Raw genomic sequence first — 55,441 nt, 5'->3', positions numbered from 1 at the left:
GGTTGCGCAGCATCTGTCGCCACACGCCTATGCGCCCGTGACGACAGGCCAGAGCTACGGCCCCGACGGCAGCGTCACGCGCGTCAGCCACGCCTGCGGCGTTTGCCGCGACGCGCAAGACAGCGTGATCGCCCATGACGCCTACAAGAACGTCGACCTCAACGTGATGAACTTCGAGCGCATCAAATGGGGCGGCGTGCGCCACGGCATGCTGGAATACACGTGGTTCGACCTGCGCGAATTGGCCGCCAATCCGGTTCCGGAGCCCACCGCGCAGGACATCACGCTGTTGCGCGGCATTCTTGCCACGGCCGCCAACTGCGAACCCAAGGACGGGCCGGGCGCGCTGGAACAGAAGCTCAAACCAGTGATCGCCTCGTCAAAGGCAGAACGACAGATGCTGATCGACATACTGGCCTGCGCCGGCGTGCTGCGCCCGCTATCCCAGGATCGCTCGGTGAACGGGCGCAGCGATTGGCGCTATGTCGGGGCCTGGCGTGGCGAGGACGGGTATTCGCAAGACGCCGTGCAGCGTTGGTTCGGCGACTATCTATAAAGCTGCGCTGCGCGGCAACACACGCAGCGCCCGTGGCCGGCGAAAAGTTCAGGCACCGCCGGCCGCATCCTTGTCCAGGCGTTTGATGAACACCTGCAATTCCTTGACGACCTGCTGGTCGCCTCGGTCGTGGGCCGCCTGCAGGCCGGACTCCCATGCCGCGCGTGCGCCCGGCTTGTCGCCCTGCCCCAGGCAGGCCTTGCCCAGCCATTTCCAGGCCACCGAATAGCCAGGGTCGAACGCCAGCGCCGCGCGCAGATGCGCTTCGGCCTCTTGAAAGCTGTCCTGTTCGACATAGGCCTTGCCCAGCGAAAAACGCAACAGCAGGTTGTCCGTGCCTTTGGCCAGCATCGCCTCCAGGCGCTCGATCATTCCTTCCATCTTCTGGCTCCTTTCGTGTCTGGCGCATCCGGCAATAACGCATGATAGGTCCGGCCTGCCGCGAATGGCCGCAAAGCCCCCGCAGGCACTGGGGCCGCGTCTCGCCCACCAACGTCCGGCTGCAAGGCGGCACCCTCCCCGCGGCCGCCTGCCGGCGCTACACTCGCAGGTCCATCCCGCCGCCGACGCCTTGCGTCCGGAAGCTCGATTCCAGGAGCCCGCATGAGCACCATCCATGATTTTTCCGCCCGCGCCATCGACGGCACGGAACAGTCCCTCGGCACTTATCGCGGCCGCGTGCTGCTGGTGGTGAACGTCGCGTCCAAATGCGGTTTCACGCCGCAGTATTCGGGCCTGGAAGAACTCTACCGAACGCTCAAGGACGACGGCCTGACGGTGCTGGGGTTTCCGTGCGACCAGTTCGGCCACCAGGAACCCGGCGACGAAGCCGAGATTCGCAATTTCTGCAGCACCCAGTACGACATCACCTTCCCGCTGTACGCCAAGATCGACGTCAACGGCCCCAACGCCCACCCGCTGTATCAGTGGCTCAAAGGCGAAAAGCCCGGCGTATTCGGCACCGAAGGGATCAAGTGGAACTTCACGAAGTTCCTGGTGGGCCGGGACGGCCGCGTCATCAAGCGCTACGCCCCCACGGATACCCCCACCAGCATCCGCGAAGACGTCGTCACGGCGCTTTCCGCCGCGGTCTAACGCAACGGCGGCAGCCGCCTGCGGACGGTATGCGCCTTGACGATGGCCGTATTGGTCTCGGCGAACTCGGTCACACGGTCAAGAATGCCGTCCAGGTGCGAGATCGACCTGAGCACCATCCGGGCGATGAAGCAATCATCGCCCGTCACTTTGTCGCACTCGACAAATTCGGCAATCTCCTGGATCAGGCCTTCGACGTGGCGCAACTGCCCGGGCAAGGGGCGGATCCGCACGATGGCTTCCAGCGAATAACCCAGGGCCACGGGATCCACGTCCAGCGTGTACGCCCGGATCACGCCGGATTCCTCCAGCCGTCGCAGCCGGTCGGCGACGCTTGGCGCAGACATGCCGACCTGCCTTGCCAGATCGGCCGTGGTGGTGCGCGCGTTGGCCGACAGCATCTCCACCAGTCGGCGGTCGATACCGTCCAAAACCGGGTTTTCGTTTTTTAGGTCGTTTGGCATAAATTCCACCCAAAAGAAGGTTTCGGCCCGAAAGTGCCACGACAACATCATATAAGACGTTCCAACCGCCTGGGATAATTTCTCCATCGAATCCATGGCCGAACGGCCTTTTCGGAGAACATCATGATCCCTTCCACCGAACGTAGCGGCCTTCTGCAAATGGCGGCAGCCATGACGCTGTCGGGCACCTTGGGCGTGTTCGTATTGGAATCCGGGCAAAGCGCCTGGAACGTTGTCTTCTTTCGCTGCGTGTTTGGCGCCTTGTCTCTCTTTCTGTATTGCTGGGCGCGCGGGTTGCTCAAGCCGGGCCTGTTCACCGCCCGCACGCTGGGGCTGGCGCTGGTTGCGGGCGCAGCGCTGGTGCTGAACTGGGTCCTGCTGTTCTCGGCCTATCGCCTGGCCTCCATTTCCCTGGCCACCGCCGTCTACAACGTGCAGCCCTTCTTCCTGATCGGCCTGGGCGTGCTGTTCCTGGGCGAGCGGCCCTCGCGGGGCAAGCTTGCCTGGTCGGTCGTCGCGTTTGCCGGTCTGCTGCTGGTGCTGCGGCTGGGCGATACCGCCGCTGCGGGCGGCGCGGCTTACCTGTCTGGATTGATGCTGGGCCTGGGCGCGGCTGCGCTGTACGGCGTCACCGCCATCATCGTGAAGCGCCTGAAGGGCATTGCGCCGCAAGTGCTGGCGCTGGTGCAGGTGACGCTGGGCGCGTTCATGCTGTTGCCCATGGCGGACTTCAACGCCCTGCCTGCCCAGCCGGTCCAATGGGCTTACCTGGTGGCGCTGGGCCTGATTCATACCTGCCTGATGTACATCCTGATGTACTCGGCCATTCAGAAGCTGCCCACGACCTCCACCGCCGCGCTCAGCTTCATCTACCCGGCGGTCGCCATCCTGCTGGACTTCGTGGTGTACGGCCACCGGATGGATGCCACCCAGGTCGCGGGCGTGGCGCTGATCTTTCTTGCCGCCGCCGCCGTCAGCCTGAACTGGACCTGGCGCCTGCCCGGCAGCCCGCGGCCCGGCGCGGTATAAGACAGCGATCGACCGGGCTTCGTCCCAAGGATGCGGGCCGGAGTAAAACGGGGGCTGGCGTTGCGGGGAAACCCGCACCCGGCCCCCGGTTATTCAGGCAGGCGTCCGGCATGCGCCGCTATCATGGCCGTTCCATCCGCGGGCTGCGGCCCGCGCCGCCATGACGACCAGGACATCCCAATGATCGATCTTTATTACTGGACAACCCCCAACGGTCACAAGATCACGCTGTTCCTCGAAGAAGCTGGCCTGCCCTACAAGATTCATCCCATCAATATTGGCCGCGGCGATCAGTTCAAGCCCGAATTCCTGGCCATCGCGCCCAACAACCGCATCCCCGCCATCGTTGACCAGGCGCCCGCGGACGGCGGCGCGCCGATCCCGCTGTTCGAATCCGGCGCAATCCTGCTGTACCTGGCTGAAAAAACGGGCAAGTTCCTGCCCGCCGACATCCGCGGCCGCGCCGAGGTGTCGCAATGGCTCTTCTGGCAGATGGGCGGGCTGGGCCCGATGGCCGGACAGAACCATCACTTTTCCGGCTACGCGCAGGAACGCATCACCTACGCCATCGACCGCTACGTCAGGGAAACCAACCGCCTGTACGGGGTGCTGGACAAGCGCCTGGCGGACCGCGAGTTCGTCGCGGGCGACTATTCCATCGCCGACATGGCGGCGTATCCGTGGATCGTGCCCCACGCCAAGCAAGGGCAGGACCTGAACGACTTCCCGAACCTGAAGCGCTGGTTCGACGCCATCCGCGCCCGTCCGGCCACGCAGCGCGCCTATGCGCTGGCGGACACGATCAACACGGCCCCGTCCGTCAGCGACGAGGAATCGCGCCGCATCCTCTTCGGCCAGACCGCCCAGAACGTCGCTCGCTGAAGGAGGCGCCATGACCGAACCGCAACGAGTCTTTCGCCGCGCGCGTCTGGCGGATCTGCCTGCAATCGTGGCGATGCTGGCCGACGATACGCTGGGCGCCAGCCGCGAGGACGCGACCATCCCGCTGAACCCCCGCTACACCGCCGCGTTCGACGCAATCCAGCAGGATCCGAACCAATTCCTGGCCGTGGTTGAGCAGGATTCACAACTGGCGGGCTGTTTGCAGTTATCGTTCATACCCGGCCTGTCGCGGCTGGGCCAGTGGCGGGGCCAGATCGAAAGCGTGCGCATCGCCTCGCCGTTCCGCAACGCGGGCCTGGGCCGCGCCATGTTCGAATGGGCGATAGACCAATGCCGCAGCCAAGGCTGCAGCCTGGTCCAGCTGACCACCGACCGCGCGCGTCCCGATGCGCGCCGGTTCTATGAAAGCCTGGGTTTCACCGCCAGCCACGATGGCATGAAACTCAGCCTGTAACGTCTGATTCTGAAAGGAGCGCCCAATGCCTTTGCATGGCGAATACAAAGTCCCCGGCGGCAAGCTGGTCGTCGCGGATCTGGAAGTGCGCGACGGCCGCCTGGCCGACGTGCGCATCAGCGGCGACTTTTTCCTTGAACCCCCCGAAGCCCTGGAAGCCATCAACCGTGGCCTGAACGGCATGCCGGCCGACGCCGGCGAACTGGAGCTGGCGGTTGCCGTGCAATCCGCCCTGCCCGCCGACGCCGAGATGTTCGGCTTTTCGGCCGAAGCCATTGCCGTCGTGCTGCGGAGGGCGCTGGCATGACCCGCACCGACTGGAACGACTACGACTGGGAACTGATCCATGAAGGGCCCCAGCCGCCCGCGCTGCACATGGCGCTGGATGCCGTCATCACCGACGAAGTCGGCGCCGGACAGCGCCGGCCGACCTTGCGCATCTGGGAATGGTCCGCTCCCGCCGTCGTGATCGGCCGCTTCCAATCCCTGAAAAACGAAGTCGATCCGGACGGCGCCCGCCGCCACGGCATTGAGGTCGTGCGCCGCGTCAGCGGCGGCGGCGCGATGTTCATCGAGCCGGGCAATTCCATCACGTATTCGCTCAGCGCGCCGCAGGCCCTCGTCCACGGCATGAGCTTCCAGGAATCGTATGCCTTCCTGGACGCCTGGGTGCTGACCGCCCTGCGGGGGCTGGGGATCAAGGCGTGGTACCAGCCGCTGAACGACATCGCCTCGGACATCGGCAAGATCGGCGGCGCCGCCCAGGCCCGCCGCGCGGGCGCCGTGCTGCATCACGTCACCATGTCATACGACATCGACGCCGATAAAATGGTCGAGGTCCTGCGCATCGGACGCGAGAAGCTTTCCGACAAGGGCACCACCAGCGCCAAGAAGCGCGTCGATCCCCTCCGAACCCAGACCGGACTGGCGCGCGAGGTCATCATCGACCGCATGGTGGAAACTTTTGCCGGCATGCATCGTCTGACACCGGGACAGGTGGGCAGCGAAACGCTGGCTCGCGCGCAAGCGCAGGCGGACGAAAAGTTCTCCACCGCCGATTGGACGGGTGTCGTGCCCTGACGGCAGCACCCGGGTTTTCTGGAGGTAATTCAATGCGTCGCACATTCACGCCGCAAGGCGCGATACGCGGTCTGATCCTGGGCGCCGCCCTGCTGGCCTTGGCCGGCTGCGGCAGCACGCCCCCGTCGAACATCACACTGGCGTCGTCGGACGCCCAGTCGTCAGCCACCCCCGAAAAGCTGGGCGACCTGTCCACCGAACGCATCAAGTGGGCTTCCAGCAAGCCGGGCTGCGAAGGCGACTGCCCACGCATCGAGATCGACAGCGTCGCCTTCCCGGGCATACCCAAGTTGACCGCGTTGGTTGACCACGTATTGGCCTACATGACCGGCACGGACGCGAACCGCCGCGGTCCGTACGACACGCTGTCGGAATACACGAAGTACTTCTGGTCCACCGCGCAACCGCGCGACGCGACCTACTTCAAGGCCAGCGTGAAAGACACCGTGGGCGACGTGGTGTCCATTGAACTGCACACCGAACAGTTTTTGACGGGCGCGGCGCACGGCATACCGGCAACCCAATACCTGAACTGGGAACGCAGCCGCGGCCGCGTGATGAGCCTGGACGAAGCGCTGATTCCGGGCCGCCGCGCGGAATATGTCGCCGCGCTGCAGCGGGCGCACGCCAAATGGCTGACCGGCAACCCGGACGCCAAGCGGGATCCGGCCGCCTACAACAAGATGTGGCCCTTCCAGGAAAGCGACAACTTCGCCCTTACGCGCGAAGGCATCGTGGTCAAGTACGACGCTTACTCGATCGCCCCGTATTCGCACGGAGAGCCCGAACTGGCCATTTCCTACCAGGACCTGCGCGGCATCCTGAAGCCGGATCTGCTTCCCGCATCCTGATGCGGCTGGCGGCTCGCGGAACGGCCGCGTGAACCCGCCGCCGTCACCCCCGGACAGCCCAGGGCTTTCGTGCCCCAAATAGGAATCGCCCCTTGCGGGGCGATTCCTTTTTTTTGTCTCTCTCTGCCTCCTCGACGATGCGCCGCAAGGACGCATCGCCGATTCAGTCTTTACGGATACAGGCCGCGAACCTGGCGCGCCTGCAGGATGCGCGTGCAAGCGACGATGAACGCGGCGGTGCGCAGGGTCACCTTGTGCTCGCGGGACACTTGCGCCACGGACGCATAGGCTTCGCGCATCAGGCGTTCAAGGCGCTGGTTGATCTCTTCTTCGCTCCAGAAGAAGCTGGAGAAGTCCTGCACCCATTCAAAATAGCTGACCGTCACGCCGCCGGCGTTGGCCAGCACGTCGGGCACCACGTAGACGCCGTTTTCGGCCAGGATGTCGTCCGCTTCCGGCGTGGTCGGGCCGTTCGCGCCTTCCACGACGATCTTCGCGCGCACCTTGGCGGCGTTGTCCACGGTGATCTGGCTTTCCAGGGCTGCCGGGATCAGGAACTCGGTTTCCAGCGTCCAGAACTCGTTCTTGTCCAGCGCCTGGCCGCCCGAGAAGCCGCCCACGCCGCCGGTCTGCGACACGTGCGACAGCAGCTTGTGCACGTCCAGGCCTGCGGGGTTGTGCACGGTGCCGGTGTGGTCCTGCGCGGCAATGACCTTGGCGCCGGCTTCGTGGAACAGGCGGGCAGCGGTGCCGCCCACGTTGCCGAAGCCCTGCACGACGACGCGCGCCTTCGACACGTCGATGTTCTGGTCGCGCGCGGCTTCGCAAGCCACGACGAACACGCCGCGGCCGGTGGCCTCGACGCGGCCCAGGCTGCCGCCCAGCGCGATCGGCTTGCCCGTCACCACGCCAGTGGCGGTGGCGCCTTCGTTCATGGAGTACGTGTCCATCATCCAGGCCATGGTCTGGGCGTTGGTGTTCACGTCAGGCGCGGGAATGTCCTTGGAGGGTCCGATGATGACGCCGATCTCGCTGGTGTAGCGGCGCGTCATGCGTTCGAGTTCCGAGGCGGAGAGCTTGCGCGGATCAACGCGGATGCCACCCTTGGCGCCGCCGTACGGCAGGTTCACCGCGGCATTCTTGACTGACATCCAGGCGGCCAGCGCCATCACTTCGGACAAGGTGACGTCCTGGTGGAAACGCACGCCGCCCTTGCCCGGGCCGCGCGACACGTTGTGCTGCACGCGATAGCCTTCGAAGTGGGCGATGGTGCCGTTGTCCAGTTCGATCGGCACGTCGACGATCAGCGAGCGCTTCGGACGCTTCAGCGTCTCGACCCACCGGCTCAGAGAACCGAGGTACGGCGTGACCCGGTCGACTTGTTGCATGTAATTACCCCAGGGGCCGAGGTCCTCGGCATTCAGATAAGACGGCAAGGCATGGGTGGGAGTTTGAGACATGAGCATGCTCTCCTGACAAAGTTGCGCCATTTTATCCACGAAAATACTAGTGTCCCTATTTAAAGTTTAAATATTTTAAATAGGGACGTATAGGCGTTGCGGATACCGAACGGGTCGCAGGCCGGCCCTGAAGCTGCGTCTATCCTAAGCCCCCGAACCGCACCCGTCCAGCCTGCGGCGCTGGCTCCGCCGGGCGGCGGACACCGGGCGGAGCCCCGGCCCCCAAGCTCAAACAAAAAGGGCGACCTCCCAAAAGGATGTCGCCCTCGCCCATCGGCATGAACCCAGCGGCGCGCGCGCCCAACCGTCAGGTCGTCATCAGCTGCCAGGCCAGCCGCGCCGCCGCGCGCGCGCCGTGGCCGTCGATGTCGAACGTCGGGTTGAACTCCGCCATGTCGGCCACGCGCAGCTTGCCGCTCGCCTTCACGCGCAGCACGATTTCCTCGATGACCGGCATCGGCACGCCGTAGGGCGCGGGCGCGGAAACGCCCGGCATGACACCGGCGGGCAGCACGTCCAGGTCGATCGTCAGGTACACGTGCTGCGCCCGGCCCAGCAGCGCATCGACGTCCGCGAGTCGCGCCTCCAGGTGGCGCTCCTGCATGTCGCGATCCTCCACCCACACGGCGCCCACTTCGGCGGCCCGGGCGTACAGCGCAGGCGTATTCGCCAGGCGCGACACGCCCAGGCAGGCGTACTGCAGCGCGCGCCCTCGCGCCTCGCAATCGCGCGCGATCTGATCGAACGGCGTGCCGGAGCTGCCCGGCCGGCCGGTGCGCAGGTCGAAATGCGCATCCAGGTTCAGCACCAGCACATCGCCGGCATCGCCGCGCACATCCAGCCAGCGCCGGAGGCCCTGGAAGCTGCCCCAGGCGATCTCGTGCCCGCCGCCCAGCACCACGGGCCGGGCGCCCTGCTCCAGCAGTTCGGCCACCCGAAGGCCCAGGCGTTCCTGGGCATCTTCCAGCTCGTCGCCCTGGCAGGCGACGTCGCCCGCGTCCAACAGGCGCGTCAGGCCGTGCGCGGGCAGGCCCGCCATGAATTTGCGGATGCCCGCAGGGCCGGCCGCGGCGCCGACCCGGCCCTGGTTGCGGGCCACGCCCGCGTCGCAGGCAAAGCCCAGCAGCACGGCTTCACCCTGCTCGCCCTGCCCGGCGTGCGCTTGCACGACGTGCGCCAGCCGGCGCGTATCGCCCTGTTCGGCGCTGTCGTCGCGCGCTTTCCAGAGACTCATGTCCAGTTGCGCCACACTCATGCCGCCGCCCCCGGACCGGCGCTAAGCACCGCCTGGAGGAATTCACGGGTCCGGGCCTCGCGCGGCTCGCTGAAGATGACTTCCGGCGGACCCGATTCAAGGATCACGCCGCCATCCATCACGGCCACCACGTCCGCCACATCGCGCGCGAAGCCCATTTCATGGGTCACGACCATCATGGTCATGCCTTCGCGGGCCAGCAGCTTCATGACCTGCAGCACTTCGCCCACCAGTTCCGGATCCAGCGCCGACGTCGGTTCGTCGAACAGCATGACCTGCGGCTGCATGGCCAGCGCGCGCGCAATGGCCACCCGCTGCTTCTGCCCGCCCGACAGGCTGGCCGGCATCGCCGACATCTTCTGCGACAGGCCGACCTTCTTCAGCAGGTCCGAGGCCAGGGCATTGGCTTCCTCGCGCCCCATGCCGCGAAGCTTGCGAGGACCGACGGTCACGTTGTCCAGCACCGACAGGTGCGGAAACAGGTTGAAGCCCTGGAACACCATGCCCACCTGCATGCGCAACTGGTTCAGTTCCGCTTCGGGCAGCATCTGGCCGTGGTCCTGCAGGGTCTGGCCGCAGATCTCCACGGTGCCGCCCTGCGCCACTTCCAGGCCATTGCAGCAACGCAGCAGCGTGCTCTTGCCCGACCCGCTGGGCCCGATGACCACCACCACCTGCGACGGGAGCACGTCGAAATCGATGCCGCGCAGGACGGCGTGGTCGCCGTAGGATTTGTGCAGACCGCGTATGCGGATCATTTCATCTGTAAGGTTGGCGTGGCTCATTGCACCATCCCTCCGGCGCGCAGGCGATGTTCCACCTTGCGCAAAATCACCATGGCGACCGTCGTCAGGACCAGATAGATCATGGCCACCACCAGGTAGGTTTCCAGCGAGCGATACGACACGCTGATGATCTTCTGCCCTTCGTGCATCAGATCGTGAATGGTCAAAAGGGACACCAGCGCCGAGTTCTTGATCAGCGCGATGAACTCGTTGCCCAGCGGCGGGATCATGCGCACCACGGCCTGCGGCAGGATGATGATGCGCATGGCCTGGCTGGACGACATGCCGAGCGAACGCGCCGCCTCGGTCTGGCCGCGGTCCACCGACTGGATCGCGCCCCGGACGATTTCCGACACGTAAGCCCCGGAATACATGCCCAGGCCAAGCACACCGCAGGCAAACGCCGGCAGGGTCACGCCGAACTGGGGCAAGCCGAAGAACCAGATGAACAGCTGCACCAGCAGCGGCGTGCCGCGAAAGAACAGCAGATACGTGCTGCAGAGGTGATAGACGACACGGCGCTGCGGGTTGAGCCGCCCCACGCCGACCAGAAGCCCCATCACGCAGCCCAGCAGCAAGGCGCCGGCGGTCACCTCGATGGTGACCGCCGCGCCCCGAAGCAGCGCGTCGAAATCGGCAAAGACGGGAGAAAAATCCAGGTTCATTTCGCGGGGGCCTCGAACCACTTGTTCACGATGGCCTGATAGCTGCCATCGGCCTTGAGCTTCTTCAGGGCGGCGTTCAGGTCACGCGTCAGCTCAGGCTTGCTCTTGGGCACGGCGATGCCGTAGTCCTCGGTCGTCACCTGCTCGTTCAATACGGTCAGGCCCGTGGTGTTCTGCGCAAACAGCTTGGCCGCAGGCTTGCCCGTCACCGCCGCGTCGGCGCGGCCGATCTGCACCAGGTTGAACATTTCCTGGTTCTTTTCGACTTCCACGCGCTGCACCTTCGGGAAGTGTTCCTTCAGGTAGTTGACCGACTTCGTGCCGACCTGCACCGACACCTTGCGGCCGTCCAGGTCCTTCAGCGCCTTGATGTCGCCATCGGCCTTGGTCAGCACCACCAGGCCGCCCGCGTAGTACGGGTCGGTGAAGTCCACGACTTTGCTGCGTTCGGGGGTGATGTAGATGGCGGACACGGCGATGTCGGCGCGGCCGGCCTGCAAGGCTGGGATCAGCCCCTTGAAGTCGATGTCGATCCATTCGACCTTCTTGCCCATCGCCCCGGCCAGCGCTTCGACCAGTTCGATATCAAAGCCGGTGCGCTTGCCGTCTTTGACGAATTCCATGGGCGGGAAGGTCGCGTCCGTTACGGCGCGGATGGTTTCCTGGGCATGCGCGGGGCCGGCGGCCCAGGCAAGGCCAAGAGTCAGGGCGGCGGTCAGCAGTGTGCGGCGAGTGGTCATGGTGGGTCCTATGGAAGTGGGTACGGCGATCGTTGCGGCTGTAAAACGTTCAAGAAAGGTGCAGCGTGTAATCCGATAAATGCGAGGCAAACCTGGTCAGGCGGATTTCAACCGCTCTGAAATGCGGCGGGCGGCTGCGACGGTCATGTCGATCAACGCATCCGGACGCTGCGCTGCGCGGGTGGACGGGGCCATCAGCGTGATCGACGCGACGGCCTGGTTCGCGCGCTGGAAGATCGGCACGCTGACGCCCCACACGCCGGAATCGACTTCGCTGTCGGTCACGGCGTAGCCCTGCGCCCGGATGGCTTCCAGCTCGTTTGCAAGGCGGTCGGCGTCCACGCCCGCCTCGGACGCCAGGTAAGCCAGCGCGGCCTGAAGGCGGGCATGCGGCATGAACGCCAACAGGGACTTGGCCGATGCCCCGCGCGCCAGCGGCAGTCCGCGGCCCTTGGTGAACGAACAACGCAGTGGATGCTGGCTCTCGACCATGTCCAGACACACGGCCTGGTCCTTGACGGCGACGAGCAGGCCGATGGTTTCTCCGGACGCCGCCGCCAACGCCGCCATGTCCGGCTGCGCCTCATGAATCAGGAAAGACGACTGGTCAAAGCCCCAGGCCAGTTGCACGCACAGCGGTCCGGGCCCGTATTCACCTTCATGCTCGGCGACGAAACCCCAGCGCTTGAGCAGTGCGATCTGCCGATAGAGCGTGCTTTGCGCCAGACCGGTCTTTTCGGCCAATGCGGCGATGCTGAGCGGGCCGTCGTGACGGGCCAACGTAGCCAGCACATACAGGACGCGATCCGCGCCCGCCCCTACGGACGTATCCGACATAAGAATTCGACCCCCAGCAATATGCCGGCGAGATTATCAATTTGTGGTGATGCATCCAGGAATTTTTCCCATGCATTGAGAATCGCAAGGGAAAACCCCGAAATCCGGACGCAAAAAAACCCGCCGGGCGGCGGGTTTGGGGTGGGCTGCAGCGGCGGAATCCGCCGGCGGCCTTCAGGGCGCGGGTGGCTTCTCGTAGTCGGAAAGCCCGACCCCGGACACGCCCTTCACGCCACCAGTGCGTTCAGGCGCCTGTGCGGCCGGCGCGGGCTGGGGAGCAGGCGCGGGGGCCTGCCCGGCCGCCGGGCTCGTCCCGACCTCTTGCTGGGATCCAGGTCGAGCCGACGCGCGGCGCTTCCTCTTGGCGTCTTCTTCCTTCTGGATCATGGCCGTCAGTTCGGCCGCCAGCGCCTCCGATTTGCCCGTGGCCGCCCACGTGGCCGCGTCCTGGCCCTTCGTGTCCTGCGTCGTGACGTCCGCGCCGGAGCGGATCAGCAACTCAACCATGGGCTTGCGGCCAGACAGAGCCGCCATCATCAACGGGGTCTCGCCGTTGGGCGCCGGCGCATTGACCATGGCCTTGTTCGCCAGCAGCAGGCGCGCCATTTCCATCTGCCCCTTCGACGCCGCGTAGTGCAAAGGCGTCCAACCCAGGCGGTTGACCTGGGCGCCGCGCGCGATCAGCTTTTTGGCGCGCTCGGTCTGGCCAGCGATCGCCAGGTACATCAGGGGCGTCTCGCCCGCCGGGTTTTCGGCGTTGACATCGGTGCGCTTGTCGGCCGCCAACACGTCGAACACCTTCCAGGCGTTATCGACCACCGCCCGCATGATGGCCGGTTGGCCGTTCTTGTAACGCACATTGGGATCGGAACCTTGCGCGAGCAGGTCCTTGATGTCGTCGGGGTAGTCGTTGGCGACATAGACCCACCAGTCGCCGGGATTGGCAGCTTGCGCCGCGGGCGCGGCGAGGCCAATGGCCAGCGCCAGCAGTCCGCCGCGGCAGCACGAGAGAAAGGCGTTTTGGGCAGATGCGTAGCGGGTGGCCATGGCTATCCTATGAATCGAATTCGGGAAACAGGTCGGACTTACTTCGGAATTTTGCTGAAAAGCTTGAAGAAGTTTTCGGTGGAGGCGCGCGCAACCTCGGCGACAGTGATGCCACGCAGGTCCGCGATCTTCTCGGCGACGTGGATCACCTTGGACGGATCGTTGAGCTTGCCCCGATACGGCACGGGGGCCAGATACGGCGAATCCGTTTCGATCAGCAGACGGTCCAGAGGCACGTTGGCGGCGACTTCATGCACGGTCTGGGCATTCTTGAACGTCACGATGCCGGACAGCGAGATATAGAAGTTCTGGTCCAGCGCGGCCTGCGCCACTTCCCAGGTCTCGGTGAAACAGTGCATCACGCCGCCGACGTCGGCAGCCTTTTCTTCGCGCAACATGCGCACGGTGTCCTCGGCAGACGACCGCGTGTGCACGATGAGCGGCAGGCTGGCCTCGCGCGCGGCGGCAATGTGACGGCGAAAGCGCTCGCGTTGCCAATCCAGCGGCTCCGACAGGCGGTAGTAGTCCAGCCCGGTTTCGCCGATGGCCACCACCTTGGGGTGCTGGGCCAGACGCACCAGTTCCTCGGGGGTGGGATCCGGCGTGTCTTCGTAATCGGGATGCACGCCCACCGACGCCCAGAGCCGCGGCTGGGGTTCCACCAGCGACATCAGGCCCGGCCATTCCGGCATGTTGACGCTGACGACCAGCGCATGGGTGACCTGGTTGGCCGTCATGCGGTCAAGAATGGCCGGCAGATCGGCCGCCAGTTCGGGGAAATTCAAATGACAGTGTGAATCGACGTACATGGTGAGTCTGGATGATGGAGCCGCGGCGCCCCGCCCCGTTGCCGGGCAAAGCGCCGCCGGATCAAGGGCTTACGCCTGGCAGGATAGCACCACGCGTTGCAGGGTGGCGTGCGCGAAGAGCTTGGCGTTCAAGGGATGCGTGGCCAGCGCGCGCTGACGCGTCAGCCAGCGCGCGGCCTCCGCCACGCGGGCGGTGTTCATGCGCGAGGCCACCTGCGCCACGCCAGCCGCAAGCGACGGAAAGTAGCGCACGGGCGCGCCGGCGCTGGCCAGCATCAGGTCGGTATACAGCCGTTGCAGCGCGTCGATCCACTCCGGCGCCGCGATCTTTTCCAGGGATTCGGCCAGCGTGCCGACATCGGGCGCCTGCCCCTTGGCCAAGGGCGCGACCAATTGGCCCAGCCATGCCGGACACGCGCTTTCTCCGGATTGCGCCAGACGCAGCGCCGCCAGCGGCGCGCCTCCTGCGGCAGCCAGCCATTCGCGCGCGGGCTCCACGTTCTGGTCACGCAACCATTGCAATGCGGTATCCGCGTCCGGGGCGGGCAAAGGCAGACGCCGGCAACGCGACACGAGCGTCGGCAACAGGCGGTCGGGCGCGTCCGCCACCAGCAGGAACACGGTGTGGGGCGGCGGCTCTTCCAATACCTTCAACAGGGCATTGGACGACACGACGTTCAAGGCGTGGGCCGGATACAGCAAAGCCACCCGCCAGCCGCCGCGATGCGTGGCGGTGTTGAACCAGGATTCCAGCGAGCGGATCTGGTCGATGCGGATTTCCTTGGAGGGTGCGCGCTTGGCGGCGCCGGTAGCCGGTTCCGCGTCTTCCTGCTGTTCAGCCGCGTCGGCGCCCTCTTCCACCGCCACCGCCTCGGGGCGGATGCGGCGCAGGTCGGGGTGGTTGCCGCTGGCAAACCAGGCACAGGCCGCGCAATGGCCGCAGGCCAGCCCGTTTTCGGGGGTTTCGCACAGCAGGCTGGCCGCCGCGGCCACCGCGAAATCCAGCTTGCCGATGCCGGCCAGCCCATGCACCAGCCAAGCGTGCGCGAACCGGTCGCGATTGCCCAGCCAGGCTCGGGCGGTGTCCATCTGCCAGGACAGGAACTGAGGCGCGCTCATGCGGGGACGGCCAGCAGTTCGCGCAGTCCGGCCTCGAGCTGCGAGCGGATCTCGGGGATGGAACGGGTGGAGTCGACGATATGGATGCGGCCGGGGTCGGCCTTGGCGCGCGCGTGGTAGGCCTCGCGCGTGCGCTCGAAAAACGCGGCGCCCTCGCGCTCGAAGCGGTCCGGCTCGCGGGCGTCGGCCAGCCGCGCCCGGGCCACCTCCAGCGGCACGTCAAAAAGCCAGGTTCGATCGGGCTGCCCCGCGCGCATCCAGTCTTCCAGGATGGCGACGCGCTCGGCGCCCAGGCCGCGACCACCGCCCTGGTAGGCGTAGCTGGCGTCCGTGAAACGATCACAGACCACCCAGGCGCCGCGCGCCAGCGCGGGCTCGATCACTTGGCGGGCGTGCTCGCAACGCGCCGCGAACATCAGCAGGGTCTCGGTGTCCAGGCCCATCGCGTCGGTCAGCAGCAGCGCACGCAGCTTTTCGCCCAGCGGCGTGCCGCCGGGTTCGCGGGTGGAGACCACCTCGACGCCTTGCGCGCGAAGGAAATCCGCGATCCAGACGGTGTGCGTGCTTTTGCCCGCGCCGTCGACGCCCTCCAGCGTAATGAAGCGTCCGCGTGAGGTCATTGATCTTGTCCTTTTGCTGATTCGGGTTCGGGATCCGCCGCCATCACCGGGGCGTCGGTCGCCGCAGGCGTTGCTGCGGGCGCGGGAGCAGGCGCCGCCGGCGGCGCGGTGCGCTGGCCCTGCCCCAGGATATAGCGCGAGACGTTGCGGTTGTGCTCGGACAGATTGGCCGAGAATTCGCTGGTGCCGTTGCCGCGGGACACGAAATAGAGGAACTTGTGCTGCTCGGGCTGCACGGCCGCAAGCAAAGCCGCCCTGCCGGGCGCCGCGATCGGCGTGGGCGGCAGGCCGGGACGCGTGTAGGTGTTCCAGGGCGTGTCGGTCTGCAGGTCGCGCTTGCGGATTCGTCCCTGGTAGGCATCGCCCATGCCGTAGATCACGGTCGGATCGGTCTGCAGCAGCATGCCGATCTTCAGTCGGTTGGTGAACACGCCGGATACGCGGCGGCGCTCCGGACCGTGGCCGGTTTCCTTTTCGATGATGGACGCCAGCACCAGCGCTTCGTACGGCGTGGCCACGGCGACGTCGGACTGGCGCTTATCCCAGGTGTCGTTCAGAATGCGCTGGCCTTCCTGGTAAGCGCGGCGCAGCAGGTCGAAATCACTGCTGCCCGGCGTGAACACATAGGTATCCGGGAAGAACAGGCCTTCAGGATGCTTGATGTCCGATCCCAGGCGTTCCATCAGCGCTTCGTCGCTGATGTCGCCCAGCGTCTGCTTGACGTCGGGATTCTCGCGCAGCGCCTGGCGGATCTGGCGGAACGTCCAGCCTTCCAGGAACGTGATCTGGCGCTGCGTCATGTCGCCGCGCGCCAGGCGCTCGAGCAGCAGCCACGGCGTATCGCCGTTGATCGCCTGATAGCCGCCCGCCTTCATCAGCTTGTCGCGTTCGGACAGGCGCGCCATCAGGACGAAGCCCGGTTCCCAGACAGGAACACCCACCGCATTGAGCGCGCGCGCAACCGTGCGCGGACTGCTGCCCGGATCCACTACAAAGTCGATCTTGTCTGCGGCCAGCTGCATCGGACGATGCATCCAGGTGTAGGCGCCGCCCACCACCGCGCCAATGGCCAGAACGATGAGCAGCAGGAACAGCAGGACGAAATTTCGGAGTCGCTTCTTCATAAGTGTCGGAAGTTTAATGGATCGCGGGCCCAAGCCGGGCCACAACCGGGGCCAGATCGTGCGGCACGGCCCTTTGCTCGTCGGGGGCATGCCCATGGCGACGGGGGAACGCGGCTATCATCAGCACTTTGATGACGCGATAACCCGCCGACATGCACGCCTTTTACTCTTCGATCCCCGTCCGCGCCGAAGGTTGCGCACAATGCGCGCCCCTGGAAGACCTGGCCGTCTTCACCGCCGCCGGCGCCGACGCCCTGACCTTCCTGCACGGCCAGCTAACGCAAGACGTCACAGGCTTGCCCGCGGACGCGGCCCGCCTGGCCGGCTACTGCACCGCCAAGGGACGCCTTCTGGCCACCCTGGTGATGTGGCGCGGGGCTGCAGGCGGCGCGGACGACGCCCCCCAGCTCTACGGCATGGTCCGCCAGGATCTGTCCCAGGCCCTCATCAAGCGTTTATCCATGTTCGTGCTTCGCGCCAAGGTCAAGCTTGCCGCCGCGCCGCTGCACGTGGCGGGCGTCCAGGCCACGCCCGAACAGGCCGCTGCGCTGGAAGCCATTGCCGGCGCATTGCCTCGCGCCATGTGGCAGCGCGCCGACCTGCCATCCGGCACCTGGATCGCGGCGCCGTCGGCCGACGAGCGCCTGCGCTGGTGGTGGATCGCGTCCGATGCGCAGCTTGAGCAATCCGGCGCCCTGGCCCAGGCGCTTGGCCTGGCTTCCGCCGAACACTGGCAGGCAGCCGACCTGGCGGCTGGCATCCCCTGGATCGCCGCAGCCACGCAGGACGTCTTCATCCCGCAGACCGTCAATCTGGATCTGGTCCAGGGCGTCAGCTTCACCAAGGGCTGTTATCCCGGCCAGGAAGTGGTGGCGCGCAGCCACTATCGGGGCACCGTCAAACGGCGCATGGCGTTCGGCACCATCACGGACGCCGCCCTGCAAGGCGAAACACTGGCCGGCGTGGACGTGTTCGACGCCACCCAGCCCAACGAGGCCATCGGCCGCGTGGTGCAGGCCGCCAACGACCAGGGCGTGGTGTCGCTGCTGTTTGAAACCACCCTGGCTGCGCTGCCCGAAGGAGACCTGCGCCTGCGCGCCGCCGACGGCCCGCGCATCGCAGCGGCGCCGCTGCCCTATTCGATCAATCCCTGATTCGGACCCATCCGCCCTGCGGGGCGGATCGCGACATTTAGACCGCCACGCCGAACAGCGCGCCCACGCCGGCCGTCACCGCCATCGCGGCCGCTCCGAGCACGGTGACCCGCAGGGCGGCGGGCAGCTTCGGTGCGCCCCCCGCCTTGGCCGCCATGGCGCCCAGCGACGCCAGGCAGATGATCGACGCACAGCCGACCCAGCCAATCAGGTGCGGGACGGGCGCCACCGCGGCCACGGCCAGCGGCACGGCGGCGCCCCCGGCAAACGATGCCGCCGACGCCAGCGCCGCCTGAACCGGCCGGGCCCGGTTGTGCAGCGAGATGCCCAGTTCGTCGCGGGCATGCGCGTCCAGGGCGTCATGACTGGTCAGTTGGCGCGCCACCTGCTGCGCCAGGTCGCGTGTCAACCCTCGGGCCACGTAGATATCCACCAGTTCGGCCAGTTCTTCGGTGGAATTGCGCTTGAGCGAGCGTTGCTCCATGCGCAGGTCGGCGGCCTCGGTGTCGGCCTGGGTGCGAACCGACACGTATTCGCCCGCCGCCATCGACAGCGCGCCGGCTACAAGGCCGGCCAATCCGGAGGTCAGGACAGCGCCATGCGAGGCCTGGGCCGCCGCGACGCCGGTAATGAGACTGGCCGTGGACACGATGCCGTCATTTGCGCCCAGCACTGCGGCGCGCAGCCAGTTGCTGCGAAAAATCCGATGATGTTCTTTTGCTGGCATTGCCGGAAAATCCATGCGACGCGCGACAGGCGCGCGGCGTGCCGGGAGGCCCCGACATGCCGCGCGCGGGATTCATCGCGGCGTCACGCGCACCGCGGTCAGCAAGCCTATCACGCACAGCGTGGCCTGCTCATGATCGTACGCATGCATCTCTACTTGGCAGACCGAAAGACGCTTGCCAGGCTTGACCACCCGCCCGCTTGCGATGAAGCGGTCGCCCTTGGCCGGCGCCAGGAAATTCATCTTGAATTCCGAGGTCAGCACGTCTTCGCCCGGACTGAACAGCGTGTACGCCGCATAGCCGCCGGCGCTGTCCGCAATGGTGGTGGAAATGCCCGCGTGCAGGAAGCCGTTCTGCTGGCACAGGTCGGCCCGGTAGGGCAGTACGATGTCCACCCTGCCCGGCTCCACCAGGTCCAGCTTGGCGCCAAGTAGCACCATGATGCTCTGCTGGTCAAAGCTGGCCCTGACCCGCCCGGCGGGATCCACCGGGGAAAGTTCGGCCGCCATGTCAGTCCTGGTCACGCTTGACCAGGTTGACGATGCTGGAAAAGTCCAGCTTTCCGGAACCGCCCGCGCTGTGCAGCGAATACAGGTTGCGCGCCAGTTCGCCCAGCGGGATGGATGCGCGCGCGGCCAGCGCGGACTCGGCCGCGAGGCCCAGGTCCTTGAGCATCAGATCCACGCCAAAGCCGCCCGCGTAGCCCTTGGAGGCCGGCGCATGGTCCATCACGCCAGGCCAGGGGTTATAGAGTTCGGTGGCCCAGTTACGGCCGGAGCTCTTGGCGATGATGTCGGACAGCACCTTGGGATCCAGGCCGTTGGCCACGCCCAGCGCCAGGGCTTCGGACGTGCCGGCCATCAGGATGCCAAGCAGCATGTTGTTGCAGATCTTGGCGACCTGGCCAGCGCCCGCGTCCCCCGCATGGAAGATGTTCTTGCCCATCTTTTCCAGCACGGGGCGGGCGCGTTCCAGCGTTGCGGCCGCACCGCCCACGATGAACGTCAACGTGCCCGCGGCCGCACCGCCGGTGCCGCCCGAAACGGGCGCATCGATCATGGCGATGCCGCGCACCTGGGCCGCCTGCGCCACCTTGCGCGCCGAATCCGGCGCGATTGTGCTGCATTCGATCACCACCGCGCTGGACGGGATCTTGCCAAGCAGGTCTTCGCCAAGATACAAGCCTTCGACGTGCTTGCTGGCAGGCAGCATCGAGATCACGACCTCAGCCCCCTGGACCGCGTCGGCGGCGGATGCGGCCGCCGACGCGCCGGCGTCGGTCAGCAGCTTGACGGCCGCCGGGACCAGATCGAAAACCTTGAGGCTGTTGCCGGCCTTGACCAGGTTCAATGCCATGGGCGCGCCCATGTTGCCCAAACCGATAAACGCGATGCTGCTCATGATGTCTTGTCTCCTGTTGCTATTGCTGTAGGTATGGATTCATCGTGACCTGCGTGTCGGGCTGGCCGGCCCTCCCGGCCGGCCTTGCGTCTCAGCGCCCTTCCTGGCCCAGATCGGCCAGCGGATGCGGCTCGCCTTCCGGCCAGGGCTCTTCAAAGAATTTCTGCACCCACGCATCGGTGGCCATGTCGATCACGGCCGGGTTCCAGCGCGGGTTCTTGTCCTTGTCGACCAGCAGCGCGCGGATGCCCTCGGCAAAGTCGCCATGCGACGTGCACGCCAGCGCGGCGATGTACTCGACCCGGAACACGTCGTCCAGCGAGCGCAGGCGCGTGCGTTGTTGCAGCGCGAAGACCAGCCGCACCGATCCGGGCGATCCCGCCAGCATCGTCTTGGCCGCACGCGACAGCCACGGATCTTCGTGGTCTTTCAACAGCGCCAGGTCTTCGTAAATTTCGTCCAGGCGGTTGCCGTTGCACAGGTTGTTGATCTGGAACGAATGCTGGCGCAGCGGACCGGGTTCCAACGGGGTGGGCGGTTCCAGCGCGGCCAGCGCGCGGCGCAGAAGGCCATCGTTGATGGAGCGCGGCGGAATCGCATCTTCGGAGGCGCCCGCGGCCTGACCGGCCCACGGCTGTTCTTGCAGGGAAGCCAGCAGCGCCGGCCAGTCCGCATGGTTCAGGCGGAAGTCCGCCAGCCCCGCGTAAAACGCGTCGGAGGTGTTCAGTTGCGCCCCCGTCAGCGCCAGGAAAAGGCCACTGCGGCCCGGCATGCGGTTGAGCAGCCAGCTGCCGCCCACATCAGGGAACAGGCCGATCGACACCTCCGGCATCGCCAGGCGCGAGGTCTCGCTCACGACCCGATGGCTCGCGCCCATCATCAAGCCGATGCCGCCGCCCATGACGATGCCATGGCCCCAGCACAGCACGGGTTTGGGATAGGTGTGGATCCGATAGTCCAGCCGGTACTCGTGCTCGAAGAAGCGACGCGCATAGGCGTTGCGCCAGCCGGGCTTGCCGGCGTTCTCGGTCATGCTGCCGTACAGTCCGTGCAGGTCGCCGCCGGCGCAGAAGGCCTTTTCTCCGGCGCCCTGCATCACGACGAGCGCGACGCCCGGATCGCGCGCCCAGGTGTCGAGCCGTTCCGCCAGCAGGTCCACCATTTCCAGCGACAGGCTATTCAGCGTTTGGGGCGCATTCAGGGTCGCGATCCCGAAGCGCATGCCATTGGCAGCGGTTCTTTCTTCGAACAACACCGGTGCATTCATCTTATGTCGGCTCCTTTTTCCAACAATTGGCGGGCAATGATCACGCGCATGATCTCGTTGGTGCCCTCCAGAATCTGATGAACGCGAGTATCGCGCACCAGACGCTCCAAGGGATAGTCCTTCAAGTATCCATAGCCGCCATGAATCTGTTGCGCGTCCAGGCATATCTGGAAGCCCATGTCGGTCGCGAAGCGCTTGGCCATCGCGCAGTAGGTCGCCGCGTCAGGGGCGCCGGCATCCAGCTTGCAGGCCGCCAGGCGCACCATCTGGCGCGCCGCCACCAGATGCGTGGCCATGTCCGCCAGCTTGAACTGCAGGGCCTGGAACTCCGCCAGCCGGCGATTGAACTGGCGACGCTCGTCCATGTAGCGCCGGGCGGCGTCCAGCGCGCCCTGCGCCGCGCCGACCGAGCAGGTGCCGATGTTGATGCGGCCGCCGTCCAGCCCCTTCATCGCGATCTTGAAGCCCTCTCCTTCCTGGCCGAGCATGTTGGCGGCCGGCACGCGGACGTTCTCGAACGTGATGGGACGCGTGGACTGGCTGTTCCAGCCCATCTTTTCTTCCTTGCGGCCGTAGCCGATGCCCTCGCTGTCGGCGGGAATGGCGAATGCGCTGATGCCGCCCGCCCCGTCGCCGCCGGTGCGCGCCATGACCACCAGCAGGTCGGTGTCACCGCCGCCCGAAATGAAGGCCTTGGCCCCGTTGACGATGTAGTCGTCGCCCTGTCGCTGCGCGCGCGTGGACAGCGACGCCGCATCGGAACCCGCGCCGGGCTCGGTCAGGCAGTAGGAGGCGAGCTTTTGACCGCTGGCCAGCAGCGGGCCCCAGGCCTCGCGCAGCGCCGGCTGCCCCCATTTACCTACCATCCAGGTGGCCATGTTGTGGATCGTCAGGAATGCCGTGGTGGACGGGTCCACCGCCGCCATTTCCTCGAACACCAGGGTGGCATCCAGGCGCGGCAGGCCCAGGCCGCCGATATCCTCGCTGGCGTAGATGGCGCAAAAGCCCATTTCGCCGGCCCGGGCGAACGCCTCGCGGGGAAAAACGCCTTCGGCGTCCCAGTGCGCGGCGTGAGGAGCCAGTTCGCCCTCTGCGTAGTCGCGCGCGGCCTGCGCGAACGCGCGCTGTTCGTCGGTCAGTTCCAAGTCCACAGCCTGTCTCCTGTTGTAGTGAGTATTGTCTGTTGGCGTTGCTGCCGTCTCGTGAACGCCAGCATGCCGATTTTGACATGACGTTGACGTAAACGTAAGCATGAACCCGGCTTAATGTTACGCCGGAAGCGCAGGCGCGTTTTGTCTTATTGATGACAATTTGGGGGCCGTCGACTGGAACGGAGGCGCGGCGGACGGCCGCCTGCCTGGCAGGCCGCCAAGGCCTGTAGAAGCCCCGCAGGCCCGCTACAGCGGCCCTGCTGGCCGGATACGCCCATTGCGGGCAGTCTTGGCTACAGCAGCCCCGCCGGCCTGATGCGCCCGTTGCGGGCAGTCTTGGCTCGCCGGTGTTCCGCACGGCGGCGGCGCGACTCCTTGGGGTCGAAGGTCAGGCCACGATAGATTTCCACCCGGTCGCCGTCGGCCAGCTTCGCCTGCGGCTCCGCTGCTCGGCCAAAGACGCCCACGCCGCTTTCCCACGGCTTCACGACCGGGAAGGCCTGCGAGAAGCCACTGGCCGCCAACGCGTTTTCGACCGTGGCGCCTTCAGGCAGGCGCAGCTCGCGCTGCCACACATGGCCAGGCAAGGCGTAGCAGACAACGACGCCGATCTGCCCCGCCTCGGACACGTCATTCGCCATACTTGGCCTGTGCGCGCTTGGTGAAGGAATCGATGAAGCTGGTCGCGATACGGTTGAACACGGGCCCCACCACCATCTCGAGAGCCCGGTTGGAGAACGCGTACTCAAGGGTGAAAAGCACCTTGCACGCGTCTTCGGCCAGGGGTTGGAACACCCAATGCCCCACCAGGCTGGAGAACGGCCCATCCACCAGTTCCAGGTCGATCCGGTCGGGATAGACGTGGGTGTTGCGTGTGGTGAAGCGCTGCTTCATGCCCGCAAACGAAATCAGGATGGAGGCCTGCATGCCGTGTTCGTCACGTGTCTGCACCTCGGCTCCGCCACACCATGGCATGAACTCGGGGTACTTCTCCACGTCGGCGACCAGGTCGAACATCTGGGCGGCGCTGTAAGGCACCAGGACGGATCGTTGTACTTTGTGCATCGACTATCGCAAATGGCTAGAATGGCAAGATTTTACCGGCACAGCGCATATTGGGCTTGATTGGCCCCGCACCGGATCCGCAGGACCCCCAGCAAGAAGGCTTTATGAGCATTATCGACAATCGCAAGGCCACGCACGACTATTTCATCGAAGACCGCTACGAGGCCGGCCTGGTTCTGCAAGGCTGGGAAGTCAAAGCGATCCGCGATGGCCGTGTGCAACTCAAGGAAAGCTACGTCATCGTGCGCGATGGCGAACTGTACCTGCTTGGCATGCACGTGAGCCCGCTGCCCACGGCCTCCACCCACATCCATCCCGACGCCATGCGCACGCGCAAGCTGTTGCTGAAGGCCGAGGAAATCAGCAAGCTCATCGGCAAGGTCGAGCAGCGCGGCTATACGCTGGTGCCGCTGAACCTGCACTACAAGAACGGGCGCATCAAGCTGGACTTCGCGCTGGGTCGGGGCAAGAAGCTTTTCGACAAGCGCGACACCGCGCGCGAAAAAGACTGGGCGCGCGAAAAGGAACGCATGATGAAGCACGACACGCGCGCCCCGCGCAAGAGCAAGGACGACTGATAACGCAACGGCAGCCGGCTCACGCGGCCACGGGCAGCAAGGGGCGTTCCGCCTCCTGCCCCGGCCCCAGGACCCGGTTGCGCCCCGCCGACTTCGCCGCGTAAAGCCTGCGATCGGCCCGCTCAAAGAACACCTGCAGGTTTTCACCGGGTATCCAGTCCTCTACCCCCGCGCTGAACGTATACGAAATCGTGCTGCCGCCGTGCGCGCAAGGCGTGCGCCGCACGGAGTCAAGCAGCCGCTCCGCCACTTCCAGCACTGCGTCGCTGCGCATGTCGGCGAACAGCACCCCGAATTCCTCCCCGCCCACCCGGCCCACGTGGTCTCCCGTGCGCAGCGTCGCCGTGGCCAGCAGGCCGAAATGACGCAGCACCGCATCGCCGGCCGCATGGCCGTGCGTGTCGTTGATGCGCTTGAAGTGATCGATGTCCAGCAGCAGCAGCGTCAAGGGACGGCGCATGCGCAGGGCCTGGGCGCAATAACGCTCGGCCTGCATCCACCAGGCCTTGCGCGACATGAGGCCGGTCAGGAAGTCCGTGTTGGCTTCTTGTTCGCGATCGGCCAGCATGCGGTCGTGGATGATCATGATCGTGCCGAGGGTCAGACAGGGCATGACCAGCACGCCCAGCGTCAGGAAGGCCACGCTCCAGATGGTGGGCTCCAGGAACGCCGACACCGCATCCAGTCCGATCAGGTAGACCGCCGCCCGCAGCGCGCATACCACCGCCGAAATCAGCGTCACCACCCAGACGAATCGGTAGCTGTAACGCGACCGGTGCGCGGGCATGTTGCGTTGGACCACGACGGCCACGGCCAGCATGAAGCCCATCTGCAACAGCGACATCGCCACGATGCGCGGGCCAACCTGCCAGTCGACATAGGTGTAGACCGCCACCGCCGACAGCGCCGACAGGCATCCCAGCGTCATGAGATGGCGGGGCACCGCCAGCCCGAGCAGCCGGCGCACGCCCGCATAGTAGGCGCACAGGGCCAGCGCAATGGCCGTGTTCGGCACGAGGATGGACGCCCACAAGGGCGCCTTGGTGTTCTGCAGCGCAAAAGTGGAAAACGCCAATAGCGTAAGCAAGTTGGCGCGTATGGTCTCGCGGATGCCGGCCATGCCGCTGCGCGCCAGCGACCCCAGAACACAAAGGGAAAGCAACCCCGCCAGCGCTGCTATCAGAAGCAAATTAACGGGAGCGATCATGGGTCGGGCGCCGCGGGGCGCGGTATCAGGTGTTGCGCGTGGACTTCACGATGGTCATGGCGGAGGCGATCATGCCGCCCACGTCAGACATATTGGCCGGCAGGATGAGCGTGTTGCCTTCCTTGGCCACGTTGCCGAACGCCTCGACGTAGCGCTCGGCCACCTTGAGGTTCACCGCTTCCATGCCGCCGGGCTGGCGCACGGCGTCGGCCACCTGCGTAATGGCCTTGGCGGTGGCTTCCGCGATCGCCAGGACTGCGGCGGCCTCGCCCTGGGCCTGGTTGATCTGCGCCTGCTTCTCGCCTTCGGAGCGGGCGATGGCGGCTTCGCGTTCGCCGGTGGCAATGTTGATCTGTTCCTGGCGACGGCCTTCGGACGCGGCGATCAGGGCGCGCTTTTCGCGTTCGGCCGTGATCTGCGCCTGCATCGAACGCAGGATCTCGTTCGGCGGCGTCAGATCCTTGATTTCGTAGCGCAGCACCTTCACGCCCCAGTTCAGCGCCGCCTCGTCCAGCGACGCGACGATGTTGCTGTTGATGGAGTCGCGTTCTTCAAAGGTGCGGTCCAGTTCCATCTTGCCGATGACCGAACGCAGCGTGGTCTGGGCCAACTGTGTGATCGCCGAGATGTAGTTGGACGAACCGTAGGAAGCGCGCATCGGATCCGTGACCTGGAAATACAGCACGCCATCGACCTGCAATTGGGTGTTGTCGCGCGTGATGCAGACCTGGCTGGGCACGTCCAGGGGGATTTCCTTGAGCGAGTGCTTGTAGGCGACGCGCTCGATGAACGGAATGACGAAGCCCGCGCCCGGCGACAGAACCCGGTCGAACTTGCCCAGGCGCTCGACCACCCAGGCATGCTGCTGGGGCACGATGGCGATCGCCTTGACGACGATCAGGATCGCCAGCGCAACGATGACGAGCAGCACGATAGTGGAAGTATCGATCATGATTTGAAGCCTCTTTTCGGGTAAACGCGCCGGGCTTGCCTGCCATGCCGGCCAGGTTTCCAACGGCTGTCCGCGCCGTGGCGCGGGCGGGTTCTGCTATGTCGAGCCGACGCTATTGGGAGTGAGCACCAGGATCGAACCGCGCAGTTCGGTAATGATGTGTTCGCCAGCCTGCGGGGCGCATCCCTTCGCCAGTTGAGCTTGCCAATGCGCGCCGCGATACCACACGCGGGCGGTGCCGCTGTCGGACCAGGCCTCGACCATGACGGTCTGGCCGATGTCCAGGTTGACGTCGGCATTGCGCGATGAATTGACCTCGCGCTTTTTCAGGACCCGGGTCTTGCGCAGCACCAGAAGCCCCAGCAGCAGCACCACGCCGCACGCCACCAACTGCCATTCCAGGCCGGCGTTCAGCCAGGCGGCGATGCCTCCGGCCGCCAACCCCAGCGCGACCAGCAGCAAATAGAAGGTTCCCGACGCCAGTTCCCCAATGAGGGCCAGCGCAGACAAGCCAAGCCAGATCCACATAGTCTTCAGATCGCCTGTAAGAATATTTCTCTGAGCGGATTGTACGTATTTCCAGGACGGAGCGGGAGACGCCACGCCCCCTCGGGAACAATAGGGCTGGATTATGATGTGCACTGGCGCGACCCGTCGCCAGACCACCGCGCCGTTTTTATCCACGCACAAGCCTTTATGACCGCTGCAACTCCTTCTGCTCTCCCCGTCCTGATCCTGCACACTGGCGATCCGGACGAAACGCTCAAAAGCCAGTTCGGCGGCTATGCCGAACAACTCCTGCGGGCCGCCGGCCTGCCCCCTGGCGGCGCCGAGATCGTCGCCGTGTACGAAGGCCAGCGCCCGCAGGCTCCGTCCTGCTACCGCGCCGCGCTGATCACCGGCTCGCCGGCCATGGTGTCGGACAAGGAACCCTGGAGCGAAGAAGCCGCCGCATGGCTGCGCGACGCCATGGCTGCCGGCCTTCCCATGTTCGGCGTCTGCTACGGCCACCAGTTGCTGGCGCATGCCCTGGGCGGCAAGGTCGGCTACAACCCCGCCGGGCGTGAAGTCGGCACTCAGACCGTCGAACTGCTGCCCACCGCCACCGGCGACACGCTGATGGCCGGTGTGCCGTCCACCTTCCCCGCCCAGATGTTGCACGCGCAGACCGTGCTGGAACTCCCCCCCGGGGCGGCGGTGCTGGCGCGGTCGGACCTGGACGAGCACCAGATGATCCGCATCGGGCGCAACGTCTTTTCGACCCAGTTTCACCCGGAATTCGGGCCGGATTTCATCATCGCCCACCTGGAACGCTACGGCCGCCGCTATGCCGCCGAAAACCTCGACGTGCCGGGCCTCACCGCGAACGTCCGGGCCACGCCCGTCGCGGGAGGACTGCTGCGCCGCTTCCTGGAGACCTATGCGCCTGGCGCCTGACCGCGACGACGCATCCGCCGCGACCTCCCGGGGTTAACGTCCACGGGGGACCGTGGCAACAAGCGGAGTGCGGCGCCCAGCCGGGCTTGAGACGATAGCGCCAAGCGTACGCAATCACGCGCAAGTCAGGAGTCCCCTATGAGCCCCGCCGCCGCCCCCTTGAGCAAACAGCACGCCGCAGCCGTCGAACGCGCCTGCCGCGCCCTCGAGGCCGAACAGCCGCCCGACCTGTCGACGCTTGCCGAACAGGCGGGCATGAGCCGCTTCCATTTCCATCGCGTCTTCAAGGCTGCCACCGGCATTACCCCGAAGGCCTACGCCAATGCGCTGCGCGCCAATCGCGCCCGCCAGCACCTTGAACAGAGCGCCAGCGTCACCGACGCCATGTACGACGCCGGATTCAATTCAAGCGGACGCTTCTACGAGACCGCGCCGGCCATCCTGGGCATGACGCCCACGGCCTTCCGCAAGAACGGCGAAGGCGTGGACATCCGGTTCGCGGTGGCCCAGTGCTCGCTCGGCGCGCTGCTGGTGGCCGCAAGCGGCACCGGCATCTGCGAAATCGCCCTGGACGAGGATCCGGACCGGCTCGTCAAGAACCTGCAGGACCGTTTCAAGGCTGCCAAGCTGATCGGCGCGGACCCCCGCTTCGAAAGCTGGGTGGCCGACGTGGTGGGCTTCGTCGAAGATCCCTCGCGCGGCCTGGACCTGCCGCTGGACGTGCGCGGGACGGCGTTCCAGCGCAAGGTCTGGGAGGCGCTGTGCGAGATCCCGCTGGGTGCGACCCAGACCTATGCCCAGGTGGCCGAACGCATCGGGTCGCCCGCTGCCGTGCGCGCCGTGGCGCGCGCCTGCGCCACCAACAACATTGCGCTGGCCATCCCCTGCCACCGCGTGGTGCGCACCGACGGTTCGCTGGCGGGATATCGCTGGGGCATCGACCGCAAGCGCGAACTGATTTCCCGCGAGGCAAAGGCCGCCTGATCCAGTCCGGCATCCGCGGGCCGCGCCCGCCGATGCAAAAAAAACCCCGCGTCCTTTTCAGACGCGGGGTTTTTTATTTCAGCCGGCCAATCAGTTCTTGGCCAGGCGCTGCCAGGTGTCGACAACGGTGTCCGGGTTGAGCGACATCGACAGGATGCCCTCGTCCTTCAACCATTGCGCGAAGTCCGGATGGTCGCTGGGGCCCTGGCCGCAGATACCCACGTACTTGTTGGCGGCCAGGCAAGCCTTGATCGCGCGACGCAGCATGAACTTGACGGCTTCGTCGCGTTCATCGAAGTCGGCGGCCAGGAGCTCCATGCCCGAATCGCGATCCAGGCCCAGAGTGAGCTGGGTCATGTCGTTGGAACCGATCGAGAAGCCGTCGAAGTACTGCAGGAACTCGTCGGCCAGGATGGCGTTGGACGGAACCTCGCACATCATGATCAGCTTCAGGCCGTTTTCGCCGCGCGCCAGGCCGTGCTTGGCAAGCAGGTCCACAACACGTTCCGCCTGGCCCAGGGTGCGCACGAACGGCACCATGATCTCGACGTTGGTCAGGCCCATTTCATCGCGCACCTTCTTGAGGGCTTCGCATTCCATGCGGAAGCACTCGGCGAAGTCCTCGGCGATGTAGCGCGACGCGCCGCGGAAGCCCAGCATGGGGTTTTCTTCCTCGGGCTCGTAGCGCGAACCGCCCACCAGCTTGCGGTATTCGTTGGACTTGAAGTCCGACATGCGCACGATGACGGGCTTCGGGTAGAAAGCAGCAGCGATCGTCGCCACGCCTTCGGCCATTTTCTCGACGAAGAACGCGCGTGGGCTGGCGTGGCCGCGAGCCGCCGATTCCACGGCCTTCTTCAGTTCGCCGTCCACGTTCGGGTAGTCCAGGACCGCCTTGGGGTGGATGCCGATGTTGTTGTTGATGATGAATTCCAGGCGGGCCAGACCGACGCCGCCATTGGGAATCTGGGCGAAGTCGAACGCGAGCTGCGGGTTGCCCACGTTCATCATGATCTTCAGATCGATGGCGGGCATCTCGCCGCGGCGGACTTCTTCCACTTCGGTCTCGATAAGGCCGTCATAGATGCGGCCTTCGTCGCCTTCGGCGCACGACACGGTGACGGCCTGGCCTTCCTTCAGCAGGTCGGTGGCGTTGCCGCAACCCACCACGGCCGGAATGCCCAGTTCACGCGCGATGATCGCCGCGTGGCAGGTACGGCCGCCGCGGTTCGTCACGATGGCCGAAGCACGCTTCATCACGGGCTCCCAGTTGGGGTCCGTCATGTCCGTGACCAGCACGTCGCCCGGCTGGACCTTGTCCATGTCGGAGATGTCGCCCACCACGCGCACGGGACCCGAGCCGATCTTCTGACCGATCGCGCGGCCGGTGATCAGAACCTGGCCCGTGGCCTTCAGGCGATAGCGCTGCTGCACGTCGTTGACGCCCTGCTGCGACTTCACCGTTTCAGGGCGCGCTTGCAGGATGTAGATCTTGCCGTCGATGCCGTCACGGCCCCATTCGATGTCCATCGGGCGCTGGTAGTGCTTTTCGATGATGACGGCGTAGCGGGCCAGTTCGTTGACTTCGTCGTCGGTCAGCGAGTAGCGATTGCGTTCGGACACCGGCACGTCGACCGTGCGCACGGCGCGGCCCTCGGGACGCTCGGGGTCGAATTCCATCTTGATCAGCTTGGAGCCGATGCGACGGCCAACGATCGGATAGTGGCCCTGTTCCAGCGTGGGCTTGAAGACGTAGAACTCGTCAGGGTTGACGGCGCCCTGCACGACGGTTTCGCCCAGGCCATAGGACGACGTGATGAAGACGACGTCCTGGAAGCCGGATTCGGTGTCGATGGTGAACATGACGCCGGCGCTGCCCTTGTCGGAACGCACCATGCGCTGGATGCCGGCCGACAAGGCGACGTCGGCGTGGGCGTAGCCCTTGTGCACGCGGTAGGAAATGGCGCGGTCGTTGTACAGCGACGCGAAGACGTGGCGGATCTTGTCCAGCACGTCGTCGATGCCCACGACGTTCAGGAAGGTTTCCTGCTGACCGGCGAACGAGGCGTCGGGCAAGTCTTCGGCGGTGGCGGACGAACGCACGGCGAACGAACCCTTGCCGTCGGCGTCGAGCTTGGCGAAGGCGTCGCGGATCTGCGTTTCGAATTCCGGCGAGAACGGCGCATCGACGATCCATTGGCGGATCTGCGCACCGGCGGTAGCCAGTTCGCGCACATCTTCGGGGTTCAGCGTGGTCAGGCGTTCAGCGATCCGCTTGTCCAGGCCGGAGGCCTTGAGGAAGTCGCGGAAGGCGTCGGCGGTCGTGGCAAAGCCGCCCGGCACGCGGACACCCGCGCCAGACAGCTGGCTGATCATTTCGCCTAGTGATGCGTTCTTGCCTCCTACCGAGTCCACGTCCGTCATGCGGAGCTGCTCGAACAAAACAACATACGACATTGAAGTCACCTTTTACAATGGAATGAAAGCGAGTTTGGTCAATGCATGAAACGCGCTGTTTTCGGCGGCCGGCGGACAACTTTTCCGACCTGCGCGAGCACGTTTTCAGACGCTGACCAAACTGGCCTTGGACCGCCCTTGGGGTGACTTATAGGGGCCTGATTGTACTCGGTGGAGTACGTCCGGCCATCTGCCTGGTTGGAATTTTTTACACATGACATCTACCCCTATCGTACGCACGGTATACATCGTTTCCGACAGTACCGGCATCACCGCGGAAACCTTCAGCCAGTCAGTACTTTCGCAGTTTGAAGAGGTCAATTTCAAGCCCGTCCGGCTGCCCTTCGTGGACACCCTGGAAAAAGCCGCGGAAGTCGCCATGCGGATCGATCGCAGCGCCCAGGATGCGGGCGTTCCTCCCATCGTGTTCAGCACGTTGGTCAATCCCGAAATCCTGGCTCGTGTTCGCCAGGCGAACGGCGTGTTCCTGGATCTGTTCGGCACCTTTGTCAGCCACATCGAGCAAGCGCTGGGCCTGAAATCCAGCCATTCCATCGGCCGGTCGCACATGCAGGCCAACTCCGAAAAATATCGGAACCGCATCGACGCCATCAACTTCAGCCTGGCGCATGACGACGGCCAATTCGTGAACCAGCTGGACCAGGCCGACGTGATCCTCGTGGGCGTGTCCCGCTGTGGCAAGACGCCCACCAGCCTGTACCTGGCGATGCAATACGCCATCAAGGCGGCCAATTTCCCCCTCACGCCCGACGACTTCGAGCGCGGCGCGCTGCCCTCCACCATCGCCCCGCACCGCGCCAAGCTGTTCGGCCTGTCCATCCAGCCCGAACGCCTGGCCGAAGTCCGCAACGAGCGCCGGCCCAACAGCCGCTACGCCCAGCTCGAGCAATGCCGCTATGAGGTGGCCGAAGCCGAGCGCATGATGCGCCGCGAGGGCATCTCCTGGCTGTCCAGCACCACGAAATCCATTGAGGAAATCGCGACGACGGTGCTGCAGGAGGTGGGCTTGGACCGGGGGTAAGACGCAACGCCGCCAGCACCCAGACCAGGGACGCCTATGCCGCAAGCGTCAGCCCGCGTTTCATGACCCCGCAATCGCCTGGCGCCGCTGCTCGAAGAGGCAAATGGCCGCTGCAGCGCCGACGTTCAGGGATTCCACCGCGGCGGCGTCGTGCGGAATCCGCACCTTGAGGCTGGCGGCGGCAAGCAGCGCCGGCGCCACGCCCTGGCCTTCGTGGCCAAAGATCCAGGCGCATCGTTCCGGCAGGCGATCGGCGTACAAGTCCCGGGCGCCATCCAGGGCCGTGGCCACCAGCGGAACCCGCAGGCGCGGCAGCAACGCCGCAAGGTCGACATGTTCGTGGATGTCCAGCGCAAAATGGGCGCCCTGGCCACTGCGCAGCACTTTGGGAGACCAGGCTGCCGCCGTCCCCGTCGCCAGGAACACGCGCTTCACACCCGCCGCGGCGCAGGTGCGCAACAGCGTGCCCACATTGCCAGGATCCTGGATGCGATCGAACAGGACACAGGTTTCTTCCACCTGGACCGGCAGTTCGAGCGTGGGCGGCGTCACCAGAAACGCGACGCCCTGCCCGCTTTCCACTGCAGCCAGGGACTGCATGAGCCTGGCGTCCAGCGCCAGGCTGATCCGTTCGGGCACCGCTGCGGCCAGGGCCGCGATGTCCGGCTGGGACAGGCGTTCCACGTCGAAGATCGCCTGGTCTGGCGCGCCATGCTGCTGCAGCCATGCCTGGCACAGGTGAACGCCGTCAAGCAGCACCGGCGCGCCGCGCTTGCCGGCCGTGCCTGCCAGCTTGGCCAACGCCTTCACCGCGGGATTGTCGCGGGAACTGATGTGCTTCATGAGACCAGGCCGAAGGCCTTGATGGGTGCGAAGCTGCGCCGATGTTCGGCGCAGGGGCCATGTTCGCGAAGGCGTTGCAGGTGCAGCGCCGTCCCGTAGCCTTTGTGCTGATCGAACGCATACTGGGGATACAGCGCGTGCAGGCGCAGCAGATCGGCGTCGCGGGCGGTCTTGGCAAGAATGGACGCAGCGGAGATCGAGGGCACCAGCGCGTCGCCCTTGATCACCGTCTGCACGGTGCAGCGCAGCTTGGGCGCCTGATTGCCGTCCACCAGCGCAAGCTGGGGCGCTGTGCGCAAACCCTGGACGGCACGCTGCATCGCCAGCATCGTGGCGCGCAGGATGTTCAGGCTGTCGATTTCCGCGACCGTCGCGCTGGCGATGCACCAGGCCAGCGCGTACTCCTTGATCTCGAGCGCAAGCGCTTCACGCCGCACCGCCGTCAGGACCTTGGAATCCGCCAACCCATCGATCGTTCGAGCTGGGTCCAGGATGACGGCCGCCGCGTAGACCTCGCCCGCAAGGGGGCCGCGCCCGGCTTCATCAATGCCAGCGGTCACCAGAGCGGGTTGCAACGGGGCCGCGAACAGTTCAGGCTGCTCCACCGGCCACCTCCAGAATCGCTTGCGCCGCGAGCGCAGGCGTGTCGCGCAAAAGGTCGTGATGCAGAGCGGTGAACCGAGCCTCGACGCGGGCCGTCAGCGCCTCGTCGGTCAACGCCTGCCAGGTCGCGTCAGCCAGTTTTTCCGGCGTGGCGTCATCCTGCAGAAGCTCCGGCACGGCGAAGTCGCGCAGCAGCACGTTCGGCAACCCCACCCATGGCAGATAGGGCCGCTGCTGGCCGGATTTCCAGGACATGATACGACGCATCCATGGCGACAGCACATAGGAAATCACCATGGGCCGCTTGAACAGCGCCGTCTCCAGCGTGGCGGTTCCGCTGGCCACCAGCACGGCCGTGGCGGCCTCCATGACGGACCAGGCCACCGGCGCCTTCCGGTCGCCGCCCTCGCCATGCAGGTCGTGCGCCGTGATGCAGCGCAGTCCGGGCACGGGGTGTTGCGTCAGGATATCCAGGAACTCCGCCCGCCGCTGGTCGTTGACCATCGGGACGACGCACTGAAGGGACGGATCTTTCTTAAGCAGTATCTGCGCGGCCTGCAAAAAGCGCGGCGCGAGAAGCCGGATCTCGGAAGACCGGCTGCCGGGCAGGATCGCCAGCACGCGCGCGTTCTGGTCTATGTCCAGTCGCGAGCGCGCCGCTGCGCGGTCCGGCTGCATCGGCACGGCGCCCGCAAGCGGATGCCCCACGTACGTGACCGGGATGCCTTCCTTTCGATAGATCTCTTCTTCGAACGGAAACAGCACCAGCATGTGCGACACGGACTCACGGATCTTGTGGATGCGCTCGTAGCGCCAGGCCCAGATCGACGGACCGACGAAATGCACCGTCGGCGTGCCGGCCTGCCGCAACTGATGTTCCAGCCGGAGGTTGAAATCGGGAGCGTCGATGCCCACGAAAACCGAAGGTGGCTCCGCCAGCCAGCGGCGCTTGACGTCGCGGTACGTGCCGAGCAGGCTGGGCAGGCGCTTCAGGGCGTCGACGTATCCGAACACCGTGAGCGCATGCATCGGATGCCAGGCATCGAAGTCGTGGGCCTGCATCTGCGGCCCGCCGATGCCCTCGCAACGAACGCTGCCGTCGCGCGCTTGCAGACCGGCAATGATGCGCCCGGCCAGCAAGTCGCCCGAGGGCTCGCCGGCCACCATGCCGATCCGCATGTTCATGGACGGATGATGCCGCGGGACGCGACGTCCAGGAAGTCGAGCATGGTTTGCAGATGCTCGGCGGCTTCGGGAATGGACTGCTGGCGTTCGCGCAGTTCGGCGCGCGCCGCATCCAGGGACAGGCCCCGGCGGTAGATGATCTTGTAGGCTTCGCGCAGGGCCGAAATGGCCGTCGGCGAGAAACCGCGGCGCTTCAGGCCTTCGACGTTGACGCCCACCGGACGGCAGGGATTGCCGGCGGCCAGCACGAACGGCGGCGCATCCTGCATCAGCGAGCTGTTGCCGCCCGTCATGGTGTGCGCGCCCACGCGCGAAAACTGGTGAACGCCGGTCAAGCCACCGATGATGGCCCAATCGCCCACGTGGACGTGGCCGCCCAACTGGACCGAATTAGCCAGGATCGTATTGCTGCCGATGTGGCAATCGTGCGCCACATGGACATAAGCCATGATCCAGTTGTCGTCGCCCAGCGTAGTGACGCCGCCATCCTGCGTCGTGCCCGTGTTGAGCGTCACGAATTCGCGCACGGTGTTGCGGTCGCCGATGGTGAGGCGCGTGGCCTCGCCCGCGTACTTCTTGTCCTGCGGCATGCCCCCGATGGAGCAATAGCGGTAGAAACGGTTATCGCGCCCGATAGTGGTCACGCCGTCGATCATGCAGTACGGACCGATCTCGGTGCCCGCGCCGACGGTCACATCGGGTCCCACCACTGCGAACGGGCCGATTACCGCGGTCGGGTCAATTTTTGCCGCCGGATCGACGACAGCGGTGGGATGGATATTTCCTGCCATTTACTCTTCCAGGCTGCGGATCGCGCACATCAGCTTGGCCGACGCCACTTCCTGGCCGTCGACGGTTGCACGTGCTTGATACTTACAGATGCTGCGGCTCAGGCGCTCTGCTTCGACCTCGATGCGCAACTGGTCACCCGGCACCACGGGGCGGCGGAAACGCGCGCCGTCAATGCCAACCAGGTAATAGGCGGTCTTGGCGCCTTCGCACTTGAGCCCGCCGTTTTCGTCCGTGAACGAAAAGAGCGCCGAGGCCTGCGCCATGGCTTCAACGATGAGCACGCCCGGCATCACCGGATGATGAGGAAAGTGACCGTTGAAAAACGGCTCGTTGATCGAGACGTTCTTGATGGCGACAATGGATTTGCCGGGCACCATTTCAACAACACGGTCAATCAGCAGCATCGGGTAGCGATGCGGCAGCCTCTCCATGATCCCCTTGATGTCGAGTTCCATTTTTCTATGCTTTCCTGCGAAATGAAATAATGTGGCGGCGCGGACGCGGCGCACCCGGGCGGCAAAAGCGCCTCAGCCCTTTTCCAGCGTCCGAACGCGGCGGCGCAATTGCGCCAACTGTTGAATAACGGCTGCGTTGTGCTGCCATTCGCCATGTTCCGCGTACGGGAAGACCCCGGTATAGCGGCCAGGCTTCGAAATATTGGACGTCACCGCCGTGCCGCCCGAAACATGCACGTCGTCGCCCAGGACCAGGTGCCCGGACAGCATGGCGGCCCCGCCGATGGTGCAGCGTTCGCCGATGGTCGTCGAACCCGCCACACCCACGCACGCCGCCATCGCGGTGTGCGCGCCGATGCGGCAGTTGTGGCCAATCATGATCTGGTTATCCAGCTTCACGCCGTCGGCCAGCACCGTGTCTTCGAGCGCGCCGCGGTCAACCGTGGTATTGGCGCCGATTTCGACGTCATCCCCGATGGACACGCCGCCAAACTGGGGAATCTTGCCCCAGGCGCCCTTGCCCAGCACGGGATCCGGCGCGAAACCGAAACCGTCCGCACCCAGCACCGCTCCGCTGTGGAGGATGACCCGGGCTCCGATCTTCACGCCTTCGTACAGCGTGACATTGGCATGCAGGCGTCCGCCTGGTCCGATGGAACACCCCGGGCCGATGACGCAGCCGGGACCCATCACGGTGCCGCGGCCGATCCGCGCGCCGGACTCCACGACGCAGTTGGGTCCGATGCGCACGTCTTCCTCGATGATCGCGTCAGGCGCGACGACCGCGGAGGGATGCGTGTCAGCGGGAAGCGAAGGCCGGCGGGCAGTGTCGAACCACTGCGCGACGCGCGCATAAAGCAGGTAGGGATGCTTGCAGACGACCAGCGCGAAGGCAGGACGGCCGCCATCCTGAGCTTCCAGAGCGTCGGCGACTTCGGGCGAGACGATGACCGCCCCTGCGCCGGTTGCGCCGAGCTGCGTCTGGTAGCGAGGGTTGGCCAGGAAGGCAATTTCCTGGGGGCCAGCCGAAGACAGCGTCCCGATGCCGCAGACCCTGACAGGGTCTGCGCCGGGAATTGCACTGATACGCCAGTCCAACCCCTGGGTATTGGCGGCGCTCAACAGTGCTTCAAGCGTTGGCGCGCGGGCAAGATCCAGTAAAACCGGCATGACTGGAGGCTATCGCTTACTTGCCCAGGCTCTGAATCACCTTGTCGGTGATGTCGATGCGCGGGTTGACCGTCACTGCGTCCTGGATGATCAGGTCGTAGCTTTCCTGTTCGGCGATGCGCTTGATGGCGTCGTTGGCCTTGGACACGATGCCGGAGAACTCTTCGTTGCGACGACGATTGAAGTCTTCCTGGAATTCGCGGCGCTTGCGCTGCAGGTCGGTGTCCAGGTTGGACAGTTCGCGCTGACGCTTGACGCGGTCGGACTCCGACAGGACAGGCGCGTCCTTGTCGAACTTCTCGGCTTGCGAGCGCAGGCTGTTGTTCAGGCGCTGGAGTTCGTCGTCGCGCTTCTTGAATTCGGCTTCGATCTTGCTTTGTGCAGCCTTGGCCGGACCCGACTCACGCAGGATACGCTCGGTATTTACGAAACCGATCTTCGTACCTTGCGCTTGCGCGGGGATCGCGGCAGCCGAACCGAGAATGAGCGCACCCACCAGGGCAATGGAGCCGCCCAGCTTGCCACGGCGCTTTGCGCCCAGCGTCTTCGATGATTTAAGTGCGGAATCAGACATCATGAAAATCTCACCTTCCAGTAAGGCAAAGCCAAAGTGTGTATTGTGCCACTAAACAGCAAGGACGCTGGGCCGGTGGGCCCTGCCCTTGTTTTCAAGAGTAACGCCTAGCTTAGAATCCCGTGCCGATCTGGAACTGGAAGCTTTGCTTGTCGTCGCCCTGCTTGGAATTGAGCGGCCGCGCATAAGACAACTGCAGCGGACCCATCGGCGACTGCCACGACAGGCCGATACCTGCCGAGAAACGCCAGCCGCACGGATCCTCGACCTCGGTGTTGTCGCGCCCGCGGGTGCAGCTCAGGCCACTGCCCGCCGAAACCTGGCCGGCGTCGCTGAAGAGGAACCAACGCAGCGTGCGGTCCTTCGAGGCGCCCGGGAACGGCAGGTACAACTGGGCGTTCGCCACGATCCGGCGCGTGCCGCCCAGGTAATCGCCAGTCTTGACGTCGCGCGGGCCCAGAGAGGAGCCCTCGTAGCCGCGAACGGTGCCGATGCCGCCGGCATACACGTTCTTGATGACCGGGTAATCCTTGCTGCCGTAGCTCTGGCCCCAATCAACCATGCCGTTCAGGGCCAGCGTATACGAGCCGCCCAGCGGCACGTAGTACTGCTGCTGCGCCGTCAGCATGGTGTATTGCAGATCGATGGTCGAGAGATCGGCCTTCAGGCGGGTGTACGAACCCTTGGTCGGCGCCAGCGCGCTGTCGCGCGTGTCCTTGGACCAACCGGCGCTGAAGATCACCGCATTGGTCGAGTCGCCGTACTGATCGACGAAGTCCTCGTAGGCCAGCGGCGAGTTGTTGTACAGGTCGATCTGGTTGCGTTCGTAGTTGCCGCCCAGGAAGATGCGGTCGTACTCCGAGATCGGGATACCGAAGTTCATGCCCAGGCCCATGGCCTTGACGCGGTAATCGCCGTCGTTGTTGTTCCAGGGCTCGGTCACGCGGTAGTACGCGGACGTCGTGCGGCTGATGCCGTCCTTGGTCCAGTACGGGTCCGTGTGCGACAGCACCACGGCGCGGTTCGTCTTGCTGGTGTTCAGCTGCAGGGTCAGGTTGGTGCCGCTGCCGAAGACGTTGTCTTCGCTGATGCCCGCCGACAGAATGGCCTTTTCGGAGGAGCCGTAACCCACACCCAGGTTGATCATGCCGGTGGGCTTTTCCTTCACGTCGACGTTGACATCGACCTGGTCGGGCGAACCCGGCACCGGATCGGTCTTGACGTTCACGTCGCTGAAGTAACCCAGGCGGTCAACGCGATCGCGGGAAGTCTTGATGTCGGCGGCGTCGTACCAGGCGGCTTCCTGCTGGCGCATTTCGCGGCGCACGACCTCGTCGCGGGTGCGCGTGTTGCCGCCAATCTGGATGCGGCGCACGTAAACGCGGCGGCTGGGATCGACGTAGAACGTCAGGTCGGCTTCGTGCTTGGCGCGGTCGAGCTGCGGGTTGGGGTTGACGTTGGCGAACGCGTAACCCAGGTCGCCCAGGTAGTCGGTAATGGCCTTGGCCGAATCGTTGGTCTTGGCGGCGGAGAAGGTCTCGCCCCCCTTGACCTGCACCAGGTTCTCGATTTCCTTGTCGAGGCCAAGCAGGTTGCCTGCCAGCTTCACGCTGCGGACCTTGTAGGGTTCGCCTTCGTGCACGGTAATCGTGATGCGGATGTCCTGGCGATCAGGCGAAATCGTGACTTGCGGGGGCTCGACCGAGAATTCCAGGTAACCCTGGTCAAGGTAGAAGGAGCGCAGACGTTCCAGGTCGCCTTCGAGCTTTTCGCGCGAATACTTGTCGGTATCCGTATACCAGGTCAGCCAACCCGGCGTGGTGAGCTTGAACTCGTCCAGGAGGTCGCTTTCGGAAAAGGCCTTGTTGCCGACGAAACGGATTTCCTGGATGCGGGCGACCGAACCTTCGAACACGTCGAAGCTGACGCCCACGCGATTGCGCGGCAGCGGGGTCACGGTGGAGGTCACTTCGACGCCGTACTTGCCCTTGGACAGATACTGCTGCTTCAGTTCGTATTCCGCCCGCTCGAGCATGGAGCGGTCGAAAATGCGGCCTTCGGCGAATCCCACCTGGGCGAGCGAGGTGGTGATGGCCTTGGAATCGAATTCACGCATGCCGTTGAAATTGACGGCTGCGATGGTGGGGCGTTCCTGCACGACCACGACGACGACATTATTGTCCGTCTGGATTTGAACGTCGGTGAAAAAGCCCGTTCCGTAGAGGCGGCGAATGGCTTCGGTGGCTTCTTCTTCGGTGAACTTTTCACCGACCTTGACGGGGAGATAACCAAATACGGTGCCGGCGTCGGTTCGTTGAATACCCTCTACGCGGATATCCCGTACGACAAAGGGTTCGAAGGCATGGGCCAAGGCCGGCAACAGCAATGCGGCAACGAGACCCGGCAATACACCCTTTTTGTGATGAAACATCCGGCGAAAAGACATCCTTGAGTATCCTCGGTCGTGCAAATGGCGGGGGATTTTATGCTAAATCGCGTTCAAGTGAACAAACGCGTGAAATCGTTAAACAGCGCAAGCCCCATGAGACCTGCCAATAAACCAATGCCGGCGCGCTGTCCGATGTCGATCCACTTTGCTGGCGGCGGGCTGCCCCGCACAATTTCGACGAGATAGTACAGCAGATGGCCGCCATCCAGCATAGGAATGGGAAGCAAATTTAAAACGCCCAGGCTGATGCTGATCAAGGCGATATAGGCGATATACGCAACAATACCGATCCTTGCGGTCTGGCCGGCGTAGTCGGCAATGGTGACCGGCCCGCTGACGTTGCGCCAGGAGACGTCGCCCGTCACCATGCGGCCCATCATCCTGAGGGAAAACCAGGCGGTATCCCAGGTACGCACGGCGCCGCGCCACAGGCTGTCGAAAACGCCATAGCGGACGGTCACCATGGGCACGTTGCCGCCGAGCTGCACGCCCAGGCGGCCGATTTCCTGGCCATTGACCGTTTCCGGACGAGGCGTGACGTTCAGCGTGACACTGGCGCCGGCACGAACCACCGTCAGGGCCAGCGTCTTGCCGGCGCTTTCCTGGATGAGCTTGACCAGCGCACCGGTGTCCGGCGCCGGCTGGCCATCGACGGCCACGATCAGGTCGCCATCGCGCAGGCCGGCGGACTGCCCTTCCCCACCGTCGATGACGCCGCGCACGGCCGGCTTGGGCTGGGCCAACCGGATGCCAGCCGCGGCGAGGGGGTCGCCCTCGGCAGGATCCATCGTGTTGGGGGGGAGATCGAGTTCGCGTTGCTGGACCGCGCCCGAGGGAGTGCTGACTTCGATGCGCGCCCGGCCGCCGGTCGACATGACGTCCATCAGGCGCCAGCGGGCGTCGGACCACGAAGCGACTTCCTGGCCATCGATGGAGAGGATGCGATCGCCAGCGATCAAGCCCGCGCGGGCGGCGGGGGTTTCGGCTGCGGGCGGCGCGATGATGGCAACGGGCTCTTCGGTGCCGGCCATGTTCAGGCCGGCATACAGGAGCACCGCGAGAATCAGGTTGAATATGGGGCCGGCCGCAACGATGGCGATGCGCTGCCCGACAGGCTTGGTGTTGAAGGCGCTGGCCGCCACCTTGGGGCTGGCTCCGGCGGGCGCGTCGTCCAGCATCTTGACGTAGCCGCCCAGCGGCAGCGCCGAGACGGCCCATTCGGTGCCATGGCGGTCGGTGCGGCGCAGGATGACCTTGCCGAACCCCACCGAAAAGCGCAGCACCTTGACTCCACACAGGCGGGCAACCCAATAGTGCCCGAGCTCATGAAAAATGATCAGTGAGCCAAGCGCTACGGCAAAGGCCAGCAGGGTGAAAAGCATGGGATAGGAATCTAGAAAATCAGAGGCAGGCGCGGCAGGCGGTCAGGCCAGCCCAAGGTTGCCCGCGAAGGCGCGCGCCTCGGCGTCAAGGGCAAGTACGTCGTCAAGACTGCTGAGCGTAACAGATGCCTGCCGCCCTTGCCACTCGAGGGCCGCCTCGATGACACGCGGAATCCATGTATAGGCAAGCCGGCCGTCCAGGAAGGCGTCGACGGCAACCTCGTTGGCGGCGTTCAGTGTCACACACGCGGCCTGACCGGCGCGCAGCGCGGCGAACGAGTGCGCCAGGCACGGAAACCGGGACAGATTGGGCTTTTCGAAATCAAGGCGGCCTAGCCGGGTCAGGTCGAGAGACCCGACGCCGCTTTCAAGGCGCTCGGGAAAACCGAGGCCATAGGCGATGGGTGTGCGCATGTCGGGCTGGCCCAGTTGCGCAAGCACCGACCCGTCGTCATATTCAACCATCGAGTGAACCACGCTCTGCGGGTGCACCACCACTTCGATACGATCCGCAGGCATCGCGAACAGCCAGTGCGCCTCGATGACTTCCAGCCCCTTGTTGAGCATGGTGGCGGAATCGACGGAGATTTTGCGGCCCATGCTCCAGTTGGGATGCGCGCAGGCTTGGGCCGGCGTGACTTCGTGCAGATCTTCGAGGTCGCGCCCGCGGAACGGACCGCCGGATGCGGTCAACAGCAGGCGCCGCACGCCGCGGGCCGGGCTTTCGGGCGCCACGGCTCGCCCCTGATGGGGCAAACATTGAAAAATGGCATTGTGTTCGCTGTCGATAGGCAGCAGTTCGGCGCCGTTGTCGCGTATAGCCTGCATGAACAGCGTGCCGGCGGCGACCAGGGCTTCTTTGTTGGCCAGCAGGACGCGCTTGCCGGCGCGCGCCGCGGCCAGCGCCGCGGGCAAGCCTGCCGCGCCCACGATGGCGGCCATGACGGAGTCGCACTGCGGATCGGCCGCCGTATCAGCCAGCGCCTGCGCGCCAACTCGGATTTCGGGCATCGGCTGCGCCCCGGCCCAGGCCTCGATGAACTTCTGGCGCGCCGACACATCCGGCACCACGACCACCGCGGCTTTGCTGGCCTGCGCCTGCTCTGCCAGGCGTTGCATCCGGCTGTGCGCGGACAGCGCATAAACCGCCAGGCGCTCGGGATGGCGGGCGATTACGTCCAGCGTGCTTTCACCAATCGAACCGGTCGATCCCAGTACGACGACACGTTGAAAAGCCGTCAAAACAAAACTCCAGACAAAAGTAGCGCGAACGGTGCAACGGGGAGAATCGCGTCGATGCGGTCATAGACGCCGCCATGACCCGGCAGGAGCGTGCTGGAGTCTTTGCGACCCGCGCGGCGCTTGAGCAGCGACTCGAACAGGTCTCCGACGATCGAGAGCACGCCCAGGACGGCGGCGATGGGCAAGGCCAGCCAGAACGTCCAGCGTTCGACCAGTGCGTGGCCGAAGGTTCCGACCCACAGGCTCGACAGCCCGATCCACACGACCGCACCCAGCACGCCGGCAATGGCGCCTTCGATCGTCTTGCCCGGGCTGACCCGCGGAGCCAGTTTACGCTTGCCGAACGCGCGGCCGGCAAAATACGCGGCGATGTCGGCTACCCAGACCAGCGCCAGCAGGGACACGACGAACCAGGGTCCCCGCGCGACGAACATCTGCGCCAGGACGGCCCAGGCGGCAAACGTGGCGAATACCGAAAACACCGACCAGCCCAAGCTTGCCGGCGGCGCATCGGAACGTCCGCGAACCACAGCGGCGACGCCGCCGAAGAGCCAGACCGCCGAAACAGCCGGCACCAGATAGCGCAATACCCAGCCGGTATCGTTCACACCGCCGCGCTCGCCACCCAACCAGGCGGAGGCCAGCACGAGCATGCCGGCAAACAGCACCACGGCGACGCCGACGGAGATAAGGGGGGAAGGCGGTTGAGGCAGCGTCAGGCGTAGCCACTCCCATGTGGCGCACGCGGCCGCGAGCGCCAGCAAGGCCACGAACCACCAGGGATTGGCGCTGGCCATGGCGACGGCCAGAATGGCCAACAGGACAACGGCGGTAACGATACGCTGGCCCAACATATGACGGTCTCCTCGTTTGCAGCTTTGGAAAGACGCGCGTCGCGTTCGGCTTATTTCGCGGCGCTTTCGCTGACTTGCGCGCTGGTGCGCCCGAAGCGGCGTTCGCGCGTGCGGTACCAATCAAAGGCAGCCGTGAGCTCGGCGGCGCCAAAGTCCGGCCAGAAGCGGTCTGTGAAGTAGAACTCCGCGTAGGCCATCTGCCAGATAAGGAAATTGGAAATGCGCTGTTCGCCGCCCGTGCGGATGAACAGGTCGGGCTCGGGCGCCCATGACATGGAAAGATGCCTGGAAAGGCGCTCTTCGTCCACCTGTTCCGGATGCGCCGCAAGTTCGGGTTCGGCCGCCAGCATGGCGCGCGTGGCCTGGAGGATGTCCCAGCGGCCGCCGTAATTGGCCGCCACGGTCAGATGCAGACGGTCATTGTGCGCGGTGCGCTCCTGGGCGGCGGCGATCAGGTCCCGCAGGCGGGGTTCGAACGCGCTCAGGTCGCCAATCACGTGCAGGCGAACGCCCTGCTCTTGCAGTTTGCCGACTTCGCGCTCCAGCGCCTGCACGAACAGTCGCATCAGCAGCGACACTTCCTCGGCGGGGCGGCGCCAGTTCTCGGAACTGAACGCGAACAGCGTCAGATAGCGCACGCCGGCGCGGCCGCAAGCCTCGACCACGCGCCGCACCGCTTGCACGCCCTTGGCATGCCCGGCCGTGCGAGGCAGCAGCCGCCTCGTCGCCCAGCGTCCGTTGCCATCCATGATGATAGCGACGTGCTCGGGAATGTCTCGAGTATCGGGAACCGACTGGGTCGAACTGGTTGCCATTAGTGTGGGGACAGCGCGCGGTGAATCCGCGAAAAACAGGGGTACGGGAAAAAACCGGCGCCGTCACTTCCATCGCTACGAGGAAGTACCGCGAGGCAATGGACAGGACGGCGCGTAGACAATGAAATCCTGACGTCGGGCGATCCGGCAATGCCGGAACGCCCAAAAACGTGCTGGGATTATACGGTCATGATTTCCGCTTCTTTCTGGACGACCATCTTATCGATGTCCGCCACGGCACGGTCGGTCAGCTTCTGGACGTCGTCCTGCGAGCGACGCTCGTCGTCTTCGGAGATTTCCTTGTCCTTGACGAGCTTCTTCAGGGACTCGTTGGCTTCACGACGCAGGTTCCGTACCGCGATCTTGGCGTCTTCGCCTTCGCTGCGCACAACCTTGGTCAGGTCACGGCGGCGTTCTTCGGTCAGGGCGGGCATCGGCACGCGGATGGTGTCGCCCATGGAAATGGGGTTCAGGCCCAGGTCCGATTCACGGATGGCCTTTTCGATCGGGCCGGCCATGTGCTTTTCGTACGGCTGCAGACTGAGGGTGCGGGCGTCCACCAGGTTCACGTTGGCGACCTGGCCCACCGGCACGGGCGAACCGTAGTATTCGACCTGCACATGATCCAGGATGCCGGTGTGGGCGCGGCCCGTGCGGATCTTGGCCAGGTTGGTCTTGAGCGTATCAAGCGACTTGGCCATTCTGGCCTCGGCGGATTTGCGGATTTCTGCTGCGCTCATGGAATTTCCTTTTCTTTAAACGTGTACCAACGTGCCTTCGTCCTCGCCGTTCACGACTCGCTTGAGCGCGCCGGACTTATTGATCGAAAACACTTTGATCGGCAGTTTCTGGTCGCGGCACAGCGCGAAGGCGGTGGCGTCCATGACTTCCAGTCGACGGACAATCGCCTCGTCGAAGCTGATGCGCGCGTAACGCGTGGCGGTGGGATCCTTGTTGGGATCCGCGCTGTAGATGCCGTCCACCTTGGTGGCCTTCAGCACGATCTCGGCGCCGATCTCGGCGCCGCGCAAGGCAGCGGCGGTATCGGTGGTGAAGAAGGGATTGCCGGTGCCGGCCGCGAAGATGACGACCTTGCCCTCTTCGAGGTAACGCAGGGCCTTCGGGCGAATGTAGGGTTCGACGACCTGATCGATGTTCAGGGCGGATTGTACCCGGGTGTCGATGCCCTTGTGCTTGAGCGCGTCTTGCAGCGCAAGCGCGTTCATGATGGTGGCCATCATGCCCATGTAGTCGGCCGTTGCGCGGTCCATGCCCTGCGCACCCGGGGCGACGCCACGGAAAATGTTGCCGCCGCCGATGACGATGGCCAGTTCGACGCCTGTGGCGGCGACCTCGGCGACCTCATCGGTCATACGGACGATGGTGGAGCGATTGATGCCGAAAGCATCGTCGCCCATCAGCGCCTCGCCGGAAAGTTTGAGAAGAACCCGTTTGTATGCTCTGCTGCTCATAGGTGATATCCCGAGGAACAATCCGACGAAAGTGTAAGACAAGAATGGGGTGACCCCCAGCGCCGCCCCGCTGAGCGGGTTGGCAGCCCCGCGATTTGCATCGCCGGACCGCCCTGCGGCGAAAAAGGCCGGACTAGAATTTAATCTAGCGCCGGCCTTTAAGCACTACCTAGAGGTCAGGCGGCGCCAGCGGCGGCGGCGGCAACCTCAGCGGCAAAGTCGCTGGTCTTCTTCTCGATACCTTCGCCGACGACGAACAGCACGAACTTGCTGATCGAAGCGCCCTTTTCCTTCAGGTACTGTTCGACCGTGTGCTTGTCGCTCTTGACGAACGGCTGCGACAACAGCGTCACTTCCTTCAGGTACTTGGCAACCGAACCTTCAACCATCTTGGCGACGATGTCGGCGGGCTTGCCGGATTCGGCAGCCTTTTGCTCGGCGACCGAACGCTCGGTGGCGATGTCGGCGGGGTTCACGCCGTCGGCGTTCAGGGCCTTGGGCTTGGTGGCGGCGATGTGCATCGCCAGGTCCTTGCCCACGTCTTCCGAACCCGAGTATTCGACCAGAACGCCGATCTTGCCGCCGTGCACGTAGCTGGCCAGCGAGTTGGCGGTCTGGATGCGCTCGAAGCGGCGGATGGCGATGTTTTCGCCGATCTTGCCGATCAGGGCGGTGCGGGTGGTTTCGACGGTGCCTTCGCCAAACGGCAGGGCCGACAGAGCGGCGACGTCGGCCGGGTTCTGCGTGGCGACCAGTTCGGCCAGCTTGTTCACGAAGCCGACGAAGTCGTCGTTCTTGGCGACGAAGTCGGTTTCGCAGTTGATTTCGATGACGGCGCCTTGCTTGGCGTCGGCGGAGATGAACAGACCGATCAGGCCTTCGGCGGTGACGCGGGCGGCAGCCTTGCTGGCCTTGTTGCCCAGCTTGACGCGCAGGATTTCCTCGGCGCGGGCCAGATCGCCCTCAGCTTCCGTCAGGGCCTTCTTGCATTCCATCATGGGCGCGTCAGTCTTTTCGCGCAGTTCCTTGACCAGGGCAGCGGTAATTTCAGCCATGTTTGCTCCAATTTTTGCTAAGACACGCCCCGGCGGGCCGGGGCTGTGATTTGATTCGATGGGACGCCCGCACTGGGCGGGCCTGGAAGATGGGAGCCCAGCTTCGCAGCGCCGGCGGGGCGGGAGCCAGACCGGTTTCGGTAAGGCTCTCCGACGTTACCCGCCGGACATGACAATAGGCTTAGGCCTGGTTGTCTTGCACTTCGACGAACTCTTCCTGACCTTCACCCAGTTCTTCGACCAGACCGTTCAGGTTTTGCTCGCGGCCTTCCAGGACGGCGTCGGCGATGCCCTTGGCGTACAGCGCGATGGCCTTGGCCGAGTCGTCGTTGCCGGGGATCACGTAGTCGATGCCTTCGGGCGAGTGGTTGGTGTCAACCACGGCGACCACGGGGATGCCCAGGGTCTTGGCTTCGGCGATGGCAATCTTGTGGTAGCCGACGTCGATCACGAACATGGCGTCGGGCAGACCGTTCATGTCCTTGATGCCGCCGATCGACTTGTTCAGCTTGTCCAGTTCGCGTTGGAACAGCAGGCCTTCCTTCTTGATCATGCGCTCGGCGCCGCCTTCGGCGACCACGGCTTCCATGTCCTTCAGGCGCTTGACCGAGGTCTTGACCGTCTTGAAGTTGGTCAGCATGCCGCCGAGCCAGCGGGCGTCGACGAAGGGCATGCCGCAACGGGCGGCTTCGGAGGCGACCAGCTCGCGAGCGGCGCGCTTGGTGCCGACGAACAGGATGTTGCCACCGCGAGCAGCCAGCTGCTTCACGAACTTGGTGGCTTCCTGGTACTTATCAACCGTCTTTTCGAGGTTGATGATGTGAATCTTGTTGCGATGGCCGAAGATGTACTGAGCCATCTTGGGGTTCCAGTAACGGGTCTGGTGACCAAAGTGGACACCCGCTTCCAGCATTTCGCGCATCAAAGACATGTAATTCTCCAAGGGTTGGTTTCTTGCGCCGCACCTGCATCAGCATCCTGCTGACACCCTGGGTGGTGTTGCGCGCGATTTCCCGAACGTGCAAAACGCACACACGGGATGAAAAGATTTTAACCGGGCCGGCCGATCACTGCCGCAATAACTACGACGCTCCAGGCGCTTTGCCTGGAACGGCTCGCCTTAAACCTACTGCGCCGACTACTACTACGCTGCCGCGATAAACCCAGACGGCCGCCACGACAAGATGCCCTGCACCGCGCGCTTGCATCGCGCCTTTCCGACACTCCAGGAATTTCCTGGAAGTTTCTTCAAGGCGCACCCGGAATCGTTTTGTTGGCGGCGAAATCCAGTTCTTCGCACCCTGGCCGCAAGGCCCTGGCCGCGCATCAGGCCGCTGTGGCATTTCTTCAGAAAGCCGCCCCTTTCAGGACTTCGCCCCTTTCAGGACTTGCGTTCAAGAAATTAATCCAGCGCCCATACCGAACCTGCATCGCCGCTCGAAAACACTTCCGGGCTTACAAGCACGCCGCGCCCAGCCGATAACGACATTCATGCCCAGATGCTTCCAGCCGGACCATGCGTCGCGCGTTCGCATCACAATGCCTGCAGCCTGCCCAAGTCGCTCCACAACCTTCGCTTGCGGTGAAACTTCAGGGCTTGCTGCCGATCTCATGAAGAAATCGCGCAGAACCTGGTTCCTGCCGGGTTGCTCTGGACCCAAAGGCCAGCCACCCGCCGGATTTGGCTAACGCCATTGGTGTGCCAGCGGATTCGCCAGCATTGCTTTCACACTGCTAGCGCGCATCCCCTGGCCAAGCCTTGGCGACTCTTGCCGGTAACCCGATTGCTCCCCAAATTTTTAGGGAAGCCTATAATTCTACTATTCTTTCAAGCATACATTCAAGCGAGAGTCGCAAGCTTTCCATGGGCACCATTACCGATCCGGCCGACCTGGCCAAGATGCGCGCCGCCTGCCAGGACGCCGCCAAAGTACTCGATTTCATCACGCCGCACGTCAATCCCGGCGTCACCACCGGCGAACTGGACCGGCTTTGCCTGGAATACCTGACGGACGAGCTGAAAGTGAAGTCCGCCACGGTCGGCTATGCGCCCCCGGGCTACCCGCCCTTCCCCGGCGCCATCTGCACGTCGGTGAACCACCAGGTCTGTCACGGCATCCCGGGCGACAAGGTGCTGAAAAACGGGGACTCATTGAATATCGACGTCACCATCATCAAGGACGGCTGGTTTGGCGACACCAGCCGGATGTACGCCGTGGGCGAGCAGTCCATCCTGTCCCGCCGGCTGTCCGACATCACCTTCGAATGCATGTGGAAAGGCATCCAGCAGGTGAAAAACGGGGCCACCTTGGGCGATATCGGCAACGCGATCCAGAAGCATGCCGAATCCAACGGTTTCTCGGTGGTGCGTGAGTTCTGTGGGCATGGGATTGGCCAGCGGTTCCATGAAGATCCGCAAGTCCTGCATTACGGCAAGTCCGGATCCGGCGTGAAGCTGGTGACCGGAATGCTGTTCACGATCGAGCCCATGATCAACGCCGGCCGCCGCGAGATCCGCCAGCTCTCCGATGGCTGGACGGTCGTCACGCGCGACCACAGCCTGTCGGCGCAGTGGGAACACGCCGTGTGCGTCACCGACACCGGCTACGAAGTCCTGACTTTGTCGCCCGGCATGCCCAAGCCCCCGGCATTCATTACCGAACCCATCGAAATTCCCGCCGTCTGAAGCACAGCTGCCACCCATGACCGCCGAAATCCTCACCCAGCTGCGCGAACGCATCCAGGAATCCCGGCGGGCCGCGGTGGCCCAATTCCGGGAACACGAGCGGCCCGATACGCTGTTGTCGGAACTGCGCCGGATTGTGGACGCGGCGCTGCGCGACCTGGTCAAGCATTACCCGCTGCCGGTCGGCGCCACCTTGGCTGCGGTGGGCGGCTACGGCCGGGGCGAACTGTACCCCCATTCGGACGTCGACCTGCTCATCCTGCTGCCGCACGCGCCCACGGATCCGGAAGAATCCGCCATCGGGCAACTGGTGGCCGCCCTCTGGGACCTGGGACTGGAGCCTGGCCATAGCGTGCGCACCATCGAGGACTGCGAGCGCGAGGCCGACGCGGACATCACGGTCGAGACGGCGCTGCTGGAATCCCGCTGGCTGGCCGGCAGCCGGGTGCTGATGCGCAAATTCGACGCGGCGACAAAGTCGCGGCTGGACCCTCGCGCGTTCTTCCGCGCCAAGCGCGTGGAAATGCAGCAGCGCCATGCGCGCTACCACGACACGCCGTATGCGTTGGAACCCAACTGCAAGGAATCGCCCGGAGGCCTGCGGGATCTGCAGGTCATCCTGTGGATGGCGCGGGCGGCGGGCTTCGGCAATACGTGGCGTTCGGTGGCGCAGGCGGGCCTGCTGACGTCATCCGAAGCGCGCGACCTGCGCAAGGCCGAACAAGCCTTCAAGCGGCTGCGCATCGAACTGCACCTGCTGTCGAACCGGCGCGAGGACCGCGTGCTGTTCGATCTGCAGCCCGCGCTGGCCGAGATCTATGGCATCCACGCCACCGCCACGCGCCGGGGCAGCGAGATGCTGATGCAGCGCTATTACTGGGCCGCGCGGCTGGTGACGCAGCTCAACGGCATCCTGGTGCAGAACATCGAGGAAAGGCTGTTTCCGCGCCCGGACAGCGACGCCCGCGATATCGACGACGACTTCCGCAACCTGCGCGACCGCCTGGACATCATTCGGGACGACGGCTTCGAACGCAATCCCACCCTGCTGCTGCGCGCATTCCTGGTGATGCAGCAGCACCCCGAACTGACCGGCATGTCGGCCCGCACGCTGCGCGCCATCTGGCATTCCCGCCACCGCATCGACGCGCAGTTCCGCCGCAATCCCGTGAACCGCAAGCTGTTCCTGCAGATCCTGCAGCAGCCGCGCGGCATCGTGCACGAGCTGCGGCGCATGACGATGCTCAACATCCTGCCTCGCTACCTGCCGGTGTTCCGGCGCATCGTCGGGCAGATGCAGCACGACCTGTTCCACGCCTACACCGTCGACCAGCACACGCTGGCGGTCGTGCGCAACCTGCGGCGCTTCACCATGCCCGAGCACGCCCAGGAATATCCACTTGCCAGCCAACTGATCGCAGGCCTGGACCGCCATTGGCTGCTGTATGTGGCGGCGCTGTTCCATGACATCGCCAAGGGCCGCGGCGGCGACCACTCCGAGCTGGGCGCGCGCGAGGTGCGCAAGTTCGCACAGGACCACGGCATGGACCCCGACGACGCGAAATTGGTGGAATTCCTGGTGCGCCAGCACCTGCTGATGTCCGCCGTGGCGCAAAAGCGCGACCTGTCCGATCCGGCGGTGGTCCAGGAGTTCGCGGCCACCGTGAAGGACGAACGCCACCTGACCGCGCTCTACCTGCTGACGGTCGCCGACATCCGCGGCACCAGCCCCAAGGTCTGGAACGCCTGGAAGGGCAAGTTGCTGGAAGACCTGTACAAGCTGACGCTCGCCGCGCTGGGCGGCGCCCACGCCGACGCGCACACGGTGCTGACCGAGCGCAAGGAAGAGGCCGCGCGCCTTACCCGGCTGGCGGGCTTGCGCGACGACGCCCGCGAAGCCTTCTGGAAACAGTTGGACGTGGCTTATTTCCTGCGCCACGACGCATCCGACATCGCCTGGCACACACGCCATCTGTACCATCAGGTCGAGCCCGCCCGGGCGGTCGTCAAGGCCCGCCCCACCGAACAGGGCGAAGGCCTTCAGATCATGGTGTATACCCGCGACGCACCGGACCTTTTCGTGGCGATCTGCGGTTATTTCGACGCCAAGTCGCTGTCCATCCAGGACGCGCGCATCCACACCACCCGCCATGGCTGGGCGCTGGACAGCTTCATCGTCCTGTTGCCGGAAGGCGCCAGCGACCTCCGGGCGCAGGCGACCCTGGTCGAACACGAGCTTGCCGAGCGCCTCAAGGACCCGCACGCTGCCGCCCAGGCCCAGCCCGGCCGAGGCGGCTGGTACGGACGCGGCCGACAGTCGCGGGTTTCGCGCGTGTTTCCGGTCATGCCGCAGGCCGAACTGCAGCCTGACGAACGCAGCACATCGTGGCGCCTTTCCGTCACGGCCACCGACCGCCCGGGCCTTCTGCACGCCCTGGCGCGCGTGTTCGCCCGCCACGAGGTAAACCTGCTCATGGCCAAGATCATGACGCTGGGCGACCGCGTCGAGGACGTGTTCATCGTCGATGGATCGACGCTGGCGCGCCCCCGCAGCCAGATGCAGTTCGAGCGCGACATCCTGGACGCGCTTTCCGGCGACGACGCCCAGCAGCGCGCCGCCTGAGTCCACATCGCCAGACCGCCCCGGAACGCATACAATCCGGGGTTTCGGCCCGGCGATGCTCGCTCTCATGCAGCTAAATGACTATCTGCGCGTTTTCGGTGGCAGCTTTTTCTTCGCGCTGGCCACGCTGCTGCCGTTCCTGAACCCCCCTGCCATCGCGCCCATCTTCCTGTCGCTGACCGAGGGCGCCTCGTCGTCCACGCGCATGATCCTGGCCAAGCGCGTGGCGATCAACGTGTGCCTGATGCTGGTCGTGGCGATGGTGGCCGGCAACGTGCTCCTCAGCTTCTTCGGCATTTCGCTGTCCATCGTTCGCGTCGGCGGCGGCATGCTGGTGATCGCCAGCGCCTGGCGCCTGGTGAACTCGCCGGACGCCGACACCGAGCGCGTCGCGCGCATGGCCGAGTCGTTCACCCCCGAAATGGCCAAGGCCCGCGCGTTTTATCCGCTGACATTTCCCATCAGTTGCGGCCCCGGGTCCATCGCGGCGGCCATCACGGTGGGCGTTTCGCTGCGCGATCAGAATCACGTGCTGAGCCTGGTGCGCCTGGGCGGCTCCATTCCCGGCATCATCGTGGTGTCCCTGACGCTGTACGTCTGCCTGCGTTTTGCCGCGCAGATGCTGCACCGACTGGGCGACAACGGCACGGCCGTTTTCATGCGGCTGTCGGCCTTCATCATGCTGTGCCTGGGGGTGCAGATTTTCTGGGAAGGCGCTCGCGAACTCCTGCTGGGCGTATTGACCCAGGTCATGCAACCAATTCCGATTCCCAAGGCCTAAGCATCGCCGGCAGTCGCGCCGGCCTCGTCCAACCCGATACAAAGCAACAATGACCTCTCGCTCAGAACGCCTGCTCCGCCTGATCGCCCTCTTCTGCTTCGGCGCCGTCGGCGTGGCCCTCGTCTCCCAGCACGTCTTCGACATGCCGCCCTGCGCCTGGTGCGTAATGCAGCGACTGATCTACCTGGTGATCGGCGTCATCGCCCTGGTGGGCGGCTTTGGCGGCGGACGCGCGCTGACGCGCATCTGCGGCGCCCTGGCGGCCGTCCTGTCCCTGTCGGGCATCGTGGCGGCCTGGTATCAATACAGCGTGGCGGCGAACATGCTGTCGTGCGACCAGACCTTCGCCGACCGCTTCATGACCGGCATCGGCCTGGAAAGCGCCATCCCCTCGCTGTTCGGCATCTTCGCCACGTGCATGGACGCCAAGGTGCCGGTGCTGGGCGTAGAATACGCTCTGTGGAGCCTGGCGCTCTTCGTGATTCTGCTCTTCATGGCCCTGCCCGTCGCGTTCCGGCGCGGCCGGGCGCTTTGAGCCGCCGCGCCTGACACCGCTACTGCTTGACGTGCACACGCTGAAATACCTGACCGGATATCCGGAACCGCTGCTCGCGCAAACCCAGAAACTGCTGGACCAGGACAAGCTTGGCGCCGCGCTGCTTTCCCGATACCCCGGCGGAGCGCATGGCGTGCGCACCGACAAGGCGCTGTACCAGTACGTGACCGACCTGAAGAACGCCTATCTGCGCAACGGCGACCAGATCAACAAGGTGGCGTTCGACAGCAAGATCCACGTGATCCAGCACGCACTGGGCCAGCACACCTACATTTCGCGGGTTCAGGGCGGCAAGCTGAAAGCCAAGCACGAGATCCGGGTGGCGACGCTGTTCAAGAACGTGCCCGCGGAATTCCTGAAGATGATCACCGTGCACGAACTGGCGCACCTGAAGGAAAAGGACCATAACAAGGCCTTCTACAACCTGTGCCTGCGCATGGAGCCGCACTACCACCAGTATGAATTCGATCTGCGCCTGTACCTGACGCACCTGGAAGCCACGCGCACGCCGCTGTGGCAGGCCCAGGGCTAGCGAGCCAGTCGACTTTAAAAAAAAATGCCGTCCCGAGGGACGGCATTTTCATGGCTGACGAGACGCGAAAGCGAAATCAGGCGTCGTCGGACGTATGGCCCATGTTGAAGCGCAGGCCGCCCGCGGCTTCATCCTGGCCGGCTTCAGCGCGCGATTGACCCAGGCGGGCCAGGTATTCAGGCGTGATGTCGCCGGTGATGTACTGGCCGTCGAAGCACGAGGCCTCGAAGCGCGTCAGCTTGGGGTTGATGTCGCGGACTGCCTGCTGCATGTCGTGCAGGTCCTGGTAGACCAGGCTGTCGGCGCCGATCGCGCGGGCGATTTCCTCGTCCGTGCGGCCGGTGGCGATGAGTTCGCTTTGCGTGGGCATGTCGATGCCGTAGACGTTCGGGAAGCGGACCGGAGGCGCGGCCGAGGCGAAGTACACCTTGTTGGCGCCGGCGGCGCGAGCCATGTCGACGATTTCGCGGCTGGTGGTGCCGCGGACGATGGAGTCATCGACCAGCAGCACGTTCTTGCCCTTGAATTCCATGCCGATGGCGTTGAGCTTCTGGCGCACGGATTTGCGGCGCACAGCCTGGCCCGGCATGATGAACGTGCGGCCCACGTAGCGGTTCTTGATGAGGCCTTCGCGGTAATCCAGGTTCAGGCGCGCGGCCAGCTGCATTGCGGCGGGACGCGAGGAATCCGGAATCGGCATGACGACGTCGATGTCGCCCAGGCGCATGTTGCGCGCGACCTTGTCGGCCAGGTATTCACCCATGCGCAGGCGCGCGTCGTACACGGACACGCCGTCGATCATCGAATCCGGACGGGCGAAGTACACGTATTCGAAGATGCACGGCACCAGTTGGGGGTTCTCGGCGCATTGACGAGCGACCAGACGGCCGTCCAGGTCGACGAACACGGCTTCGCCAGGCTCGACGTCACGCACGAAGGCAAAGCCGCTGCCTTCCAGCGCCACGGACTCCGAAGCGACCATCCATTCGACGCCCTCTTCGGTTTCCTGGCGGCCGATACACAGGGGACGGATGCCGTTGGGGTCGCGGAAGGCCA

General features: G+C 65.0%; 59 protein-coding genes (2 of these 59 running past the window's edge). 18 read left to right on the top strand and 41 right to left on the bottom strand.

What is annotated here, in order from left to right; translation table 11 throughout:
* Positions 1–556: the 3' portion of a hypothetical protein gene (locus tag RT614_RS02655; RefSeq protein ID WP_313620070.1), read on the top strand. 272 nt of this gene lie to the left of the window's left edge; only the last 556 of its 828 coding nucleotides appear in the window; the start codon falls outside the window, past its left edge; the stop codon is at positions 554–556.
* Positions 557–604: 48 nt separating this feature from the next.
* On the opposite strand, the gene RT614_RS02650 is transcribed toward RT614_RS02655, so the two are convergent.
* The gene (locus RT614_RS02650) at positions 605–937 is read right to left on the bottom strand and encodes a tetratricopeptide repeat protein (protein WP_313620069.1); all 333 of its coding nucleotides are present in this window, start codon (positions 935–937) and stop codon (positions 605–607) included.
* Positions 938–1,159: 222 nt separating this feature from the next.
* Here RT614_RS02650 and RT614_RS02645 point away from each other — a divergent pair, with 222 nt between their 5' ends.
* Positions 1,160–1,651, top strand: coding sequence for a glutathione peroxidase (locus RT614_RS02645; RefSeq protein ID WP_313620067.1), 492 nt, complete (start codon positions 1,160–1,162; stop codon positions 1,649–1,651).
* On the opposite strand, the gene RT614_RS02640 is transcribed toward RT614_RS02645, so the two are convergent.
* Positions 1,648–2,115, bottom strand: a complete 468-nt coding sequence (locus RT614_RS02640; protein WP_313620646.1) for an Lrp/AsnC family transcriptional regulator — start codon at positions 2,113–2,115, stop codon at positions 1,648–1,650. The two genes, RT614_RS02645 and RT614_RS02640, sit on opposite strands and share 4 nt — an antisense overlap.
* A gap of 123 nt (positions 2,116–2,238) precedes the next feature.
* Here RT614_RS02640 and RT614_RS02635 point away from each other — a divergent pair, with 123 nt between their 5' ends.
* From RT614_RS02635 to RT614_RS02610, 6 genes are all read left to right on the top strand, one after another.
* Complete coding sequence (locus RT614_RS02635) at positions 2,239–3,144, top strand: DMT family transporter (protein WP_313620065.1); 906 nt, start codon at positions 2,239–2,241, stop codon at positions 3,142–3,144.
* A 180-nt stretch (positions 3,145–3,324) separates the two neighbouring features.
* The gene (locus RT614_RS02630; protein ID WP_313620064.1) at positions 3,325–4,026 is read left to right on the top strand and encodes a glutathione binding-like protein; all 702 of its coding nucleotides are present in this window, start codon (positions 3,325–3,327) and stop codon (positions 4,024–4,026) included.
* A 10-nt stretch (positions 4,027–4,036) separates the two neighbouring features.
* Positions 4,037–4,501, top strand: a complete 465-nt coding sequence (locus RT614_RS02625) for a GNAT family N-acetyltransferase (RefSeq protein ID WP_313620063.1) — start codon at positions 4,037–4,039, stop codon at positions 4,499–4,501.
* Positions 4,502–4,532: 31 nt separating this feature from the next.
* Complete coding sequence (locus tag RT614_RS02620) at positions 4,533–4,808, top strand: lipoate protein ligase C-terminal domain-containing protein (protein ID WP_056318682.1); 276 nt, start codon at positions 4,533–4,535, stop codon at positions 4,806–4,808.
* Positions 4,805–5,581, top strand: coding sequence for a biotin/lipoate A/B protein ligase family protein (locus tag RT614_RS02615; protein WP_313620062.1), 777 nt, complete (start codon positions 4,805–4,807; stop codon positions 5,579–5,581). Before RT614_RS02620 ends, RT614_RS02615 begins: the two co-directional genes overlap by 4 nt.
* Positions 5,582–5,613: 32 nt before the next feature.
* Positions 5,614–6,432: an RsiV family protein gene (locus tag RT614_RS02610; RefSeq protein ID WP_313620061.1), complete on the top strand. Its 819-nt coding sequence runs from the start codon at positions 5,614–5,616 to the stop codon at positions 6,430–6,432.
* Positions 6,433–6,602: 170 nt separating this feature from the next.
* Here the strand turns inward: RT614_RS02610 and RT614_RS02605 are convergent, their stop codons facing one another.
* From RT614_RS02605 to mltG, 11 genes are all read right to left on the bottom strand, one after another.
* The gene (locus tag RT614_RS02605; protein ID WP_313620060.1) at positions 6,603–7,892 is read right to left on the bottom strand and encodes a Glu/Leu/Phe/Val dehydrogenase; all 1,290 of its coding nucleotides are present in this window, start codon (positions 7,890–7,892) and stop codon (positions 6,603–6,605) included.
* Between the two features lie 307 nt (positions 7,893–8,199).
* Positions 8,200–9,147 (bottom strand): formimidoylglutamase, encoded by a 948-nt coding sequence (hutG, locus tag RT614_RS02600; protein ID WP_313620058.1) that lies wholly within the window; start codon positions 9,145–9,147, stop codon positions 8,200–8,202.
* Complete coding sequence (locus RT614_RS02595; RefSeq protein WP_313620057.1) at positions 9,144–9,932, bottom strand: amino acid ABC transporter ATP-binding protein; 789 nt, start codon at positions 9,930–9,932, stop codon at positions 9,144–9,146. Before RT614_RS02595 ends, hutG begins: the two co-directional genes overlap by 4 nt.
* Positions 9,929–10,597 (bottom strand): amino acid ABC transporter permease, encoded by a 669-nt coding sequence (locus RT614_RS02590; RefSeq protein ID WP_313620055.1) that lies wholly within the window; start codon positions 10,595–10,597, stop codon positions 9,929–9,931. Before RT614_RS02590 ends, RT614_RS02595 begins: the two co-directional genes overlap by 4 nt.
* A complete protein-coding gene (locus RT614_RS02585) occupies positions 10,594–11,337 on the bottom strand; it encodes a transporter substrate-binding domain-containing protein (protein ID WP_313620053.1) in 744 nt (247 codons plus the stop codon). Before RT614_RS02585 ends, RT614_RS02590 begins: the two co-directional genes overlap by 4 nt.
* 96 nt (positions 11,338–11,433) lie before the next feature.
* A complete protein-coding gene (locus RT614_RS02580; protein ID WP_313620051.1) occupies positions 11,434–12,174 on the bottom strand; it encodes an IclR family transcriptional regulator in 741 nt (246 codons plus the stop codon).
* A gap of 174 nt (positions 12,175–12,348) precedes the next feature.
* Entirely contained in the window at positions 12,349–13,221 is an 873-nt protein-coding gene (locus tag RT614_RS02575; RefSeq protein ID WP_313620050.1) for an ankyrin repeat domain-containing protein, read from the bottom strand.
* Between the two features lie 38 nt (positions 13,222–13,259).
* On the bottom strand, positions 13,260–14,030 hold the full coding sequence (locus tag RT614_RS02570) for a TatD family hydrolase (RefSeq protein ID WP_313620049.1): 771 nt from the start codon (positions 14,028–14,030) through the stop codon (positions 13,260–13,262).
* Between the two features lie 69 nt (positions 14,031–14,099).
* Complete coding sequence (gene holB / locus RT614_RS02565; protein ID WP_313620048.1) at positions 14,100–15,149, bottom strand: DNA polymerase III subunit delta'; 1,050 nt, start codon at positions 15,147–15,149, stop codon at positions 14,100–14,102.
* Positions 15,146–15,769 carry a dTMP kinase gene (gene tmk / locus RT614_RS02560; RefSeq protein WP_313620046.1) on the bottom strand — a complete coding sequence of 208 codons (624 nt, stop codon included), beginning with the start codon at positions 15,767–15,769 and terminating at the stop codon, positions 15,146–15,148. Before tmk ends, holB begins: the two co-directional genes overlap by 4 nt.
* Positions 15,766–16,893, bottom strand: coding sequence for an endolytic transglycosylase MltG (gene mltG, locus RT614_RS02555; protein WP_313620044.1), 1,128 nt, complete (start codon positions 16,891–16,893; stop codon positions 15,766–15,768). Before mltG ends, tmk begins: the two co-directional genes overlap by 4 nt.
* Positions 16,894–17,045: 152 nt before the next feature.
* On the opposite strand from mltG, the gene RT614_RS02550 reads away from it, so the two are divergent.
* Positions 17,046–18,047, top strand: coding sequence for a folate-binding protein (locus tag RT614_RS02550; protein WP_313620042.1), 1,002 nt, complete (start codon positions 17,046–17,048; stop codon positions 18,045–18,047).
* Between the two features lie 37 nt (positions 18,048–18,084).
* Here RT614_RS02550 and RT614_RS02545 read toward each other — a convergent pair whose 3' ends face one another.
* The 7 genes from RT614_RS02545 to RT614_RS02515 all read right to left on the bottom strand — a co-directional run bounded on the left by RT614_RS02545 (position 18,085) and on the right by RT614_RS02515 (position 23,659).
* Positions 18,085–18,774 carry a VIT family protein gene (locus RT614_RS02545; protein ID WP_313620040.1) on the bottom strand — a complete coding sequence of 230 codons (690 nt, stop codon included), beginning with the start codon at positions 18,772–18,774 and terminating at the stop codon, positions 18,085–18,087.
* A gap of 72 nt (positions 18,775–18,846) precedes the next feature.
* A complete protein-coding gene (locus tag RT614_RS02540; RefSeq protein ID WP_313620038.1) occupies positions 18,847–19,284 on the bottom strand; it encodes a PaaI family thioesterase in 438 nt (145 codons plus the stop codon).
* A gap of 1 nt (position 19,285) precedes the next feature.
* Positions 19,286–20,176: a 3-hydroxyisobutyrate dehydrogenase gene (gene mmsB, locus RT614_RS02535; protein WP_313620036.1), complete on the bottom strand. Its 891-nt coding sequence runs from the start codon at positions 20,174–20,176 to the stop codon at positions 19,286–19,288.
* A gap of 91 nt (positions 20,177–20,267) precedes the next feature.
* On the bottom strand, positions 20,268–21,443 hold the full coding sequence (locus RT614_RS02530) for an enoyl-CoA hydratase/isomerase family protein (RefSeq protein WP_313620035.1): 1,176 nt from the start codon (positions 21,441–21,443) through the stop codon (positions 20,268–20,270).
* Positions 21,440–22,594 (bottom strand): acyl-CoA dehydrogenase family protein, encoded by a 1,155-nt coding sequence (locus tag RT614_RS02525; RefSeq protein WP_313620034.1) that lies wholly within the window; start codon positions 22,592–22,594, stop codon positions 21,440–21,442. The genes RT614_RS02530 and RT614_RS02525 overlap by 4 nt, the downstream gene beginning before the upstream one ends.
* A 293-nt stretch (positions 22,595–22,887) precedes the next feature.
* Positions 22,888–23,235, bottom strand: a complete 348-nt coding sequence (locus tag RT614_RS02520; RefSeq protein ID WP_313620033.1) for an RnfH family protein — start codon at positions 23,233–23,235, stop codon at positions 22,888–22,890.
* On the bottom strand, positions 23,225–23,659 hold the full coding sequence (locus tag RT614_RS02515; protein ID WP_313620032.1) for a type II toxin-antitoxin system RatA family toxin: 435 nt from the start codon (positions 23,657–23,659) through the stop codon (positions 23,225–23,227). Before RT614_RS02515 ends, RT614_RS02520 begins: the two co-directional genes overlap by 11 nt.
* 59 nt (positions 23,660–23,718) lie before the next feature.
* On the opposite strand from RT614_RS02515, the gene smpB reads away from it, so the two are divergent.
* Positions 23,719–24,237, top strand: coding sequence for an SsrA-binding protein SmpB (gene smpB / locus RT614_RS02510; protein WP_313620645.1), 519 nt, complete (start codon positions 23,719–23,721; stop codon positions 24,235–24,237).
* 19 nt (positions 24,238–24,256) lie between these two features.
* Here the strand turns inward: smpB and RT614_RS02505 are convergent, their stop codons facing one another.
* From RT614_RS02505 to RT614_RS02495, 3 genes are all read right to left on the bottom strand, one after another.
* A complete protein-coding gene (locus tag RT614_RS02505; RefSeq protein WP_313620031.1) occupies positions 24,257–25,444 on the bottom strand; it encodes a diguanylate cyclase in 1,188 nt (395 codons plus the stop codon).
* A gap of 25 nt (positions 25,445–25,469) precedes the next feature.
* The gene (locus RT614_RS02500; protein ID WP_313620030.1) at positions 25,470–26,396 is read right to left on the bottom strand and encodes an SPFH domain-containing protein; all 927 of its coding nucleotides are present in this window, start codon (positions 26,394–26,396) and stop codon (positions 25,470–25,472) included.
* 96 nt (positions 26,397–26,492) lie between these two features.
* Entirely contained in the window at positions 26,493–26,924 is a 432-nt protein-coding gene (locus RT614_RS02495; RefSeq protein ID WP_313620029.1) for an NfeD family protein, read from the bottom strand.
* A 168-nt stretch (positions 26,925–27,092) separates the two neighbouring features.
* Between RT614_RS02495 and RT614_RS02490 the strand changes: the two genes are divergently transcribed.
* Entirely contained in the window at positions 27,093–27,833 is a 741-nt protein-coding gene (locus tag RT614_RS02490) for a glutamine amidotransferase (protein WP_313620028.1), read from the top strand.
* Between the two features lie 138 nt (positions 27,834–27,971).
* Entirely contained in the window at positions 27,972–28,817 is an 846-nt protein-coding gene (locus RT614_RS02485; RefSeq protein ID WP_313620027.1) for a methylated-DNA--[protein]-cysteine S-methyltransferase, read from the top strand.
* 90 nt (positions 28,818–28,907) lie between these two features.
* Here RT614_RS02485 and ppsA read toward each other — a convergent pair whose 3' ends face one another.
* On the bottom strand, positions 28,908–31,274 hold the full coding sequence (gene ppsA, locus RT614_RS02480; RefSeq protein ID WP_313620026.1) for a phosphoenolpyruvate synthase: 2,367 nt from the start codon (positions 31,272–31,274) through the stop codon (positions 28,908–28,910).
* A 214-nt stretch (positions 31,275–31,488) separates the two neighbouring features.
* Between ppsA and RT614_RS02475 the strand changes: the two genes are divergently transcribed.
* Positions 31,489–32,316, top strand: a complete 828-nt coding sequence (locus RT614_RS02475) for a pyruvate, water dikinase regulatory protein (protein WP_313620025.1) — start codon at positions 31,489–31,491, stop codon at positions 32,314–32,316.
* Between the two features lie 60 nt (positions 32,317–32,376).
* On the opposite strand, the gene RT614_RS02470 is transcribed toward RT614_RS02475, so the two are convergent.
* From RT614_RS02470 to rpsB, 16 genes are all read right to left on the bottom strand, one after another.
* Positions 32,377–33,159 carry an RNA methyltransferase gene (locus tag RT614_RS02470; protein WP_313620024.1) on the bottom strand — a complete coding sequence of 261 codons (783 nt, stop codon included), beginning with the start codon at positions 33,157–33,159 and terminating at the stop codon, positions 32,377–32,379.
* Positions 33,156–33,764: a ribonuclease HII gene (rnhB, locus tag RT614_RS02465; RefSeq protein ID WP_313620023.1), complete on the bottom strand. Its 609-nt coding sequence runs from the start codon at positions 33,762–33,764 to the stop codon at positions 33,156–33,158. Before rnhB ends, RT614_RS02470 begins: the two co-directional genes overlap by 4 nt.
* On the bottom strand, positions 33,751–34,947 hold the full coding sequence (gene lpxB, locus RT614_RS02460) for a lipid-A-disaccharide synthase (protein ID WP_313620022.1): 1,197 nt from the start codon (positions 34,945–34,947) through the stop codon (positions 33,751–33,753). The genes rnhB and lpxB overlap by 14 nt, the downstream gene beginning before the upstream one ends.
* Positions 34,944–35,738, bottom strand: coding sequence for an acyl-ACP--UDP-N-acetylglucosamine O-acyltransferase (lpxA, locus tag RT614_RS02455; RefSeq protein WP_313620021.1), 795 nt, complete (start codon positions 35,736–35,738; stop codon positions 34,944–34,946). Before lpxA ends, lpxB begins: the two co-directional genes overlap by 4 nt.
* Positions 35,739–36,194, bottom strand: coding sequence for a 3-hydroxyacyl-ACP dehydratase FabZ (gene fabZ, locus RT614_RS02450; RefSeq protein ID WP_006385190.1), 456 nt, complete (start codon positions 36,192–36,194; stop codon positions 35,739–35,741).
* 72 nt (positions 36,195–36,266) lie between these two features.
* Positions 36,267–37,364: a UDP-3-O-(3-hydroxymyristoyl)glucosamine N-acyltransferase gene (gene lpxD, locus RT614_RS02445; RefSeq protein WP_313620020.1), complete on the bottom strand. Its 1,098-nt coding sequence runs from the start codon at positions 37,362–37,364 to the stop codon at positions 36,267–36,269.
* 16 nt (positions 37,365–37,380) lie between these two features.
* Positions 37,381–37,941, bottom strand: a complete 561-nt coding sequence (locus RT614_RS02440) for an OmpH family outer membrane protein (protein ID WP_313620019.1) — start codon at positions 37,939–37,941, stop codon at positions 37,381–37,383.
* 109 nt (positions 37,942–38,050) lie between these two features.
* Entirely contained in the window at positions 38,051–40,384 is a 2,334-nt protein-coding gene (gene bamA, locus RT614_RS02435) for an outer membrane protein assembly factor BamA (RefSeq protein WP_313620018.1), read from the bottom strand.
* Positions 40,385–40,437: 53 nt separating this feature from the next.
* Complete coding sequence (gene rseP, locus RT614_RS02430) at positions 40,438–41,769, bottom strand: RIP metalloprotease RseP (RefSeq protein WP_313620017.1); 1,332 nt, start codon at positions 41,767–41,769, stop codon at positions 40,438–40,440.
* A gap of 42 nt (positions 41,770–41,811) precedes the next feature.
* Positions 41,812–43,011 (bottom strand): 1-deoxy-D-xylulose-5-phosphate reductoisomerase, encoded by a 1,200-nt coding sequence (locus RT614_RS02425; RefSeq protein WP_313620016.1) that lies wholly within the window; start codon positions 43,009–43,011, stop codon positions 41,812–41,814.
* Entirely contained in the window at positions 43,008–43,865 is an 858-nt protein-coding gene (locus RT614_RS02420; protein ID WP_313620015.1) for a phosphatidate cytidylyltransferase, read from the bottom strand. The genes RT614_RS02425 and RT614_RS02420 overlap by 4 nt, the downstream gene beginning before the upstream one ends.
* A 50-nt stretch (positions 43,866–43,915) precedes the next feature.
* The gene (gene uppS / locus RT614_RS02415) at positions 43,916–44,680 is read right to left on the bottom strand and encodes a polyprenyl diphosphate synthase (protein WP_313620014.1); all 765 of its coding nucleotides are present in this window, start codon (positions 44,678–44,680) and stop codon (positions 43,916–43,918) included.
* A gap of 179 nt (positions 44,681–44,859) precedes the next feature.
* Positions 44,860–45,420 carry a ribosome recycling factor gene (gene frr / locus RT614_RS02410; protein ID WP_313620013.1) on the bottom strand — a complete coding sequence of 187 codons (561 nt, stop codon included), beginning with the start codon at positions 45,418–45,420 and terminating at the stop codon, positions 44,860–44,862.
* Positions 45,421–45,435: 15 nt separating this feature from the next.
* Complete coding sequence (pyrH, locus tag RT614_RS02405; RefSeq protein ID WP_313620012.1) at positions 45,436–46,152, bottom strand: UMP kinase; 717 nt, start codon at positions 46,150–46,152, stop codon at positions 45,436–45,438.
* A gap of 176 nt (positions 46,153–46,328) precedes the next feature.
* Positions 46,329–47,207, bottom strand: coding sequence for a translation elongation factor Ts (gene tsf / locus RT614_RS02400; RefSeq protein WP_313620011.1), 879 nt, complete (start codon positions 47,205–47,207; stop codon positions 46,329–46,331).
* Between the two features lie 181 nt (positions 47,208–47,388).
* Positions 47,389–48,138 carry a 30S ribosomal protein S2 gene (gene rpsB, locus RT614_RS02395; protein WP_313620010.1) on the bottom strand — a complete coding sequence of 250 codons (750 nt, stop codon included), beginning with the start codon at positions 48,136–48,138 and terminating at the stop codon, positions 47,389–47,391.
* A 933-nt stretch (positions 48,139–49,071) separates the two neighbouring features.
* Between rpsB and map the strand changes: the two genes are divergently transcribed.
* From map to RT614_RS02370, 5 genes are all read left to right on the top strand, one after another.
* Positions 49,072–49,893, top strand: a complete 822-nt coding sequence (map, locus tag RT614_RS02390; RefSeq protein WP_313620009.1) for a type I methionyl aminopeptidase — start codon at positions 49,072–49,074, stop codon at positions 49,891–49,893.
* Positions 49,894–49,909: 16 nt separating this feature from the next.
* Positions 49,910–52,516: a [protein-PII] uridylyltransferase gene (locus RT614_RS02385; protein WP_313620008.1), complete on the top strand. Its 2,607-nt coding sequence runs from the start codon at positions 49,910–49,912 to the stop codon at positions 52,514–52,516.
* A 67-nt stretch (positions 52,517–52,583) separates the two neighbouring features.
* On the top strand, positions 52,584–53,297 hold the full coding sequence (locus tag RT614_RS02380; protein WP_313620007.1) for a MarC family protein: 714 nt from the start codon (positions 52,584–52,586) through the stop codon (positions 53,295–53,297).
* Between the two features lie 49 nt (positions 53,298–53,346).
* On the top strand, positions 53,347–53,832 hold the full coding sequence (locus RT614_RS02375) for a disulfide bond formation protein B (RefSeq protein ID WP_313620006.1): 486 nt from the start codon (positions 53,347–53,349) through the stop codon (positions 53,830–53,832).
* A gap of 31 nt (positions 53,833–53,863) precedes the next feature.
* Entirely contained in the window at positions 53,864–54,385 is a 522-nt protein-coding gene (locus tag RT614_RS02370) for a YgjP-like metallopeptidase domain-containing protein (RefSeq protein ID WP_313620004.1), read from the top strand.
* 76 nt (positions 54,386–54,461) lie between these two features.
* On the opposite strand, the gene purF is transcribed toward RT614_RS02370, so the two are convergent.
* Positions 54,462–55,441: the 3' portion of an amidophosphoribosyltransferase gene (gene purF, locus RT614_RS02365; protein WP_313620002.1), read on the bottom strand. It continues 541 nt past the right edge of the window; only the last 980 of its 1,521 coding nucleotides appear in the window; the start codon falls outside the window, past its right edge — the gene reads right to left on this strand; its stop codon occupies positions 54,462–54,464.

The organism is Achromobacter sp. (assembly GCF_032102605.1).
Lineage (GTDB): Bacteria > Pseudomonadota > Gammaproteobacteria > Burkholderiales > Burkholderiaceae_B > Achromobacter.
Note: the sequence above shows the minus strand (reverse complement) of the source record. Positions and strands in the feature narration are given on the sequence as shown.

Excerpts from the sequence above, each read along its gene's own strand:
- RT614_RS02585 (WP_313620053.1), bottom strand. The coding sequence starts at position 11,337 with ATGACCACTCGCCGCACACTGCTGACCGCCGCCCTGACTCTTGGCCTT.
- lpxA (WP_313620021.1), bottom strand. The coding sequence starts at position 35,738 with ATGGCAGGAAATATCCATCCCACCGCTGTCGTCGATCCGGCGGCAAAA.
- RT614_RS02645 (WP_313620067.1), top strand. The coding sequence starts at position 1,160 with ATGAGCACCATCCATGATTTTTCCGCCCGCGCCATCGACGGCACGGAA.
- RT614_RS02375 (WP_313620006.1), top strand. The coding sequence starts at position 53,347 with ATGACCTCTCGCTCAGAACGCCTGCTCCGCCTGATCGCCCTCTTCTGC.
- frr (WP_313620013.1), bottom strand. The coding sequence starts at position 45,420 with ATGAGCGCAGCAGAAATCCGCAAATCCGCCGAGGCCAGAATGGCCAAG.
- RT614_RS02640 (WP_313620646.1), bottom strand. The coding sequence starts at position 2,115 with ATGCCAAACGACCTAAAAAACGAAAACCCGGTTTTGGACGGTATCGAC.
- RT614_RS02575 (WP_313620050.1), bottom strand. The coding sequence starts at position 13,221 with ATGGCCACCCGCTACGCATCTGCCCAAAACGCCTTTCTCTCGTGCTGC.
- RT614_RS02590 (WP_313620055.1), bottom strand. The coding sequence starts at position 10,597 with ATGAACCTGGATTTTTCTCCCGTCTTTGCCGATTTCGACGCGCTGCTT.
- lpxB (WP_313620022.1), bottom strand. The coding sequence starts at position 34,947 with ATGAACATGCGGATCGGCATGGTGGCCGGCGAGCCCTCGGGCGACTTG.
- RT614_RS02420 (WP_313620015.1), bottom strand. The coding sequence starts at position 43,865 with ATGTTGGGCCAGCGTATCGTTACCGCCGTTGTCCTGTTGGCCATTCTG.
- map (WP_313620009.1), top strand. The coding sequence starts at position 49,072 with ATGGGCACCATTACCGATCCGGCCGACCTGGCCAAGATGCGCGCCGCC.
- RT614_RS02490 (WP_313620028.1), top strand. The coding sequence starts at position 27,093 with ATGACCGCTGCAACTCCTTCTGCTCTCCCCGTCCTGATCCTGCACACT.
- RT614_RS02630 (WP_313620064.1), top strand. The coding sequence starts at position 3,325 with ATGATCGATCTTTATTACTGGACAACCCCCAACGGTCACAAGATCACG.
- RT614_RS02545 (WP_313620040.1), bottom strand. The coding sequence starts at position 18,774 with ATGCCAGCAAAAGAACATCATCGGATTTTTCGCAGCAACTGGCTGCGC.
- uppS (WP_313620014.1), bottom strand. The coding sequence starts at position 44,680 with ATGGCAACCAGTTCGACCCAGTCGGTTCCCGATACTCGAGACATTCCC.
- RT614_RS02385 (WP_313620008.1), top strand. The coding sequence starts at position 49,910 with ATGACCGCCGAAATCCTCACCCAGCTGCGCGAACGCATCCAGGAATCC.
- tmk (WP_313620046.1), bottom strand. The coding sequence starts at position 15,769 with ATGACCTCACGCGGACGCTTCATTACGCTGGAGGGCGTCGACGGCGCG.
- RT614_RS02650 (WP_313620069.1), bottom strand. The coding sequence starts at position 937 with ATGGAAGGAATGATCGAGCGCCTGGAGGCGATGCTGGCCAAAGGCACG.
- mmsB (WP_313620036.1), bottom strand. The coding sequence starts at position 20,176 with ATGAGCAGCATCGCGTTTATCGGTTTGGGCAACATGGGCGCGCCCATG.
- RT614_RS02485 (WP_313620027.1), top strand. The coding sequence starts at position 27,972 with ATGAGCCCCGCCGCCGCCCCCTTGAGCAAACAGCACGCCGCAGCCGTC.
- RT614_RS02580 (WP_313620051.1), bottom strand. The coding sequence starts at position 12,174 with ATGTCGGATACGTCCGTAGGGGCGGGCGCGGATCGCGTCCTGTATGTG.
- RT614_RS02475 (WP_313620025.1), top strand. The coding sequence starts at position 31,489 with ATGACATCTACCCCTATCGTACGCACGGTATACATCGTTTCCGACAGT.
- RT614_RS02610 (WP_313620061.1), top strand. The coding sequence starts at position 5,614 with ATGCGTCGCACATTCACGCCGCAAGGCGCGATACGCGGTCTGATCCTG.
- rpsB (WP_313620010.1), bottom strand. The coding sequence starts at position 48,138 with ATGTCTTTGATGCGCGAAATGCTGGAAGCGGGTGTCCACTTTGGTCAC.
- lpxD (WP_313620020.1), bottom strand. The coding sequence starts at position 37,364 with ATGCCGGTTTTACTGGATCTTGCCCGCGCGCCAACGCTTGAAGCACTG.
- RT614_RS02625 (WP_313620063.1), top strand. The coding sequence starts at position 4,037 with ATGACCGAACCGCAACGAGTCTTTCGCCGCGCGCGTCTGGCGGATCTG.
- RT614_RS02635 (WP_313620065.1), top strand. The coding sequence starts at position 2,239 with ATGATCCCTTCCACCGAACGTAGCGGCCTTCTGCAAATGGCGGCAGCC.
- ppsA (WP_313620026.1), bottom strand. The coding sequence starts at position 31,274 with ATGTCGTATGTTGTTTTGTTCGAGCAGCTCCGCATGACGGACGTGGAC.
- RT614_RS02470 (WP_313620024.1), bottom strand. The coding sequence starts at position 33,159 with ATGAAGCACATCAGTTCCCGCGACAATCCCGCGGTGAAGGCGTTGGCC.
- RT614_RS02615 (WP_313620062.1), top strand. The coding sequence starts at position 4,805 with ATGACCCGCACCGACTGGAACGACTACGACTGGGAACTGATCCATGAA.
- RT614_RS02380 (WP_313620007.1), top strand. The coding sequence starts at position 52,584 with ATGCAGCTAAATGACTATCTGCGCGTTTTCGGTGGCAGCTTTTTCTTC.
- RT614_RS02570 (WP_313620049.1), bottom strand. The coding sequence starts at position 14,030 with ATGTACGTCGATTCACACTGTCATTTGAATTTCCCCGAACTGGCGGCC.
- RT614_RS02550 (WP_313620042.1), top strand. The coding sequence starts at position 17,046 with ATGCACGCCTTTTACTCTTCGATCCCCGTCCGCGCCGAAGGTTGCGCA.
- RT614_RS02495 (WP_313620029.1), bottom strand. The coding sequence starts at position 26,924 with ATGTGGATCTGGCTTGGCTTGTCTGCGCTGGCCCTCATTGGGGAACTG.
- pyrH (WP_313620012.1), bottom strand. The coding sequence starts at position 46,152 with ATGAGCAGCAGAGCATACAAACGGGTTCTTCTCAAACTTTCCGGCGAG.
- RT614_RS02520 (WP_313620033.1), bottom strand. The coding sequence starts at position 23,235 with ATGGCGAATGACGTGTCCGAGGCGGGGCAGATCGGCGTCGTTGTCTGC.
- holB (WP_313620048.1), bottom strand. The coding sequence starts at position 15,149 with ATGAGCGCGCCTCAGTTCCTGTCCTGGCAGATGGACACCGCCCGAGCC.
- RT614_RS02440 (WP_313620019.1), bottom strand. The coding sequence starts at position 37,941 with ATGATGTCTGATTCCGCACTTAAATCATCGAAGACGCTGGGCGCAAAG.
- RT614_RS02515 (WP_313620032.1), bottom strand. The coding sequence starts at position 23,659 with ATGCACAAAGTACAACGATCCGTCCTGGTGCCTTACAGCGCCGCCCAG.
- RT614_RS02530 (WP_313620035.1), bottom strand. The coding sequence starts at position 21,443 with ATGAATGCACCGGTGTTGTTCGAAGAAAGAACCGCTGCCAATGGCATG.
- tsf (WP_313620011.1), bottom strand. The coding sequence starts at position 47,207 with ATGGCTGAAATTACCGCTGCCCTGGTCAAGGAACTGCGCGAAAAGACT.
- hutG (WP_313620058.1), bottom strand. The coding sequence starts at position 9,147 with ATGAGTGTGGCGCAACTGGACATGAGTCTCTGGAAAGCGCGCGACGAC.
- rseP (WP_313620017.1), bottom strand. The coding sequence starts at position 41,769 with ATGCTTTTCACCCTGCTGGCCTTTGCCGTAGCGCTTGGCTCACTGATC.
- bamA (WP_313620018.1), bottom strand. The coding sequence starts at position 40,384 with ATGTCTTTTCGCCGGATGTTTCATCACAAAAAGGGTGTATTGCCGGGT.
- RT614_RS02505 (WP_313620031.1), bottom strand. The coding sequence starts at position 25,444 with ATGATCGCTCCCGTTAATTTGCTTCTGATAGCAGCGCTGGCGGGGTTG.
- RT614_RS02595 (WP_313620057.1), bottom strand. The coding sequence starts at position 9,932 with ATGAGCCACGCCAACCTTACAGATGAAATGATCCGCATACGCGGTCTG.
- RT614_RS02605 (WP_313620060.1), bottom strand. The coding sequence starts at position 7,892 with ATGTCTCAAACTCCCACCCATGCCTTGCCGTCTTATCTGAATGCCGAG.
- RT614_RS02500 (WP_313620030.1), bottom strand. The coding sequence starts at position 26,396 with ATGATCGATACTTCCACTATCGTGCTGCTCGTCATCGTTGCGCTGGCG.
- RT614_RS02540 (WP_313620038.1), bottom strand. The coding sequence starts at position 19,284 with ATGGCGGCCGAACTTTCCCCGGTGGATCCCGCCGGGCGGGTCAGGGCC.
- fabZ (WP_006385190.1), bottom strand. The coding sequence starts at position 36,194 with ATGGAACTCGACATCAAGGGGATCATGGAGAGGCTGCCGCATCGCTAC.
- mltG (WP_313620044.1), bottom strand. The coding sequence starts at position 16,893 with ATGAAGAAGCGACTCCGAAATTTCGTCCTGCTGTTCCTGCTGCTCATC.